Raw genomic sequence first — 56800 nt, forward strand, 5'->3', positions numbered from 1 at the left:
ACATCTTGATTCCTCCTTTTGGATTGGTTCGCCAAATTAATTCTAAAGGATTTCAAGGTGTCTTTTCTATTGTTTTGGAAAATAAAAAAGATATTGGTGGAATTCCACCAACATCAAAAAGTATAGAGCCAAAAAATCTAGTTGGTAGTTATATGTTTTCAGTCGTTCTCTATAATGGATGGGACTGCAACCAAGCTTTGTCTCGATTCAATCATAATTATAGTAATTAATTCAATAATCAATTGCCTCCTTTAAGCCTTCAAAGTTTGCATAAACCACTCCATGATACATTTCTTACTCCAATAAACCCAAAAATCTCCTTCATAATAACTCATACTCCCCCTTAGGTTAGATTTTAAGTCTAACTTAGGAGCGCATTTCATCACATTTTTTTGAGATTCTTAGACTTATTTCTGAGAGATTTATTTTTGGAATACCGTTTATTTGAATTTTTAGGATCCGAAATTGTGACGAGTAACAATCTAATTAATCTCCTCATTTTCAGTATGAAGTATAAAACGAACGAGTATTTAAAATAGCCTGATTTTATTTGCAATTCCTATAACATCTCTTTTATTCATCTTTAAACCCCTTGATACTGGTGAGTTTTTCTCGATTTTCTTGCTTGAGAAACCGAAAACTTATTCTATTCTTCCAAAAAAATAACTAGTGTTTTTTTATTCGGTGCTAATTCAAAAATATGAAAGTGGTCACACTGTTCAATTTCAAAGTGAAATACTTTGCTAATATGATATATGCACACAGAGTTTAGTTTTAAGGGATAAAAGAATAGGCCTATTCATACCTTTTTACTTCGAAACATTAGCTGGTTTCCTCATATTATTTGCCGAAAGATACTGCCGACCATTAAAACAAGAAATCTTAGGCAATTTTACTTGTAATCTTATTGAAATAGTAACATTGGTTATTATTTTTATTTGCTTATTTTAAGCTCGTAAAAACATCGTCTATATAATACTCAAATAAAAAAATGAATTTATTTATATGAAAACAAAAATATTACAAAAAAATTTCTATTCCTTTAAATTATTCTTTTCTGATTCTATATCGTTGTTTCTTTTTTCAAATCATTTTAAACTAATACTACGTTATCAGTTTGAGGAGGAAAAAAGTGAATGGAAAAATGTGAAACACGAAGCAGCAGGCATGTGAAAAGAACGATTCAAAAGAAAAAGAACCGTCACCGCTTTACTTCCGGCATGGGAGTTGCTTTATTATCTGTTCCATTAGTTGGCGGAGTATTTGCTGGTTCTGAAGAAGTTGAAGCAACTGAATATGAACAAATATCTTCCGTTTCTCCAGAAAGCTTCATTGAATCAATCGGTTATTCTGCTTCATCTGTGGCTAGTGCCAATGATTTGTACGCTTCAGTAATGATTGCTCAAGCATTGCTCGAAAGCAGCTATGGCAATTCTCAACTGGCAGCAGCACCAAATTACAATCTTTTTGGTGTGAAGGGAAGCTACATGGGACAAACTGTTTATATGACCACTTCGGAATACCTTAATGATGAATGGTTAATCGCCGCTGAACCTTTTAGAGTTTATTCTTCTTATTATGAATCCTTTCAGGATCATGCCAATGTGATTTTGTCGGCTGTTTCAGGCTATGGGGATTATCACTATGCAGGTGTATGGAAAAGTAATACAAGCAGCTATATGGATGCAACTGCTGCATTGACCGGTACTTATGCAACAGATCCTGATTATGCGCAAAAGTTAAATTGGCTGATTGAAGCATATGCTTTAACAAGGTTTGATACAGGAACGGCGGGTTATAGCTATTATTCAACTGCTGCTGAAAATCAGGCAGTGATTTACGCAGAATCAGGCATTTCCAATTATACAGTAAATTCCGGCGATACCCTGTGGGGAATTGCAGAGAGCTATGGGTTAACGGTGGATCAGTTGATGGCTTTAAATGGCTTATCAAGTGATATGATTACTGTAGGACAGGTTCTTGAAGTTCGTTAACAAAAGAAAAAAAGACAGAAAGCCAAGTAACTGTTCATGAAACTTAGACTAAACGCTAAATTTCATGAAGCGTTCAAAGGACTTTCTGTCTTTTTGCTTAGCGGCTGCCGCTTCGTAATTCTTCTAAGCGCCGCTCTCTGTTTTTAGTAATATCTTTCCTTCGCGGACGAGGGAGGATGGCGGCTTCGGTCACTGTACTCTCTCTTCGATGAGTAGTAACGTCGTCAAAATCAAAATGGGTTAGGTAATCAAGAACTTCACGAACAATCGGTGTGGGTGTAGAAGCGCCAGCTGTCACAGCCACCTTATTGACCTTTTTAAGCCATTCAGGCTGAATCTCTGTAACATCAGATACTCTGTATGCTTTGACATTCGCCTGTTGTTCAGAAACTTGAGCTAGCCGGTTGCTATTGTTGCTTTTGGGGTCTCCAACAACAATCGTTAAATCACAACCTTGTGCTTGTTCAACAACAGCTTCTTGGCGTACTTGAGTAGCTTTACAGATATCCTGATGGATTTCTATCCAAGGAAACTTTTCTTTAACCAGCTCGATTAAATCCAATACATCCCATTGACTCATAGTAGTCTGATTCGTCAAAAATAGTTTTTTATCTTTAGGAAAGTCTAATGCAGTAATGTCTTCCGCAGCTGCAATCAGATGTACCTGATCAGGAGCAACACCAACCGCGCCTTCTGGCTCAGGATGATTTTTTTTCCCTATATAGAGCACATCATAGCCTGCTGAAGTTTTTTGTTCAATCAGTTCATGGGTGATGGTTACATCCGGACAAGTCGCATCAATGACGGTAAGTCCTTTTGCCTGAGCAAGTTCCTTAATCTTTGGTGAGACACCATGTGCAGTTAAAATAATCGTGCCTGAGTCAACCTGAGCTAATATTTCTTCCCGGTTTTGCCCGTCCAAGGTCTGAATGCCGACGCTTTCAAAGGCCTCAGTAACATGCTGGTTGTGGACAATCATTCCTAATATATAGATGGGGCGTGGCAGTGTTTCATCTAATGAAACGTTTCTGGCAATTACCATTGCATCCACAACACCATAACAGTAGCCGCGGGGACTAATATTTACAATCTCCATAGATTTACTCCTTGTTCATTTTTTTCAGCTGTTTTTTCAACTATACACTATAATTATTAAAAATAAATAAAGTTCAAGTATATCTGCTTAACTATAGCAAATTAATGGCGTGATTTCAAAAAATGGGCTATTATTGATTAAAGCTACTATTTTAGATGGGGGAAGTACGTATGACAAAAATTGCTAAATCTGTTACTGAATTGATAGGTAAAACACCAATTGTTCAGCTTCAAAGAATTGTACCTGAAGAGGCTGCTGAGGTTTATGTAAAGCTGGAATTCTTTAATCCCGGCGGCAGTGTAAAAGACCGGATTGCTTTGAGCATGATTGAACAAGCCGAAAAAGATGGGAAGCTATCAGAAGGCGGAACAATCGTTGAGCCTACAAGTGGAAATACCGGCGTTGGATTAGCAATGGTTGGTGCTGCTAAAGGTTATAAGGTAATCATTGTTATGCCAGATACAATGAGTGTGGAACGCCGTCAGCTGATTCAGGCATATGGTGCTGAACTGATTCTAACACCTGGAGCAGAAGGGATGAAGGGTGCTATTGCAAAAGCAACAGAGCTTGCTGAACAAAATGGCTACTTTATGCCTTTGCAGTTTGAGAATCCGGCCAATCCAGCAATTCATGAGAAAACGACTGGTAAAGAAATTAGTGATGCTTTCGCAGATGCAGGTCTGGATGCTTTTGTGGCAGGAATTGGCACAGGCGGTACGATTACTGGTGTTGGTCATGAACTGAAACAGATTTATTCAGATATTAAAGTGATTGCTGTTGAGCCAACAGAATCACCCGTTTTAGAAGGGGGAGCTCCCGGATCTCACAAAATTCAAGGGATTGGCGCTGGCTTTATTCCTAAAGTTCTTGATGTAGCTGTTTATGATGATATCTTGGCAATCAGCAGTGATGATGCAATGGAAACTGCTAGACAAGCAGCTGAAAAAGAAGGGCTGCTTGTAGGGATTTCAGCTGGAGCAGCCATTAAAGCAGCAATTGAAACGGCTAAAAAACTAGGAAAAGGCAAGAAAGTGTTGACAGTTATTCCAGATAACGGCGAGCGCTATCTTTCAACTGCTTTATATACTAAAGATAATTAACAGCAAAAACTATTTTAAATGATTTACAAACAATATATGGCCGACAGCTATTTCGTTGTCGGCTTATTTTAGTTTTTCCTGATTCCTATGTTATTACGTAAAAAGAAGTGAAATGAAAAGAAAGTTTTTCTAAATTACTGATATCGCTTTCTAAATTAAAAGGTTAACCTTTGTTTTTTTTATCTATTTAGTACTTTATTTATTACATGTATTTTTTGATTACTAAGAAATCGATGAATTATTAGCGGTTTTCCGCTATTTTCGGCATAATTTCTTGTCAAGCTAGATTATAAATAGTATTATTTAATAAAAGGAGGGGTTTATCAATGGATAATATTTTAGTTAAAAATGCAATGGCTGAACTCAAAGAAGCCAATATTCGTATCACTCCACAGCGCTATGCTATTTTGGAATATCTTATTGAAAATCACACGCATCCAACTGCTGACGAAATCTACCGATCATTAGAAAGTCGTTTTCCCAACATGAGTGTTGCTACTGTATATAATAATTTGAGACTCTTTACAGAAATTGGTTTTGTACAGGAGATGAGCTACGGAGATGCTTCCAGCCGTTTTGACTTTGGTTCAAAAAAACATTATCATGCAATCTGTCAAAACTGTGGTAAAATCGTAGATTTTCATTATCCCGGACTAGAAGATGTTGAGATGGCCGCAAGCCGTTTAACAGGTTTTGAGATCAACGAGCACCGCTTAGAGCTCTATGGCCTCTGCCCAGACTGTCAAAAACTAAAGGAAGAGGAGTAAGAAAGAAGCGATGATTAGAAAAATACATACCGAAAATGCACCGAAGGCTATCGGACCCTATGTTCAGGGAAATATTGTTAACGGCTTGCTGTTCGCTTCTGGTCAAGTACCGCTGGATCCTGCAACAGGGGAAATCGTAGGGGATACGATTGAAGCGCAGACAAAACAGGTAATAAAAAATATTCAGGCAATTCTTGATGAAGCAGGCAGTTCTTTTGACCAGGTCGTGAAAACGACTTGTTTTCTAAAAGATATGAATGACTTTGCTGCATTCAATGAAGTGTATGCGGCGGCATTCTCAACGAAATTACCTGCGCGTTCAGCTGTTGAAGTAGCTAGATTGCCAAAAGATGTGCTAATTGAGATTGAAGTTATCGCTGCAGTTGCTGATTAGGCGTGACTTTCACAAGCTTAGAGAAATGATTCTCTAAGCTTTTTTTGTTGATTTAATCATCATTATAAAAATCGTGAATCTTTATCACATGAAAATACGAACAATTTTTTGTTAGTTTGTGAAAAAATAATTTTGAATTCACAAGCACATATATCGAATAATAATTATCAGTTTGCTATAGTTTTAATGTAAACCTTTAATAGGTTGCAAGAAAACTAAACTGTTGAGAGAAGGGGAATTTTTAATGAAAGTTGTAGTTGTCGGCTGTACTCACGCAGGTACCGCAGCAGTAAAAAACATTCTGGCAAATCATCCGGAGGCTGAAGTAACTGTTTATGAACGCAATGATAATGTATCGTTTTTATCATGCGGGATTGCTTTGTATGTTGGAGGCGTTGTGAAGGATGCTTCAGGACTATTTTATTCCAATCCAGAGGAACTGGCTTCACTTGGTGCTAAAGTGAACATGGAGCATGAAGTGGAATCAATTGATGTTGATAAAAAAGAAGTCGTTGCTAAGGATTTAAAAACCGGCAGCGTGGAAACAATTTCTTATGATAAATTAGTTATGACAACAGGTTCTTGGCCGATTATACCGCCAATTCCAGGAATTGACTCTGAGAATATTCTATTATGTAAAAACTATAATCAGGCAAATGTGATTATAGAGAAAGCAAAAGATGCGCAGAAAGTCGTAGTTGTCGGCGGCGGCTATATCGGAATCGAATTGGTAGAAGCCTTTGTCGAGTCCGGCAAGCAGGTAACATTGATTGATGGTTTAGACCGTATTTTGAATAAATACTTGGACAAGCGTTTCACTGATGTTTTAGAGAAAGAGTTAGTTGACCGTGGTGTTCAGTTGGCTTTAGGAGAAAATGTTCAGGAATTTAAGGCAGGTGCTGATGGTAAAGTAGAGAAAGTCATCACACCAAGTCAAGAATTTGATGCGGATATGGTGATTATGTGTGTTGGCTTCAAACCTAATACCTCTTTACTAGATGGTAAAGTAGAGATGCTGCCAAACGGTGCACTAGTTGTTGATGAATATATGCACACAAGCAATCCTGATATTTTTGCCGCAGGAGATAGTGCAGTAGTACACTATAATCCTAGTGGTACAAAAAACTACATTCCTTTAGCGACGAATGCTGTTCGCCAAGGGATGCTGGTTGGCTATAATTTGACTGAAAACAGACTAGCTTATCGTGGAACCCAAGGTACTTCTGGTTTGTATTTGTTCGGCTGGAAAATTGGTTCAACAGGTGTAACAATGGAAAGTGCTGCATTGAACGGACTGGAAGTTGAAGCAACTTATATGGAGGATAATTATCGTCCTGAATTCATGCCGACCACAGAAAATGTTATGATGGAACTGGTCTATGAGAAGGATACAAACCGGATCGTCGGAGGACAATTAATGTCCAAATATGACATTACACAGTCTGCAAACACCTTATCTCTAGCTGTTCAAAATAAAATGACTGTTGAAGACTTGGCTCTTTCAGATTTCTTCTTCCAGCCTCATTTTGATAGACCTTGGAACTACCTGAATCTGCTGGCTCAAGCTGCCTTGGCAGATATCAATGGGAAGTAAACATTTTTTGAATTAAATGCCGGAAACTGAATAAAATTGTGGACTTGGAATATCAACCAGAAAATTTCTGGTTTGTTTCAAGTCCTTTTATATGGATCAGAGAACTTGACGTAACGACCTGAACAGCCTAGCGGAAACGATTTGGTAAAAACCGCCAATTCGATTACTCGATGCAATGCAGTTTAAATCATACACCTTCTAAATCACTTCAAAGCGGTTTATCCCTCAGCTATTCCCTTGTTGTGTTTGAGTACTTAAAAAGTGTTGGCAGATTTTTCTTAATGTAATTCTGCCAACAAAAAAATATCATTTTAATAATAAGAAAACAGGTATGGAACTGTTTTTTTTAGTCCCGTATTTGTTTTTATTTAGGGTATATGTTTTGCCTTTTGCAGAAAATTTTGAGATGCTTAGTATAGAAAATTTGAGGTGAAAAGATGAAAATGAATATAAAGGAAACAATTATCCGTTCACTATTTGCTCTGTTGGGCGTAGCTATACTTGCTTTTGGTGCTGCAACACTGAGAATAGGACAAGTAGGTTTAGACCCTTACACAGCTGCCAATATAGGGATTGGCGAGACACTAGGTCTTTCGTTAGGTGTTTATCAGTTAATCATTAATATAGTTATACTAATTTTAGTCTTTATTTTCGGCAGAAAGTACATTGGTATTGGTACAGTGATTAATATGGTATTAACAGGTTTTTTTATTGATTTCTTTACATGGATGTATACAAATCTATTTTCGATTGAGCTAAATTTGATTACTCAGGCAGCCCTTTTAATAATTGGTGTGGTCATTTTTACATTTGGCGCATCCTTCTACATGTCTGCGAAGCTGGGAAATGCTCCTTATGATGCAATCGCTCCGATTATTGTTGACAGGACAAATGTAAGCTATCGATTAATTCGAGTGAGTCAAGATGTTTTCTTTGTGATTCTTGCGTTTATTTTTGGGGGACCCGTTGGTGTAGGAACAGTCATCAATGCATTTTTTACTGGTCCTTTGATTGAATTCTGGAATAAAAAGGTAAGTGAACCCCTCATTGAAGCTCAGGTGAAAAAACAAACAAACTAAGGGCAGCTTAATCGATAGCTTCTAAAAAATAATGGAATACTCATGTGTTTCTCTACAGTCCAAACTAATGTCAGAATGATTATTTTTCATAATAGATTCATCAATGGAATAAACGACGGAAGCCGGAGAAAAACTTAACTGACAGTTAAGTTTTTCTCCGGTATTTGTCTTTACTCTCCATTGTTTCAAAAATAATCCTATGATAAGGTTTAGATGAAGGAGGGATTATGATGAACATAGGTGAAATGATTCGTAAATATAGGAGAAAACAGGAGTTAACACAGGAGAAGCTGGCCGCAGCGTTGGGTGTTTCCGCAGGAGCTGTGAGTAAATGGGAAACGAACAGCAGTCTTCCAGATACTGAATTGTTAGTACCGCTTGCCAGACAACTTCATGTTAGTCTGGATGAGTTATTTGACTACCAGTTAAGCTTGTCAAAAGCTGAAATCAAAAAAATCATAGACGAAGTTACATTACTCTTTCAAAAACAGACATTTCAAGCGGGACTTGAACGAATTCAGTATTATTGTCGTGAGTTTCCACACTCAGAAGCTCTAAACTTTCAATTAGCAAAACTAATCTGGACATACAGCTTTTTAACGCCCTTTGAAAGTGAAGAAGAGGTTGGCAAACGTCTACAGCAAGCATATGAACGCTTTCGTCCACTATTCACTTCTGAAAATGAACAGCTACGCTTAAGTGCGCTTTATGTTGGAGCAACTATCCTTATGGCCTTGGATCGCTATGATGAGCTGGAAGAAAAACTTCAAGAAATTCCTCAAATGTCTTATGACACTTTCTATATGAAACTTCACGTTTTAGAGCATAAGAAAAAGTATCCACAAGCTGAAGCATTGACGGTTCGAAGATTATTTGAACGAGTAAATGAAGTGATTTCTTTAGCAGCTATCCTAATTAGGCTGAACGAACGATTAGGCAACGAAAAATTAGCCAAAACCTATCTTGATTTGTCCAGGCAGCTGGAGCAGCTTTTTCAGCCGATTGCACCATCTTTAGCCAAGTATAGAAGTGTTCAAGAACAGGTAGATAAGGGAAACAGCGCAGAAGCAGGAAAGTTGCTGCTCCAAGCTGTTCAGGCAACTATCCTGCAGCCGACCGACTGGCATAATCATTATCTCTTTTCAGAAATTGAGCTTTCAGCAAATATTCACGAAGTGCAGCAGAGTAGAAAGCTCTTTTTGCAGGAACAACTGAATACTTTTTCAAAGCTTTCTGAGGATCCAAATTATAAAGCTGCTGAAAAGCTGGTAAATGAGTACGTAAATCAAGAATAAAATGAATGTGAATTTTCATTCTAAAAAAACATCGAATGACTGGAATAAAGCTGACTATAGCTTTTTCCATTATCATTTGATGTTTTTTTGTTCTGTCCCTTTGAAAAAGCCATAATTTTGATTAAAAATTTTCTCATTTTCAGCACAAAAATGTTAAATACATGGTAGTATAGCGAAGGACATTTCAGAAAGGGGTTTATAGATGAAAAGTATTATTTTAAAAAATTCAATTAAGGATACGTTATATGTGACCGTGGGGTCTTTTTTATTGGCTGCAGCGATTAATAGCATTATGCTGCCGATGTCGATTGTCTCCGGCGGTGTAACTGGTCTGAGTATTGTGCTGAATCATTTATTCAACTTAGACCCTGCACTGGTTTTATATGCAATCAATATTCCTTTATTAATTTTATGCTTTATTTTTTTAGGAAAAGAAAATGGTTTAAAAACAATATACGGCAGCCTGATTTTTCCATTTTTTGTGGCGATTACTTCTAATATACCTACTCTAACTGACAATTTACTACTTGCTGCTGTCTATGGCGGTATTGCAACAGGAATTGGCCTGGGATTAGTTTTTAGGGGAAATGCTTCTACAGGCGGAACGGCTATTCCAGCTCAAATTATTCATAAATATTTTAAAGTACCTTTAGGACTTTCAGTTTCGATTGTCGACGGTTTTATTATTTTTTCAGGATTGTTGGCTTTTGATGTGGATCGAATTCTATACTCATTAATGAGTTTATTTTTAATTGGACGAGTCATTGATATTATTCAGGTTGGTGTGGTTCGATCAAAGAATGTTTTTGTTGTTTCACCAAAATATGCAGAAATGAAGCAAGAGCTCTTAAAGATTTTAGATAAGGGTGTAACGATGATTCCGATTGAAGGCGGGTATCATGAGAAACAGGGAATGCTTTTAATGACGGTAATAAAAGAAAAAGATTTCCCTAAACTGAAAGAATCTCTCTTGCAGATTGACGAAAATGCCTTTATTATTTCCATGAATGCCAGCGAAGTGTTTGGGAGAGGTTTCAGTCTGCAGCGAATACTGGAATATATGGAGTAAAAGGGAACTTAGTTAAAAAGCATAAGTGCGTGGATGAAGAAAATCCCGCACTTTTTTTAGTGCGCAGCAAAAGATTTATGTGTATAATTGATAAAAAATAATATGGAGTATTTAATTAACGATAATTATATTATGTAAACTAAAAGGGTATTATGAAATATTTCTTTCCTTATAACTAGTTGAATGTTTGTGATAGAGGTGTGCTTGCTACACAACACAGGGAATCGAATGGCAAGGGAATCTTTAGTTGAAATCATGTTTAGAATAGAAAGCAGGTTGTTTTATGACAGAAAAAGCACTAGTTATTATTGATTTGCAGGTTGGCCTAGAAACAAAAACTAAAAAACTTTTTCAGCTGCAGCAGGTTCTTAAAAAAGTGAATCTGCGGATAAAGAGCTACAGAGAGAGGGATCTGCCAATCATTTTTATCCAACATGAGGATGAAGAGCTGCTTCATGGTACGGACAGCTGGCAGCTTTTCCCAGAGCTTGAGGCAAAAAAAGAAGACTATTATGTCTCAAAAAAACATGCTAATTCTTTTTTTCACACAGAGTTGTCTAAACTTTTAGAGGGTTTATCCGTTGATACACTGGAAATCTGTGGTGCTCAGACAGAGTTTTGTGTAGATACAACGATTCGCTTTGCACACGGATTAGGCTATAAAATTTTTATGCAGAAAGGAACAGCTACGACTCTTGATAATGATAACTGGACTGCAGAAGAGATTATTCAGCATCATGAAACTATCTGGAATCAGCGTTTTCTACTATTTTTTGACTAGCAGCTGGACTCTCTCCTTAGGTCAGACTGTATAATAGAGATAATATAGGTGGGAGAGGAGAAAGAGATGAACTCAAAAACAGTTGAAGCTCGACAAATGCTGATTAAAACAAAAACAACAGACTGGTTTGGTACAGAATACACAATGAACATGTACCGTGGCTGTGATCATGGCTGTATTTATTGTGATTCACGAAGTGAATGCTATCAAATCGAAAATTTTGATAGTGTGGTTTATAAGGAAAACGGATTGGTTCTTTTGAATCAAGAGCTTCAGTCCAAGCGTAAAAAAGGAATCGTCGGATTCGGTGCAGCATCTGATGCCTATAATCATTTAGATAAAAAAATAGGCTTGACCAAGAAAGTTTTAACTCTTCTTGACCAGCATGGCTTCGGTATATCTCTGGCAACGAAAAGTGCGTTACTCACACGGGATATTGCAGAGTACAAACAAATACAAGTACATTCTCCAGTAAATCTTGGCTTTTCCTTTAGTACTTCTATTGATCGTGTAGCAGCTAAAATTGAACGACATGTTTCCTTGCCAAGCGAACGTTTCCAAGCAATCGAAGCATGTAAAGACAATGGACTGTACTGTGGTATTCTTTTGATGCCGGTACTTCCATATATAACTGACAGCTGGAAGCTGATGGCTGATTTAATTATGAAAGCACACGAAGTACAAGCTGACTATATTTATCCCATGTTCGGCATGACCTTAAGAGATCGGCAAAAGGAGCATTACTTTAATGCCCTGCAAAAAATATCAAAACCGATTGCCGATCAATACGAAAAGAACTATAAAAATACTTATTTTTTTCCTGCTGAAAACTATGAGCAGTTAAGCTACAATTTTAAAAATTTGTGTACTAAATTGGGCATAGTCTATGAAATGAGCGAGATTATCACGAATTACCAAAAACCATATCAGATAGAACAAGAACGTTTATTTTAGTTAAATCATCAGTTGGTTTTTCTGCGGTAAAAAGGAGGAACATATGAATATTAGACCAATTACTCAAAATGATGCCTTGGAGTTCTTAAATATGCAGCATGGGCTGGATAAGAGCAGTTCATATATGCTGCTTGAGCCAGGTGAAAGAATAGCAACGGTTGAAGATACTGTCAGAAGAATCGATCAGATATTAACAGCTAAGGATTTTCTTTTTGTTGCAATAGATGACACAGGGGCTATTGGTGGATATCTTCAAGCAGAAAGAGCTGCTTTTAATAAAATTCAGCATTCGGCTTATATTGTTATCGGTTTACTACCTTCGATTCAAGGGAAAGGTCTTGGTACTATGCTGTTTGAGGAATTAGACCGCTGGGCCGAAAAAATGGGGATTACTCGTTTGGAATTAACAGTAGTAACAGTGAATGAAGGAGCGGTGGCTTTATATAAAAAAAGCGGGTTTGAAATTGAAGGCACAAAAAGAAAAGCCATCTATCAAGATGGCCGCTTCTTAGATGAATATTATATGTCTAAAATCTTTGATTGAATTAGAAGCGATAGCGTTTGAGTCATAGCTAATGGCCCAAGCGTTTCTTTCGCTAATCGCTGATTCGTGCTTTCTGTCATTTTAAGATATTCCTTATTGTTACTGAGATAAATTATAGAGTAGGAACGAATGCTTAACAGAATAAAGAGAAGCTTGGATAGCAGTAATATCCGTTTCGTCGTTTTCTAAACTAGCCACTACGCCTTTTAAAATTTCTTTAATCTTATCAACTAGAAAATCAGGAAAGTAGCTATCTTGATACATATCTGTAAAATAGTCATAATTGCTCATTTAATCACTCTTCTATACATAATCCGAAAATAGGATATTTATTAAAAAAAGTGATACTTGATGCTTTAACATTCTCATCGTACAAGTAATTCCGTTCCAATAAGGACATTTGTATCTGAAAGATTATTCTTTATCATAAGTTCTTCCAGTGATAGACCATGCTGCTCAGCAATCAATGAAAGAGCGTCACCAGCCTGAACGACATAAGTTGTTGGCTGAGGCTGAACCTCTTCCACAGCTGGCTCTGCTGCCGGCTGTTCGGCTGCTGGTTCAACTGCAGGTGCCTCTGTTGGTTCAGGGGCAGCAACAGAGGATTCAGTTGTTGCTCCACCTGTTTGCGGCAGCGCTTCGGAGGCAGCCGGCGGAGTGCTGGTAGTTGTTTCAGTTCCAGAAGCTGTTTTAATTGAGCCGGTAGATAAACTGGAGTTAAGCTTATTTACCTGGTCTTCAAGCTTCGTAATTTTCTCTCCTACGTTTGATGTACCTGTATCGGATTGATACGTGCGGTAAACAAGATAACCAAGTCCTAAAGAATTAATAAATACTAAAATAAGCAAGAAGATAAGCAGCACAGGTGATTCGCTGTTCCTTCTTGATGATCTGCTTGTATGATTTTCTTCCATAAATAACTCCCCTTTTTCCAAATGATTCTTCTAAATAGTATAGCACATTCACAAAAAAATAACTTGCGTTTTTTTAGAAAAAAATGTGACTTCAATGAAAGCAGAGGAGATAAATAGATTAGTATGTTATCATAATGAATCAAGTGATAAAATTCTTTTGCTTACTTATAAATAACAAAAGACGAGGAGGAAAAGGAATGCTGCTCGCTAGACAAATAGAACAGCTCCAGAGAATCGAAAGGTATACAGCTGCCGTTTTGGCTGAGGATCAAACAGGGCATGGAATGGATCATATCCAACGAGTGGTACATCTTGCAGGTCAAATTGCAGAGAGGGAAGACTGTAACGGTTTTATTGTTATCGCAGGAGCCTATCTTCATGATGTAGTTGATGACAAGCTGGTTCATGATGAGCAAGAAGCCTACGAGAAGCTGGCTTTTTTTCTTAAAGATATCTGTGTTTCTGAAGAAGAACGTCAACACATTTTCCATGTACTCGCAAATGTATCTTACAGCAAAGAAAAATTGAACGGAAAGAATCCGAATCTATCCTTAGAGGCGAAGATTGTTCAGGATGCCGACCGACTGGATGCCTTAGGAGCTATAGGTATTTTGCGAACGGCCTACTATGGTGCTACAGTAGGACACAAGATACATGATCCTGAACTTCCAGTTCAGTCTTTCATTTCTAAAGAAGAATACCGCAAAGGAAGTACAGTCATTAACCATTTTTACGAAAAATTATTGAAAATAAATGAAGGGCTGCATACGGCTCATGGTAAGAAGCTTGGACAAAAACGCCATGATTTTCTACTGTCTTTTTTAGAGGAATTTTATGATGAATGGGTGTAAAAAAGAAAGATACGTACTTTTAAAATGGACTGGAGCATCGTCAACTTGACGCATGCCCAGTCCTATCTAGTAACTATTTATGAAGGATCAGCCAAAGAGGTTTCTGAAAGCAGGGGCTGATCCAGCGCTCTCATAGACTTCAATGAACTAAAATAAAAACAAATCAACATTCCGGCAATTCCTAGCAAAAATAACAAAAAGGCTGAGCCTGCTCCGGCACCTGTTCCAAAGATTGGAAAGCGCTGCGAATTGGTGCGCATGAGCGGTTCAAATACATCATCAATTAGTATTCCAGCCAGCAAGTGGCCTAAAGGAATAGTAAAAAACTGTAGTGAGTTGCGGACAGAAAAAACACGTCCCTGCATTTCAATAGGGATTCTTTCCCTCAGCAGCACGTCCATATTGGCGCTCATAAAAGGGATTGGAAGCCAACCGAGTACAGCTCCTACGTACCAGAAGGGAATTGATTCAGTCAAGGCAAGAATAAAATTTTCTGTACTCATCGAAATAAAAAGAGCGATGCAGATTATTCGAATTCTCTTTTTCGGGGCAGGCTGAAAAGACACAATAATACTGCCAAGAAGACTTGCAATGCCTGTAAAAGCATTAAACATGCCTAGAACCGTTTCCTGCTCCTTGTATTTGGTTAGAACTAATGCAGGCAGAGCTGTGTCCGACATCGAGGCAATCAGGTTGATTCCAGATAAGAATAAGATTAGCTGGAGAATTCCTAAATGCTCTTTTAAAAAGGAAATACCTTCTTTAAGCAGTTGGAAAACAGAGGCCTGTTCTTCATCTTTTTTGAGTGCATCTGGAAGAGGTAAATGGATAAAAAATAATAAGCTGATAAACGCTGCCGAAAAGGTTATTCCATCGAAAATCAGAACAAATTCAATGTTAAAAAATGAAAGCAGCATTGTGGCAAAAACCGGAGTCAAAATAGTGACTAAAGAGTTGGAAAATGATCGCAGACCGCTGGTTTTCTGATAATACTTTTGGGGTGTTAGCAATGTAATCGCCACATCTGAAGCAGGTGACTGAAAGGCACCCATCAGACCATTAATAATATTGATCAAATACAGATGCCAGATTTCCAGCTGATTTGTTTTTAGCAGCCAGGAAGCAGTCAGCGTCCCAACAACGGCTATACTATCACAAAACAGGATAGTCTTTTTTTTATCCCATTTATCACTTAACGCACCAGCAAACATGCTTAATAGAACATAGGGCGCATAAGAACAAACCGTGAGCAGTCCCATTGTCAATGCGGAACCTTGCTGCTGATAAATCCATATAATCAATGCAAAGCTCGTCATTGAACTCCCTAAAGAAGATAACGCTTGTGTGACCCATAAAATGATAAAAGCTTTTAGTTGTTTTAATTCTTGTACTTGTTGATTTAACATGACTTTGCTCCTTAATAATTGTAATTTTCAAAGGAATGCAAAGTCAGTTGGAACAACTAGATAAATTTTGTAAAAGAATGAAGCGACAGTCTTTCAACTTTTTCTGTCTATCCTACAGGATAGGACTGTCTCCCGAATATAGAATCTTCTACAAGATTTATACAGATTTTATTTACTCCATGCAGTGTGTTCCAAAGACTTTGCATGGAGCTTCGCAATACAGATTACCATATCGATTTCCTCCTATTGAGATGATTTCTTTTATTATATCTAAAATAAAGTGAAATAACATCATCTACTCAGCAAAATAAAAACGACCGTTGGATTTAAGCAGGAAAGGACTTGCAGCTTGCTGCTGGAATTCCTTTTTAATAAAAAAAGCTGGCGAATAGTGATGCGATTTTTGGGAGTTAAAATAATGAAGTACAGGTACTGATTTTATGATTTGGTATTGACCAATCTAGATATGTTACACTGTCTATACTTGGTACTAGTTAGATGGAGGATAACATGGAACAATTAAATATAGATGTTTCTTTAGTAAAAAAACTTATTGAAAAACAATTTCCCAAGTGGAAAAATCTTGCAGTCAAACCTGTCCGTTTTAGCGGCCACGATAATCGAACCTTTCACCTAGGCGATGAGTTAACGGTTCGCTTGCCCAGTGGAAAGGCCTACGCACCACAAATAGAGAAAGAAGCAGCTTGGCTGCCGTATCTAGGCAAAGAATTGGCTTTATCAATTACCTCTCAAGTAGCTTTGGGTCAGCCGGATTCACTCTTTCCCTATCCTTGGTCAGTGAATCAATGGTTGGAAGGCGATATATTGACTAAAGAAAACGTAGATTCAGAGGTTTTAGCACTGGAGCTGGGGAACTTTTTAAATGAACTGAAAGAAATTGACGCTTCTTCTGGACCAGCAGCGAGCCAGCATAATTTTTACCGGGGAGGAGAATTGCAGATTTACAACAACGAAGTAATAGAAGGGATTCAGTACTTATCTGAGGTGTATGATCCAGATAAGCTGACAGCTTTATGGGAAGCAGCATTACGTACACAATGGCAGCATTCGCCGGTGTGGGTCCATGGAGACATTGCCCCAGGAAATTTACTTGTGAATACCGGACATTTAACGGCTGTTATTGATTTTGGTATTCTGGGTACAGGAGATCCTGCCTGTGACTATGCAATGTCTTGGAGCTTCTTTGACCAGCCTTCAAGAGAACTTTTCCTGAAAACATTGTCCTGTGATGAGGGGACTCGCTTACGCGCGATGGGCTGGGCCTTGTGGAAAGCTATCATCACCTATCACAATCAGCAGCAGCTGCTTCATCAACAGGCTGTACACACAATTTCGGAAATAATGACAGAATATCAGTCATTTGTATGACGAAAGATACATCGCTGGACTTATGAATTCTCTTCGTTAGTTCGTTATAATAAACTTATGAAAAAGAGTACACGAAGGAGAGCAATCATATGAAAAAGTTAAGTTTAACGATTTTGGGGATTTCGAGCTGCTTTTTATTAAGCGGATGTCAAGCATTAGGGGGCCAAACCTCTTACCATGAAAAAGAGTACACAGGGAATGATTCAATTCGAACAATCGAGTTGACTGATAAAAACATGACAGTAAGTGTTGTCGGTGTTGAAGAAAATCAACCTTTAACCATCAATTACTATGAAAACAATTATTCTACTTACGATATTGAGCAAAAAGGCAACAAATTAGTGATGGAGAAAAAAGAAAAATCAAGAGGACTTAATTTATTCTCCTACATTAATTTTAATTTTCATAAGCTGGACGTTGTTGTCGAGGTTCCGAAAGACCAAATTGATCAAGTAAAAGTCAAAACAACCAATGCCAAAATAGATGCGGAAGATTTAAATCTTAAGAGTGCTGATTTTGAAACAACAAATGGAAAAATTGAGCTGGATAGTATTGCTGTGTCAGGAAAAATTCATGGACAGACAACAAATGGGAAAATTGACTTAAATGATTTAACAGGAAAAGAAGCAGTTTTTACCACTACCAATGGAAAAATTAATTTTGATGATTTTTCTGTTTCTAGAAAGTTGGAGCTGGGAACAACGAATGGAGCAGTGAAGGGCTCAATCATCGGAAATGAAGCTGACTTTAAGATTACTTCAAGCACTACAAATGGAAAAAACAGCCTAAATAATCGAAATTCTGGTGAAAAAGAATTAGCAGTAAAAACAACGAATGGGAAAATAGCTGTTGATTTTACTGGAAATGATTAAAGGATTTCATGTCAGTTTGAATTGGCAGAATAAAACTGAAAAAAATCTTGACGCTTGGAACAAAAAGCAGGAAATACCTGCTTTTTGTTCCAAGTTTTTTTTTGAGAAAATAAACTTCGCAAACCAGCCTAGCGGATAGGCTTGGTTTTGCTTCTATAAATAGTAGAGTCAGTTCTTTTCATAAGTCCTATGATTCCAAAGGAAAATTCGTCTAAAACAATCCATATCTTCTTGCGGAAGAATAGAACTTATGCTACACTTCCGTTAGATACTTTCGAAAGTAAGTTTCATAAGAGAGGGATGAAGCAATGAAGGGTGTAAAGCCACAAAATATGAAATCCTATAATGAGCGTAGGATTATTGAATTTCTTTTAAGGGTCAAGAGTGCGACAAAGCCTGAGATAGCGGAAGCTGCTGGTATCAGCGTAACAACTGTCAGAAATCAGCTGATTGATTTGATTCAGGAAAAATCAGTAGAATCTTTTGGCGATCCTGAATCTATTGGGGGAAGACCAGCAGAAAAATATTGCTTATCCAGTCGCTTTGCCCCGTTTCTTTATATCGAATTTGGATTTCAAAATTGCCGCTGTATACTTTTCTCATTGACAGGCAAGCAGCTGTTGACGAGAACAATTGAGCCAAACCAATTAGAAACAACTCTTATGGAAATATTGAAAAAGGAGCAGCAAATTGACTATATTGTACTGACAGTTCCTGGCATTCCTGTAGCTAACGGATTTATTTATGGCGAAAATCTGGAGCAGCGTCAACAATATACCTTTGACTTTTTAAGTAAATTTCCTTCCAAGATAAACGTGGAGATTCTCAATGATTTGAATCTTTCTGCATTTGGACAAGCTGCTAGCAACAACCTGATTAAGAACCTGGTTTATCTTTCTTTCAACAGCTGTGTGGGAACCGGAATCGTGATTGATGGAAAAGTTTATAAAGGGTATCAGCAGTTTGCTGGTGAAATTGGCATGCTAAGTAATGGAGAAAAGAATATTGATGAGTGTTTGGCGAGTGCAGATATCATTGAAAGAAAAAAAATAATTAATTACTTGTTGGAGCTGGTCGCCTTGTTAATTAGTCCGGAAATGATTGTTATTAATGATGAAGTGATACAGGAAAAAGAACTGATTGCCGGGATTAAAGAAGTCCAGAAAAAATTATGGACAAAGCCCATGATTTTGTTAAATCCTCCAATTGAGGAAAGCAATTATGCTGGGGCCATTCAACTAGCAATCGATAACTTTTTAGCAAAGGGGTGGGCCACATGACAAAAAATAAGCGAATGATTCTATTTTTAGGAGTTATTTATCTGACCTTTATCAGCTTGGGACTGCCGGATTCAGTAATAGGAGTAGCATGGCCGGTTATTCATAAAGATATTCACAGCAATTTAAGTGCAGCAGGTCTGATTGCTATGGCTATATCTATATGTACAGTCATCTCTAGTCTGCAAACTGCCCGCTTAATTAGAAAATTCGGTACAGCAAAGTTAGTAATTTTTAGTGTTTTGCTAACAGCAGCTGGTTTGATTGGTTTTAGTTTTACAAACAGTTATTTGTTCTTTATTATTTTTGCCTTCCCGCTGGGACTTGGAGCAGGTGCAATCGATACAGCGCTTAACGATTATGTAGCCCTAAACTTTAAAGCACACCACATGAATTGGCTTCATGGTTTTTGGGGAATTGGAGCTACTTTAGGTCCTATGATTATGGGAGCTGTTCTACTGAAGGGGGCAAGCTGGCGTACAGGTTATTTGCTTTTAAGCGGTATTCAGTTCTTTTTAGCAGTTGTTTTATGCTTTAGCCTGCCTCTTTGGTCCAAAGAAGACAAGACACCTGCGCCTCTAGCATTGAAAAAAGGTACAGCAGATGAAAAAGCGGAACATCCGCTGAAGCTCAGAGAGGTACTGAATATCCCAGGAGTAAAATTCTCTGTCCTTTCCTTCATTTTTTATGTGGGAATTGAAGCAAGTATGGGTTTGTGGGGCAGCAGTTATTTAATTGCTGTGAAAGGAATTGAAGTGGGTCAAGCAAGTTTTATTGTTTCAGCTTTTTATGCAAGTCTGACTGTAGGACGCATGCTTACAGGCTTTATTACCTTCTGGTTGTCGAACCAGCGAATTTTATTTTTAAGCGAGCTACTCATTTTATTAGGCGTGGGGGTTGTTTTTATAAGCCCCGGTTATTTTACAGCAATGCTGGGATTTATCATAACTGGTTTAGGCTGTGCCGCCATTTTTCCAACCATGCTGCACGAAACACCATCTCGTTTTGGCAGTCAGAATTCTGGGGCCGTCATGGGCGTTCAGATTGGCTTGGCTTACGTAGGAACAGCAGGTCTTCCTTTTCTTTTAGGTATGTTGAGCAATGTATTTAATTTATCCATTTTGACCGCAGCATTATTTCTATTTGGTCTTATTTTGCTGTTTTCAACTATTCAGGTGGAAAAGACTGCTAAAGAGAGGAGAGCAACAAATGATTATAATGAAGAATCGGACATTTAACTGGCTGGATGAAACGGGAAGCGTAATTAAATCAGGTAATTTAACGATGGAAGCTACTCCACAGTCTGATTATTTTATTGATCCTGCCGATGGAAAAGAAGGGCTGAATGCGCCATTTCTCTATACAGAGCTCACAGGTGATTTTATTTTGAGTGCTAAAGTAACAGCAGATTTTGATGAAACTTACGACGGTTGTGGTTTGATGTTTCTAGAAAACACCCATTTATGGGGAAAGCTGTGCTTTGAACTCACCGATTTAGGAACAAAATCAGTTGTTAGTGTTGTGACAAACCGGGTTTCAGATGATGCGAATGGTGTAGAACTATCTAAAAAACAGGTCTGGCTTCAAGTCTCAAGAAAAGGACAGCTTTTTGCTATGCATTACTCCTTGGATGGCAGCGACTACCGCATGGTTCGGTATTTTTCGTTGCCCTGCAGTCAGCTATTGAAGGTAGGATTTGTTGCACAGGCTCCAATTGGTAATGGCAGACAAGCTTCATTTGAAGATATTCGCATCGAAGAATATGCACTTGAAAATATGCGGAAAGGGAAGTAGCCACTGTTTCTGTTTCAAAAAAACAAATCCGAAACATAACCAAAATACAGATTTTTAGTATGCCTAAAACTGAAAAACAGTGAGATATAGAGAAATTCTATAAAAAAAGAGTAAGTGGGACATAGCTCAATAAGCCATGTCCCACTTACGTGGAATCCGGATAAACGGTGGGAGCAGTAGCACATACCAGCATTGAACTGCGACGAGTAATCCCAGGAGCACATGCCTTACTACCATCTGCGACGAGTAACCGCAGGAGCAAGACCTTCGGAAATAAGCCGAAATTCACAAAAATTTGAAGAACACCAGGTAGGAATCAGTCAACATCGACTGACTCACATTCGTGTTTTCTGTCATTTCCGTGAATCTCTTCTTGTTTCTCGGGACTAAACACTTCTGTCCTATCCTCTAATCTAAGTTTGCTTTTATACTAATTCCAATTGAACGTCAATATTTCCCTTAGTCGCTTTAGAGTACGGGCAGAATTCATGTGCCTTTTCAAGGTAATCATGTGCAGTTGCTTTATCCAATCCCTCCATATGAACTTCCATGACAACACCAATTTGATACCCGCCGTCATCTGTTGTATATAAAGATACTCTAGCTTTAACTGTTGTATCTGATTCTACATTTCCTTCTTTTAAAACATGCTGTAAAGCTCCATTAAAACATGATGCATAACCGGCAGCAAATAATTGTTCCGGGTTGGTTCCTTCAGCGTGTACGCCAGGAGGCGTGATTTCCATATGCATGCTTCCGTTTGGTGCTTCCACATACCCTTGTCTGCCGCCATGATTTGTCATCGCTGTTTCATACATTTTTTTCATTACATTTTCCTCCGTTCATATCTATATCTTTATTGTATCGGCTAATAAGGATTCATTCAATTAATACGGCTCAATGCTTACTTTGAAGATAGGTATAAAATACAGCAGAAAAGAGAGTAAGGCAATGAATGTTGTAGCTTTCAAAGTTAGGATAAGACTACCATCAGTACGTATCAGCACATTCCTCCAAAGCTTTACTTTACACATATGACTAAGCTAGTTGGTTTTACTCCGAAATGACAGAAATGCGTTGTTGATAATGACTTCCACTAAGGGCTTCATCAATTACAGCGAGTGCGTAATCAGCATAGCTGATAGAGCTTTTTCCATCTGTGGTTGTCTTGAATTCCTCGCCGCCTAGAGTGTAGCTTCCAGTTCGTCTGCCGTCTGCTTGGAAATCTGCCGCTGGGCTGATGTATGTCCAGTTGAAATCATCTCTTTTTTCAGTTCATCTAAAGCTTCACCCATATTTTCAGCTAAGGGTTTAAATAAATCTGGAAAATCAGACTGGTCCATTAAGCGTTTCTTGTGTTCCTTATCAAGATACAGACTGCCGGCTCCGCCTACTACCAGTAGACGATTTTTATGTCCGCTGAGAATATCACCAAGATGCTTAAGAGAAGAGCTATGAAGATGGAGCTGTTCAGGTGCCCAAACGCCGAAAGCATCAACAATAACATCGAAGTCTTTTAAATCTGAATAAGTCAGATCAAATAAATCCTTCGTTAAGACTTTATCTGCTTCAGACTTATTTACTTGTCTGACAATAGCTGTCACGTCAACCCCTTTTGCTAGAGCCTCCTTCACAATTAGTTGACCTGCTTTTCCGTTTGCGCCAATTACTGCAAGTTTCATTATTAATCCATTCCTTTCAAGAGTTATTTTTTAATTGATTTTCTAATTCTATGTACTTATAATAAGCACATAACAATCTTTTGTGAAGTAAGCACTTAAAAGTGCTATAGCATCCATTTGGATACTAATGGAAAAGGAAGGGATTATAATGAATAAATTGCCGGATTGTCCTGTAGAAACGACGCTTTTATTTTTCAATAATCGCTGGAGAGTTCTAATTATAAGAGAGCTAATGACTGGAACAAAACGCTTTGGCGAGCTAAAACGCGGGATAGGCCAAATATCTCAGAAGGTATTAACCAGTAATCTTAGAGCGATGGAAGAGCTGGGATTGCTTACTAGAAAAATATATGCGGAGGTTCCTCCCAGAGTGGAATACACCCTAACTGATACTGGAGTGAGTCTGGAAAGTGTTCTAAATGTGATGGACGATTGGGGAACGGCATATAAGGCTAAAACAAATTCATAAGAAATGGAGGTGTTGCAATGACACATCGATTGATTGCACATGTACTGCTTAAACAAGGAGAAAAATGGCTAGTTATCAAGCGTAGCACTACTAAACGCGGAGAAGCTAATGTTTACGCAGGCTACTGGGATCTTCCCGGCGGCAGGGTGGAGCCAAAGGAACTGCCCTGTGAAGCGGCTTTAAGAGAAACGATGGAAGAAACTGGGCTGACTGTTAGGCTAAAGAACATTCTTTCAGAAGACAGCACCTTTGATCCGATAAAAGAGCAAGTCTTTACTCGATTGATTTATGCAGGGGAAATGATTGACACTACACAGGAAATAGTGCTGGATAACGAAGAGCATACAGCATTTCGCTGGATTGAGGGCTTAGATGAGCTGGCTGAAGAAAAAACACTATTTTATCTTGACAATCTAATTCCTAAAATCTCTATTTAAAAAATTAGCTTTTCAACTCTAAAATGAACTAAATTTAAAAGAACCAAGGAAGCCTATAATATCGAGGTCTCCTAGGGTTCTTTTTTCTATTAATTGGTAAAACTCTTTGATATCAGCAAAAACTAAGGGTATAATTAATGAACTCTAAGTTCGGAAAGGATTGAAATAATGGACAAAAAAACTGCCCTCGAACAATTCCACAAAAACCAGCTGTTGCTGACCGCAGAAGTACTTTTTTTAAAACAAGGAGTTGAAGCAACCACACTAGATCAAATAGCTAAGGAGGCTGGCTATAGCAAAACTACGCTTTATACATACTTTAAAAGCAAACAAGCTCTTTTTTATGGGACGGCCTACGAAAACATAATAAGACTTAAACAAACACTCGCTGAAATTGTTCAGTTGGAAGCAGATTTTTTTGATAGCTATTTTTCTTTTTGTCAGACACTCGCGGCCTACCAAGAAAATTATCCTATTTATTTTTCTGCTTTGCTGCATCCTGAAGTAGAGGCTACAGAAACTTCTCAGCTTAATAATTTTTTAGTGGTTGTTGAGGAGCTTAGCGACCTACTCGAAGCTTTACTGAAAAAAGGAGTAGCAGAGGGAAGGCTTTCCGACTCTGTGAAGTTTCCAGAAATCGTTTATATCCTTTGGTCTGCCATTACCAGCATTATTTCAACAGCTGATCAAAAAGCGGCTTGCTTATCTGAGCAAACTAGCACTGATAAATCTACATTCAGATATTATGGATTTAAGATGCTTCTGCAAGGGGTTATTTAGCAATAGGAAAGAAATTGAATAAGATAAAACAAAAAGTTTATTTTTAATTCCTTTTGAAAATGATTGGAAAAATCCAAAAATCCTTAAATAGTGATAATAGAAGCATTGCAATCTTATGAAATAAAAGCTATTCTTTACTATAAGAGTATTTATAGAAATTACTTTTGGAGGAAAAGAAAATGGGGTTTTATACAGATGTACAGCTGGTATCTGGTATAGAAGAAACTGGGGAGGGGCGTTGCCATTTTGAGGTAACGTTCACCACTGATACAGATAATGATAAAAAAATAGAACAGATAATTTCCAAAGGATTGAATCTTTTTCAAAAAAGGAATAAAGCAATTAAGATTGAAGACGGCTATATAGAATTTTTTGAAAATCAAACAGTAGTATTAAAAATAGAATGTTCAAGTAAAGCCGGACTAACTTCATTTGACCAGCGCCATCTTCAACAAGAGCTGAAGACTGTTTTTGACTTGTTGAAGTCTGGTACGCAACTATCTCCTCAACAGAAGACAAGTGCTGGAAATCAGATGAACGAAGAGCAGAACCAGCAATGGGACCGCTGGAAAAAGGGGCTGGAGGAAAACATGTCTGCCCTGATGACTGAAACGCTTCAAGATTATCAACAAACGATGAAGCAGGAAATTACTGTGCAGCTGGAAAACATTCAGGCTGAAATGAAGGAAGAAATCATAGGCTCTCTTGCAGAGCTTAAAGAAGACTTTGAACAAAATTATACAATTGCAAACAGGGAGCTACTGGCTTCTCAGGCGATTAAAACAGAAACGCTACAAAACGAATTAAAAGAACTACGACACAGAAATAAAACCGGCATTAGTAAAATGAAAAAACAGTTGGAATCTTTTACTGCTAGTCAAAAAGAACAGAATAACACATTGAAATCTTCACTGATAGAGGCTTATCAAACAATAGCAGCTGACCATGAAGAAAAAGCTGACTTTCAAAAAGATAAATTGTATGGTGAGCTGGAAGAGAATATGATTGTTTTAACTGAAGAGATTCATCAAGTAACAGCTGGTGTGAAAAAGCAGTTGGGAGCTGAAACTCAGAAAATCAATTCAGACATTCGACAGCTTCAGAATACTATGGCTGAACTAAAAAAACAGGCGGAACAGCCAGCAGCTTCTGAAAAACGTTTGGAAGAAATTACACAGGAATTAAGTGCTCAAAAACAGCTGTTAACAGCTGCAGTTGAAGAGATAACTAACAGTCATAAGAATCTTTCCGAGCAGGTTGAAAAAGCCGCAGACGTTTCGACAGAGCGGATGGAAGGTGTTGCAGCTAGTCTTAGCAGTGTTGAAGAACAGCTGAACAGCAGCAAGACAGAAACTGCAGAGCAATTAGAACAGCTGAAGCATTTGGAGAAACTGTTGGAGGCACAAAAGACTAACTCCAGCTTTACCTACTTTACTAAAACATTGAACAATCAAGAAAAGCAGCTCCATACTTTAATTAGCGGTCTTGAAAAGAAAGAACAGCAGACCGCTGAGCGGATGGATGCTCTTGAAGGTACTTTGAGTAAAATCACTGAAAAATTAGCTGCTGTAGATACTCAGCTTTGCAGTCAGAGTGAGGAAAGTACTCAACTGCTGGAAAACGTTAAACAGTTCATTGAAGCTCCTCCACAAGAAGATCAGCAGCTTGTTCAGCTAACTGAATTACTGAAGAGTGAAGAATCAGGATTTCCAGCATTATCTACTACTTTAGCTGAAAATAATAAGCTTTTTTACCAGCGGATGAGTGATGTTGAAGACCGGATTAAACAAACCCATGAGCGGATTGACACAATGGATCAATCTATCCTGTCTCACTTGGAGAACAGTAGTAAACCAGTGCTTGATTTTGATAAACTTTTAAATACGCAAAATGAAGAAGTGAAACAAAAGGTTCTACAGGATTTGATTAATAATCAGCAGGCGCAACTAACACCTATGGTTCAAACGCTTGAGAAAAATAACCTTAAACTGAATCAAAAGCTTTCAGATGTTGAGAAAAACATTGATCGTATTTCTGAAACAATCGCGAACATCGATAAGCGTGTTGCTGAAAAAACACAGGAACAGACAGAGCCGACAACAGTGATTGAAGAGCTGTTTGTGAAAAAGTCAGAGGATATTCAAAAAAATACAGCTGATGCTCAGAAGAAGCAATGGGAGCCTATCCTGCAATCACTAAAAGAAAGCAACATTTTATTTAAACAGAAGCTGCAGGCCTTTGAAAAAGAAATTGAGAGTATAACTGGTAAAGTTGATGGCATTGAATATTCAATTACTGACTTTATTGAAGAAAATGGAAAAACAACCACTGACATGAGCAGAATGCTTATTGAACAGAAGGAAGAGCTCCAACGCTTATCTGGGGGAAAAGTCACTACAGCAGTGCCGCTGTCAACACAAGCATTAGTCAAAAATGAACCTGTAGCTAAAGAAAAGGCCTTAAAGGTTGAACGTCTTTCAAAAGAAATATCTACAGAGAAAACGAAGCCAATCAATGAAGCTAATTTGTCCAAGTCAGAAAAGGACGAGACAAAAAAAGCAGCTGTTTCTGAAGATACGTCCGCTGTTACAGAAAAACCAGCGCCAGCAGAAAAGGATTCTAAAGAGTCGACAGCAATGGAGAAGAAGAAGCCGTCACTTGTGGAACTTGTTGATAAAAAAGCAACGGATAAAACTGACAGCAAGCAGCACAAAGATATGACGGAAGAGGAAGCTACTCCAACAAGAAAACTGTTCACTGGAAATCGTTTCTTAGCAGATTACGAAAAAGTCAAAAAATTATTTGAGGAATCGGATACAGCCGGTGCTTCACGGAAAATGGTTCGACTCAATAGAAGCGAGTATAGAAAAGCGATTGTTTCTGTTAATTATATTGAATATCGCTGGGAAGTTGTTTCTGCTCATAAAGAGCTTTTTGATGGGTACAATTTGAAAGAATTCAAAGAAAAAGCTGAGCATGTAGACGAATTCCTGGATTCAATTGACTCGACTAATCGTAAAGAATCGCTATTCAACCAAAATGCTCTACGGATAAAAAATTCCATCTGGAAAACAGCACAAGCCTATCACTGGCTAAGCATCTATCTAGAGGAAATCATTTCTAAAGAATTGTTAGAATAAGCTATAGCTTTAAAAAGGGTTATACACCCGTTTGTATTGATAGGTTAAAAAAGAAAACAAACATAGAACTTGGAACAAAAAGCAGGGGATTGATGCTTTTGTTTCAAGTTCTTTTTTTGAAAAAGGAAAATAATGCGAATGATTTGGTAGTTGGCCGGAAGCCCCTTGGCAAAAAGCGCCATTCCAGTGCCGTCTACGGTTACTTGATGCAGTTTGAGTCATACAGGAGTCAAAACAACAGACTCCGTTTATTAATTAGCTAGTTATCCAAAAGGCATGCAGTGTTTTCTGATTTGAAATACTGGCTTAATCATCGAAAGTGTGCTATATTTTTCAGTTGCACTACTTTAGCGGATAAGAGGGGGATGCTTTATGAGTAAAGAGGAATTGCAGAAAGAAAAAGCATATTTAGCTGTGGTATATGGTGAGCTGCTCGAAACAAAAAGCAGATTGACAGAATTACTAAAACAAGCGAAAGAGGAAGGAACTGCTGCATTAAGTACTATCACAGAAGATATTCGCTTAAATTTTGACAGCTATTCAGATAATCTGGATACTTTTTCAATGATTGAGCTGAAAAACAGAGAAATCGACCAAATGAATATTCGTCTGCAAAGTGCCGAAAATGAATTGAAGCGAGTCGAGGCGCTATTGAAGTCTCCTTACTTCGGAAAAATTTCTGTTGATTATCTGGATGAAGAGCCTTTAGAAAACTTCTATATTGGCATCAGCGGATTCACTAATGATGCTGAAGAAAGTAGAATCTATGATTGGCGTTCTCCTATATCAGAACTCTTTTATAATAACGAGTTGGGAGATTCCAGTTATTCAGTCAATGAACGGACAATACCTGTAGCAATAAAAGGGCGCAGACAATTTATCATTGATAGAGACCAGCTCATCAAATATTTTGATACCTCCATTGCTATTCAGGATGATGTTTTATTAGAAGCATTAGAAAATAATTCAGAAGGCTATATGGCGGATATCACAGCAACTATTCAAAAAGAACAAAATGCAATCATCCGTGATACGACTAGTCCAGTAATCTTAGTCAACGGCATAGCCGGTAGTGGAAAAACTTCAACCATTATGCAGAGAGTTGCTTATCTGCTTTATCAGCTGCGTCAGAAAATTACTTCTGATAATATTCTGATTTTATCTCCCAACAATCAGTTTATCGACTATGTTTCCAAGGTTCTTCCTGCATTAGGAGAAAAAAATCCACTTAATTTGACGATGCTTCAATTTGTTCAAAACTATGCAGCTGCTGAGCTTGAAAATGAGGAGGAGCTTTTTGACAGGATCAGCAGCCATACTGTTGATGCGCAGACAAAACAGCTGCGTAGTCAAGCATTTACAAACTTTGTTAAAAACGCTGATTCACTACTGCTCGCTCAACCTGATTTCTTTACTGAGCTTAGCTATCGCGGCAAGGCAGTAATTTCAAAAGAAAAGCTCACTGAGTTATATAACGAAACACCAAGCTATAGTAAACTTATTGATAAACTCCAATCAGTAAAAAAAAGCTTAAGCAGCTACTGGGAACGGCGCTTGATAAAGCAGGCACGAAGTCCTAAAATCCAGAATCAAATTCTTTCTTTGAGTGAAGAATTGCAGAAAAAATACTTTGGTGAACTGATTTCAGATGATTCTGAAGATAGTATTTTTCGTTATGGAAAGAAGCTGCTGCAGAAAAAATATGCAGCAATAGGAAGAGCAATTCGGCAGAATCGGTGGATCAATAAGGAACAAATTTTCCAAACAGTCTATACCAGCTACAGCAACGAGAAATTTCTTCCTCAGCATTCTGGACGATTAACTTTAGATGAAGGAACGGCATTCTTATTGGTTGAACACCTGCTGATTGAAAAAATTGACGTGCCCCAAATGCAGTTTCTACTAATCGATGAAGTACAGGACTACACTCAAGTCCAACTAGACTTGCTCATAGAGCTGTTTCCTAAAACAGAATTTACTATGGTAGGTGACGAGAATCAGGCAATTTTTAACTCAACTACACCATTTGAGCAAATTCAAGAATTATTTAACGCAGAAAATAAGGCCGTACAACGTTATGATTTGCTTAGCAGCTATCGTTCCAGTGGTGCAATTACAAAAACATTCGGTCAGTTCGCTTCAGAGGATACAAAAATGACGATTGTCCCTGTGCGTAAAGATGGACAGGCGCCTCAGCTTCATTCTTTCAAAAATCAGGAAGAATTTTTAAAATTATGTAAAAAGCTTCTTGAAGAAACTAATGGTGAGGATTTAACCATTATTACAAAAACAGAACAGGAAACAGAATCGCTTAAGGCGGATTTTGAAAATAATTCCGTGGATAATGATACTGAAAGGATAACAATCGTACCAATCAGCCTCTCAAAGGGATTGGAATTTGATCATGTACTAATTTATGATATCTCTGAAGAAAAATATCACTCTGAAAGAGATAAAAAAATTCTTTATACAGCAATTTCCAGAGCCATGCAAAGCGTCTATTTGACTTATTCAGGTAATCTGAGTAAGCTGCTTGCGTTTATGCAGTAAGCAAAACTAACCGAATGAGCTCACAAGAATTTAAATATCGTTCATAGTAAACAGAGGGTCTGGGACATAAATAAATTCCCAGACCTTTAGCTGTGCCTAAATCCGATAAAACGGTGAGGCAGAAACTACTCCTTCGATAATGAGCTGAAATTTAGCAAAAAATTTATGGAGCATCAGATAGGAATCAGTCAACATCAATGATTTACATTCGTATTTCCTGCCATTTTCACAAATCCCTTTTTATTGCTTAGAATCACTGAGGTCGAGACAAAAGTGTTTAGCTTCGAGAACCAAGTAGGTACTGTTCAACATCAGCTCATCCCTCGCTGTGTTTCACAGCAATAAGACGAATTATCCGAAAATTGTCAAGAAACACTACAAGGGAACCGAGTAGATGTTGATTGATACCTACCTGGAGCTCTTCATATTTTTGAGATAGTTCGGCTTATTTCCGAGAACTTCAACTCTTAGTGCTTTTAGCACTTAGAGGTTGATGCTATCGGAACGAAGTGTAGTGAGCTACTTTTGGAACGCCGTTTATTCGGATTTTAGAGAAAGAAGAGTTTGGGCATTTACTTATGTCACAAACTCAGATGCTGAAAAGTACCTGATTAGTGCTTGAAGCTAACCATTTCTATCTCAACCTCTTTGTTGTTGTTTTTAGAAGTTGAAACGTTTAAAATAAGAGAAGAAGGGGAACGTATTTTCTGTTTTTAATAGAAACAGCAACGATTCCCATACTATTCACTCATACAAGTATGGGATAGTAAAACATTTTAATTGGTCCTTCACAAGAATATATCAGGGAATGAGAAAGGATGTACGAGAAATGAATCGAATTAATTTAATTTGTTTAGGTGTAAGAGATTTACCAAAGTCTTTAAAATTCTACAAAGGCATTGGCTTTAAAACTTATGAAAAAGAGGAGCAGCCGGCAATTGTCTTTTTTGATAATCAGGGAACCAAACTCGAGCTCTATCCTCTTAAAAACCTTGCTGAGGATATTAATCAAGCAGCCCCGCCAGAAACAACTGATAGCTTCGGGGGCATTACTTTGGCGATTAATTTAAAATCCGAACAAGAGGTGGACAATCTGATGGAGGCTGTTCTTGCTAATGGAGGTACCATTGCCAAGCAGCCTCAAAAAGCGCTCTACTGGGAAGGTTACTCTGGTTATTTCCGTGATCCTGATGGGTATTATTGGGAAGTAGCTTACGGTCGAAACTGGCGTTTTGATGAAAACGAGATGTTAATAATCGATTGAAGATTTATCGACTTAATTCAGGTAGAAATCAAAACTGCTTTGGATATTTTAGAAAAAATATTAGGAGAAAGAACATGGTATTTAAAATAGAAAGAATGGAGCAAAAAACTGCGGTACAGATTGCAGATGAATGGAAATACCCTGGCGTGTATGCTTTTTATGATATGACTGCTGATCCAGAGGACTACGAGGAGCTGATTCATCCTGACCAGCGTGGAGATCACTATTTTCAAGTTTTCATGCAATGAAGAGCTGTTTGGTTTTTTCTGTGTATTTCAGGAAAATCATTCCGAAACGATTGAATTTGGTATGGGAATCAAGCCTGAGCATACTGGACAGGGATTAGGACAAAAATATCTGGAAGCTGTTCTCGTTTATTTAATAGAAAATTATTGCTTTACAAGCATTCGTTTAGCTGTTGCCGAATTTAATCAGCGGGCTATTACTCTTTATAAGCGTTTAGGCTTTGAACCCGTTAAGACTTATCAACAACAGACCAATGGCAGCAGTTATCTATTTCTTATCATGGAAAAAAATCAAAAAAGTCAGGAAGCAAAACAAAGATTAGAAAAACCATTTACGATTATAGAGTTTGAAGAAAAAACGCTTGTTGGAATTTCTACCTTGTCAGAAGATGAAACTCCAGACATGTCTTTGTGGGGCAGATTTTATAAAGACTGCTACCCTGTTATTCTTGATAAGTGCAGCGAGCAGGTTTATGAGCTGTATACAGATTTATCTAAAAGCTCAAGGGATTGTCAAATTTCTATTACCTGTGAAGCAGGAGAAGAAGCAGCTCTCCCAGCCCATATTGAGACCCATAAAATTCCTAAAGGAAAATACGCATGTTTTGTTGTTCGAGGTGAGGTCTATAAAGCAGTACCTGAATTCTGGGAGAGTTTTCATTCGAGTATCCTGCCATTTAAACGCACCTATCTATGTGATTTTGAAGAATACCCAAATAGCGAGACAAAGGATGTTGAGCTGAAAATTTATATAGGAATCCACTAAATTGTTGACTGAACTATATCAAAGAAAAGTGTTACAGAAAATAGGATTACACCCGGTTTCCAGAAGATGTGGGTTAGGTATATTGGCTTTGGATCTTACCACTATAATTGAATGATTGGAAACTCCTTGTGCTTAGGGGATAAGTCGAACCCTAATCGTGAGAGATAAAAAATCGTTACAAAAATACTGTTTATGCAAGCCACAATACTGGAGTACTCATCAAATTGACCGTACTCCAGTATTGCGGCTTTAATCTGAAAATAAACCTGTTTGGTATAAATGCTGAACAGTCTGCAGTTTTTCGATGTTGCTTCGATAATGCTTCATGTAGAGAACTGAAAAAATAGTATTTAATAGATAATCGAAAGCCGTTTGGGAAGCAAAAGTGGCTATTTTGGCAAAGTCATACTCAACCTGTGGGATGACAATGCGAATTGAGGTCAAATCAAGTAGGGGAGAGTTCTTATTTCCAGTCATCAGTATACTGGGAATAGCGTTCTTCGAAAAATGAGTGAGTATATTGCTATGCTTGCTATTATTGCCACCGTATGACAGAAAAAGAGCACAATCCTTTGCTGTCAGATTTGCAGCAGTCCATTCCTCATCACCGTACTCTTCAGCCAAAATCGGAAACAGGTTGATTTTCATTAGCTTGTTTTGAAAGCTTCTTGCTGTCAATTGAGAATCGCCTCGAGCAAACAGAAAGATACGCTCTGCCTGTAAAAGCATTTCTACGGTTTCATCAATAACTTTTCCATTAATTTGAGATACTGCCTGTTGAATGGATACGGACATCAGCTCGCCCATTTTTTGAGCAATTTGTTCTGAGCTATCTTGTATATCAAAAGGGAAATTAGGATTTATAGTATCCAGAGAGCGGGAATAGCTTGGAATGATTTCAACAATAGCGGCTTTAAACTCCTTATATCCTGAGAGACCAAGCTTTTGACACAGACGGATTACCGCCGAACGGGAAGCAAAGGCTTGCTCAGCAAGTTCATTAATACTTAGACGAGGAATAGCGGAAAGGTGTTCGAGAATATATCCTGCTATTCTTTTTTCTGTAAAAGTGAAGGTTTGCTGATTTTTTAGATCATCTATTAAAAACATACTGCACCAGTCCTTTCAATGTAATAAACAGTTGTTACTCTCATTTTATTCACATAATTGGACATAAGTTTCAGCTAAAACATAGACTCCATCAATAAACTGAAACTTATTTCCAATATTGTGCGAATTGGTTTTTAATTTTTTAGAATTACTTATAATCATAAGTATAACAGAACTGGAGGTTAGACTATGCTGACGATTGCTTATATTGGCAATGGCAAAAGTACAAATCGCTACCATTTACCATTTGTCGCAAAACTAAATGATAAAATTAGAGTAAAGACCATCTTTTCACCATCAGGAAAGGTTACATGGGATATGCTGCCGGAAACAATGTATACGACAGAAATCAATGATATCCTTAATGATTCTGAAATTCAGCTAGTGGTTGTTACCACCCCGGGGAGTCTTCATTACCACTACGGCAAGTTGCTTTTAGAAAATGGTAAAAATGCTCTAATAGAAAAACCATTCACGGAAACAGCAGCTGAGGCCAAAGAACTTTTTCAGCTAGCTGAGGAAAAAAATCTGTTTATTCAATGCTACCAGAACCGCAGATTTGATTCAGATTTTTTGACTGTTCAAAAGGTTATCGAAAGCGGCAAACTAGGAGATATTTTAGAGGTGGAGATGCATTATGACTATTTCCGTCCAGAAATCCCCGAAGAAGCAAACTATTCACAAATAAACAGTTATCTATATGGGCATGGCTGCCATACCATTGATCAGGTTCTGTCTTATTTTGGCGAACCAGATGCCATTCATTATGATGTTCGACAGCTTTTAGGTGAAGGGCGGATGAATGACTACTTTGATTTGGATTTTTACTATAATCGAACAAAAGTATCTGTGAAATCCAGTTATTTCCGTTTGAAGGAACGTCCTAGTTTTGTTGTTTATGGGAAGAAGGGCTCCTTTGTGAAACAGACTAAGGATCGCCAGGAAGAGCATTTGAAGCTGTTCTATCTGCCTAATCATCCGGATTTTGGTATTGATTTGCCTGAACATTACGGCGTCTTAACTTATATGGATCATGATGGCGTTTATCATGAGGAGAAAGTAATTTCAGAGGTTGGTGACTACAGCCGAGTCTATGAAGGGGTGTATCAATCAATCATCCATGGAAAAGAGAAGATAATTAAGGATAAAGAAACCCTTTTACAAATGGAAATTTTAGAAGAAGGAAGCAGCGGACTTAAATAGTATCTGCTGCAATAATTTATCAGAATAGTTAGTGGCGTGCTTTTGCACTCTGTTAACTATTCTTTTATTTTCCAGTACTATTTTTTTCAAACAAATGAAAAAAATCACAAATTATAGTTTATAATAAAGTGGGCATGATGGAGTTGCATTACGAATGGAGTTAAAGGGAGTTTCTGAATAATTGACAGAAAATTCTATCAAGTTCAAAAAATGGATTCTAACAATCTCACGTGTTCATGTTATTAGATTTACAAAGTATATGTGTAAGCAGGGGGAGTTTATGAGTAAAAAAATGTTTCTTAAGATACCCGAGTGGTGGAGAAAAGTCATTCAAATTTTGATTTTTGTCACACTAATGCGGATTGGTCACCGAGTTATTATACAGCCGATTCTTGATTTTATTTTTCAAATAGGACTACAGACAACAGGCTTTGGTGTACTGTTCAATAATAATATGCTGAGCTTTTTTATGACGCCAATCGGCTTTTTGTCTGGTCTCGTGATGATTCTTCTTTTAGCCGCTATCAGCTATTTTGAATTTTCTATAATTTTAACTTTTATTGCTGATAGAAAAGAGAATCCTAAACCATCATTAATCAATATAATCAGCAATTTTTCAGTGTTTAAAAATAGTGTAAAGCCAATTAGCATGATTAGTTTTTTTATTTACACCTTTTTATTCCTGCCGATAACCGGCTTAGGTTATTCCAGTCTTGTTTTTCCTTATTTTCGCATACCTAATTTCATAACTGGCGAGCTTGGAAAAAGCAGTATGGGAGCGATTTTAATTGGTTTATTTTTCGCGTCCTTATTTTGTCTTTTCTTCCTCACAATTTTTACCTTACCAATAATGATTATTGAAGGGGGATCTTTTTTAAGTGCTGCGAAAAGGAGTATTCTTCTTGTAAAAAAAGAGCCGCTGGCCGTAGTCAAGCTGATTGGTTTTTATCTGATTGTTTTTGGTCTTTTTAAACTATTGCCTGAGTATTTAGTTACAGTAGGCTATATTCCAGCTACACTTAGCGAGCTGTTTAATAACTCGAGTTTACTTCCATCATTGAACAGTTTTTTAGCTTGGACAGGTTTCTTAGTGTATTCGGCAAGTCAGCTGTTTGTAAGTCCTGTATTGATTATCCTTGTCTCTGAATGGTACCTCAATTTGTATAATCAGAAAAATCAGGGAGCAGGCGAAAGCTATTCATTTAAACGAATAAAAAATATATTCTCAAAAGCCGCTGGCAATCGTCGGTTTCGAAATGTGTTCATCTTATTCACTGTCTGTTCCACTTTTTTATTTCTTTGGCGTTCTTCCGAGGAGGGAGAAGGACTTCACCAGCCGATTGTTATCGGGCACCGAGGGAGCAGCTCCGGTGTAGAAAACAGTCTTGAAGCTATTCAAGGAGCTATCGATGCTGGGGCAGAATACGCGGAAATCGACATTCTACTTTCTAAGGATAGTGTACCGATGGTCATTCATGATGATTCCCTGCAGCGGTTAGCTGGTCAAAATCTGTATGTGTATGATTTAACAGCAGCAGAGCTGCAAGACATCAAGCTACAGCAAAATGGATTTCAGGCAACAATCCCCACACTTGAAGAAGTGTTGAACTATACCAAAGGAAAAATCAATCTTGCAGTCGAGCTTAAAAGGCATAATAAAGAAAAAGAAAATCTTGTAGATGTAGTAGCCAAAACCATGAAAAAACATGGAGCATTGGAGTCTGCGATTTTCTTGTCTCTGGAATATAAATTAATAAGCGAAATGAACCGTAAGTTTCCTGAAACAATCAGTGGTTATTGTATTTTCGGCGGGTTAGGCTACTTAAGTCCGGATATCATTCGTACAATGAATATTGATTTTGTTTTTATTGAAGAATGGATGGCAAGTAGAGAAAACTTGATGGAGTTTCGCAGAGCTTGGCTGCCAGTCTATATTTGGACTGTTAATGACCCAAATAATATGACTACCTATTTAGAGGCAGGTGCTTCTGGTCTGGTAACGGATTATCCCATGCAGGGAAAAGAAAAGGTGGCAGACTTTAATGAGACTGATGAGCGTGTTTATTTAGATGAATACTAAAAATTGCAGCCACTAGATATTGAAAAGATTTCAGCTATCTATTTTTCTGGTAGTAAAAAGACGAATGATGATTAGGGGAAGAACGATGGACATAATTAAGCTAAATCAAGCATTAGCTGCTCAGGTTTTGACACTCACTATGGAAACAATCAAGGAATGTTATCCAAAGTATTATCCAGTTGGAGCGGTGGATTTTTTTCTAAAGCATCATGAATTATCTACTATAATTAAAGACATTGACGAAGAAAGAGTCTATGGAGTAATGAATGAAGGGCAGCTACTCGGAACAATTAGTATTCATCAAAATGAAATTTATCGTCTATTTGTTCTACCTAGCTATCAAGGTCAGGGAATAGGTCATTTGCTGATGAACTTTGGAGAAGGGGTAATCGCCAAATCTTTTTCTGTTGGAACAGTTGATTCTTCACTTCCAGGAAAAACCTTCTACCTAAAAAGAGGGTACCGAGAAATGAGCTATCACACAATTTTAACTGAGAATGGGGATTTTTTATGCTACGATGTAATGGAAAAGAGGTTCTAACAGTCCCCATTTTGAAACCGTCTTTAATACCTGTGCTCTTTACTTAAAGCAAAGAAGCACTAATCAAAATAAAGTCATCTAATGTTTATGTTTTTGTAGCTTCATATTTGATGGTTCATTCATTGAAGGAGGAATAATATGGTTCGAAAACGAGGTATCTCCTTGATACAGTTGATTTGACAGGCATTGTATCAAGGGAAAAAGTATCTATCCTGTCAAGCAGGCTGTATCATCCTTAAAATATGACCATTTAATACTAAGGAGATGCAGAAAATGACTGATATAAATTTAATAGAATCTTGGCTACAAAGTGAGCAAAACCAAAAAAACTTTTCAGGGTGGGATTTTTCTTATTTAAAGCAAAAATATACCCAGCAGGAACTCCCCTGGTGTTATAGGAAATTAGTTTCAGATTATTTAAGACCTGATTTAAAGCTGTTGGATATAGGAACTGGCGGGGGAGAACTACTGAGCTCATTTAACCACCCTTTTGAAAACACCTCTGTTACTGAAAGCTGGCTGCCTAATTACCAATTGCTGCTTGAAAGGCTAAAACCTAAAGGAGCTGTTGTTAAATTCGTTGAGTCAGATGAATCTTTGGATTTCCCTGATAATTCATTTGATTTAGTACTAAATTCTCAAGCATCTTTTTCATTTTCAGAGGTAAGAAGAGTATTAAAAAATCAGGGACTTTTTATTTCTCAACAGGTAGGGGATTTAAATGGGCTGGTTTTATCTTCTCAACTGATTCCAGGATTTAATAAACCATCCTTTGATTGGCATCTATTTCCTGTGCTGGAAAAATTAAAGCAAAACAACTTTGAAATCCTATATAAAAATGAAGCTTATCCTTTTCAAAAGTTTTATGATATGGATGGTTTGATTTATTATGTAAAAACAATTCCATGGGAATATTCCGGTTTTTCAGTAGAAAAAAATCTAAATGAGTTACTTTATCTTAATGATCAATTACAGCAAAATGGGTTTATCCAGAATCAGCAACATCGCTTTGTGTGGGTTGCCCGGCTGCAAAAAGAAACGGGCAGGGAGACTTCAGAAAAATAGCAGATAATTAATAAAAAAATTATTTATGAGGTGAGAATATGGAAAAATGGTTGTATGTTATGTTTATAGAAAAAAGCAAGACCTATAACAGAATAACAAAGGCAATTGTGGAGGAGCATGTCGAAAATTTAAGAAGGCTGGATGATGCTGGCTATTTGGAATCCTGCGGTGTATTTAAAGGATACAAAGGAGTGGCAGGAATGGTCATCTTAAAAACTGAAAGCTATGAAGCAGCGGATGAGCTGTGTAAGCAAGAGCCGCTTGTTGTTGGAGGCTATGCGACATATTCACTTAAGACAATGCAGGTAGCAGACAGAGAAAATAACTATTTGCTGTAATACTCTATTGATGATAAGTACAGCATAAATTAAAAAGAAAGTGTGATAGAACGGGACTGGCTAAATGAATAAGACGGAACAGGCGAAAATAACTCCTATTTTCATTCTGTTCCGTCTTTATTTGATTTTAGGGGAAGGGGAGATATCACTATTATGCCATACATCCTTATACCCTCTAACTGTCCATTCTTGGAAGGAGGGATTTCATAATACGAAATTGACTGGCTATTTGTTCTTCTGTAATTCCGCCAGTTAACGCCAGAATTCCCAAACCTTCAATAACAAACATATAATTTTCAGCAATTTTATCAAGAGCCTTATCCTTTAGAATATTTTGTCGAACTCCTAAATAAAGAATTTCCTGAATCGTTTGTGTTGTCGTTTCCAGTTGAGACTGCTGAAACTGATAGGCCTGTTCGGACTTGTGTGTAAAATAATACTCATACATCGGACGCAGAAGACTGCTGTCAATGTGGTTTAATAAACGATCCTTGTGGCTGGCTAAATAAGTATCCAGTAATTCCTCAAAAGGAACATTTTCCTGAACGGCTGAGCGGATACCGTCAAATTTTCGCGTAGTACGCTGCTTTAGGGTTTCAATGAAGATTTCATCCACTGAGTCAAAGTAAAGATAAATCCCGCCGCGGCTAATTCCGCATTCCTCAATAATATCCTTCATTGTAACATCAATCAGACCTTTTTCACTAAATACTTTTCGGGCACTTTCCAGAATGGCTTCCCGTTTCATCTTTCGACGTTCTTTATTTGATTGTTTTACCATAAAATCACCTCTAATTAATGACACGCGTGTCATTATATTGTATAATCCTATTATGACACACGTGTCATTGAAATTGCAAAGTTATGTTCCAAAGGAGGAAAAGAAATGAATACAAAAACTAAAGCTTACCGTATAACAATCAGAGCTGTACTGACTGCCCTTATTATTTTACAGACAATGGTTCCATTTTTAGGCTATATACCTTTAGGAATCACTAGTCTAACGATTATTCATATTACAGTGATTGTTGCTGCAATAGTTTTGGGAACAAAAGACGGCATGTTTATTGGTTTAATGTGGGGGATTTTTACAATTATCAGAGCCTTTACCTCTCCCACAACACCTCTCGATACACTAATTTTTACCAATCCGATTATCTCTGTACTACCTAGAGTGCTGGTTGGATTAGTCGCTGGATTTTTGTTTCATTGGCTTTATAGCAAAAATAAAAAAATTCTACCTGCTACAATTACTGCTGCCGTATTTGGAACATTAACAAATACTATACTTGTTCTGCTCTTTATGGGTTTATTATACACTACTCCTTTAGCAGCTGCCTATAGCGTTGACCCTTCTGGTCTAATAGCAGTACTTGGGGGAATTGTTGTAACTAATGGGGTTTCCGAGGTAATCGGAGCTGTGATTATTACACCAATTATTGTACAAGCACTTTTTAAAGCGACTAGCTTACGTCCAGAAAGTTAATTTATTTGTTTAAAACAGACCAATCAAACCTAAAATGATTCGTCTGTTTTTTTGCATCTCATCAGAAATAAAAAGCGGTTAAGTTAATTCGATTATTTTCTTAAACCTATCGACTTTTACTCTATTTAATGAAATAATTTAGCTATATAAAATAAAGAATTACTAATTTATCCAGCGAAATGAGTAGTAGAATGCACGAGAGGAAGCAGACGTGGAAAAATCCGGAGTAAGAAGCCGCATATCTGTGGAAACTAACGTTTTTTAAGTGCTCCAGGATTGAATCTTCTACAAGAAGGTTGCTAAAATCGTCGGGCAGAACATTTGAACAATTATCGCCTAGCGATGAAAAGAAGAAGCCCGTAGTATTCAGACTAGTAGAGCTGAGAACTACATTTTTTGAATAAACAGTATGGGAGGAAACATATGAAAAATAGTCAAACATTTTTTGAACAATTAATAGCTGAATTTGCTACAGTGGGGAAACAAAGGGAAGATATTAAAGCTGCTTATATTATAGGATCTAGAGCTAGAAAGAAGTGCCCGGCTGATCAATGGTCGGATCTAGATATCTTAATATATACAGATGAACCCCATTACTATCTAGAATCTTCAGAATTTATTGCTCAGTTCGGAAATATCTGGAGCTCCTTTCCCACAAAAACCTTAGGAAATGATCCTGAGCGGTTAACCTTGTTCGAAGGAGGGCACCAAGTAGATCTTGTAGTGAAAACAGGGGAAGAATATCAGAAACAACTGGCTTCAGGGGAAACTCCCTGGTTATTTAAACGCGGTGTTCAGCTGATTCTTGATAATCAAGGACAAGCTGCAGAACTTTTACCGAAGAAAACAGTTATACCTGAAAAAATGCCCTTAAATGAACCAGCTTTTACGCAAGTCAATCAGATGTTTTGGTTTGTGACCATGTATATCAGCAAACAACTTCTTCGAGAAGATTTGTGGTCAGCCAAGGCTAGAGAAATGGACTACAAGAATATCCTGCTCCAGATGATTGAATGGTATGAGCAGTCTCTTCATGGCATTGAATATGATACATGGCACGGCGGCCGCTTTATTAGCGAGTGGGCCGAGCCAGAAGTATATGAAGCATTGTTTGATATTTTTGGCGGCTTTGATTTAGAAAGCAGCTGGCAAGCACTGATTCATTCAGTAGACCTTTTTGCCCAGCTAGCTGAAAAAACAGCTGAACTCAATCATTTTACCTATGATAAAGCCTTACAGGAAAATATTAAACTATGGCTTAGCGAGCATCAGCCTGTATAGAGTTAGTTTAAAGATACTAGAAGATGGGACAGTTAGTTATGTTTCAAACCTATCTATTGCTAAAAAAGCATTTGCCAATTACGGCAAATGCTTTTTGTTTCTTCTAAGAAAATAGCTATTTACAAATTCAAAACATAACTATATAATTAAGTTACTTAATTAATAATATTTATTTAAGGAAAGCAGAATAGAAAAATGAGCAGTAGGCAAAATCATCCAATCAAGCTAGTGAATAAGACAGAGCTGAAAGCTTTTCTATTCTCGAAGGAATTTGCCACACAGGCCGAATTGGCTGAAGGAGTTCACATCAGCGTTGTCACTGTAAATAATTTAGTAAAGGAACTGGTTGCAGAGGGGTGGTTTGTTTCTGGAAATCAGTTACAAAAGGATATTGGTCGTCCGTCTATCAGATATTTTTTTAATTACAACCGCCATTTCTTTTTGTTATTGTCCATCCAAGCTTTTAAAAAACGCTTAAAAGTATTGGCTAAAGTTGTAAACTTAAAAGGATTGACTATTTTTGAGAATGAGTATGATTTTTCTATAGTCGATTTAACACATTTAAGTATAATCTGCAGCAAACTGTATCAGAAATATCCAAAGATTCATTCGATTTCCATCGCGCTGCCGGGAAGAGTGCATCAAGATACTGTTACTTCAAGCTGGTATGATCAGATGAACGGCTGGAATTTCAAAAAGGAAATCAATAACTATTTGTCTTTGCCAATATTTGTTCAAAATGACGCCAACCTGGCAACTATTGGTTTTTTCATTAGAAAAAAAATTGATAGGAGCAACATCATTGTTGGCATTTATTTTCCTGAAGGAGAGGTACCAGGAATTAGTATTTTTTACAACAATCATTTATTTCTTGGGAATCAAGGGCTGGCAGGGGAAGTGAAGTATCTACCAGCACTAATTGATGAATCAGCTGCACTCTATTGGGATAAGCTGATAGAGTTAGTAGCAGTTTATAACGGTATTATTGCCCCGCATCACATAGTTGTTTTTAACGCTGAATCGTTTGTTACAGAAGAGGAGGTACTAACGGCTTTATCAAAAAATTCAGTTATTTTGAAACAGCCAAATAAGCCGAAAATTCAGCTCAGTAATCATCTTACAGAAGACATCTTCAGCGGCTTACACTGGCTTTCGTTACAGAATTCGATTTATTTTAGTAGTCTTATGAAAGAGTAAGATAGATATTATTTTAAGGAGGATGACACATGATTAAATTAGTTATTACAGATATGGATGGCACATTTTTGAATCGTCAAGGTGATTTTAATCGGCCGCTTTTTAAAGAGGTCAAGGAACTGATGAATCAGACAAATGTTGTATTTGCACCATGTACAGGTAAGCAATGTGAACGGATTGAAGAGCTTTTTGGTGTAGAAGAAGCCAAGGATTTTTGGATTTTAGGTGACAGTGCGACTCGTATTAAGCATGAAGGTGAGTATGTGTACCAATCTCTTATAAAAAATGAACTGGGTCAAAAAATTATCCAGCGTCTGGAAGAAATTAGCAGAGAACATATTATCATTGCCTGCACACCAAAAGCTGCTTATGTTCGAACAGATTTAGATGAAGCAGGGTTAAAAATGGTTAAAGGTTCTTATGCAAAGGTTATTCAAATAGATGATCTAACAGCAATCACAGATGATTTTGTGAAAATAACGATTTATGATGAAAAGCTGCGTTGTTTTAAAACTAGAGAAGAGCTAAGTCAATTCTTTGATCAAGCGTATATCGTAGCTTCCGAAGCTGCTTGGATAGATATTTCAAATATCGGCGTTCATAAAGGAACCACCGTTGCCAAGCTGCAGGAGCTGTTGAATGTTACACCAGAAGAAACTATGGTTTTCGGCGATGGCTTGAACGATGTGGAACTAATGGAGCGGGGCGCATTCAGCTTTGCCATGCGTGATGGATTTGAAGAGACAAAAGAAGCAGCAAATTATATCATCAGAACCAATGAAGAAGACAGTGTCATGCAGACAATTTTGCAAATTTTGAACTTACAAAAATAATTTAACTATACAATTTTTGCTTTACGAGGAGAGTCATTTTTCCTAAAAGACCTTTAAAATTATGCTGCTTTATCCACTGCATTGATACAATTAAAAACGGAGGAAAAACATAACAATTGGAACAGGAGCGGGAAATTTCTGCTTTTGTTTCATTTTTTTATTTGAGGCAGGAGAGTTTTCCAAAATACCTTATGAAATTGTTATGTGATTAACAGCCTCAGCCAAAAAGAGTATACGCTCTAAATTATCTAGTGTAACAAGTAGCATTTAATATATTTTCTTCATTTAGGTAAAATACGTATTTATTGTTACTAGATAAAATGGTAAGCTGTTTTTAAAGAAAAATATCAGATAAGCACGATTAATGGCTATACATCTGAACAATGAACCGAGGGAAATAGACAATGGAAATCATAAAGATGTCTCAAAATTTATCAGAACTGCCGGAACTTCATTCATATGATGCACTTGAAGTTACTGCTTTTAATATCTATAATAATCATTTTTCCAGTATTCCTGAAGCAGTCTTTGCTATGAAGAATTTAACGAATCTAAATATTTCGGTCAATACAATCACTAAGCTGCCAAAAGAAATCGGAGAATTATCTCAATTAAAAATAATTGACTTTGGGCATAATAAAATGAAAGAGCTGCCACGAGAATTTTTTAAGCTTTCAAATCTGGAAGACTATGTATATTTACATGATAATCTGTTCGAAGCAGTACCCGATTGCTTTGACCAGCTGCCTAAAATTAAATATCTAAATTTAAGCGGCAATCAACTGAAACATCTGCCTAAAAGTGTCGGCGAATTGTCTGCCTTACAGGAACTGCGGCTGATGGATAATCATTTAGACCAGCTGCCGGAGACATTGAAAGCTCTCACGAATTTACGAGAGCTTTATTTGAAAAATAATCAGCTGACTAGCTTTGTATTCCCTGAAACGCTCTGGAGTAAGCTTCGGGTATTGGATTTAGAAAAGAATAATCTAGTCCAACTGGGGCTGGATTTCAGCCAGTTATCCGGACTTCAACGTCTTAATCTCCGCAGCAATCAACTAGCCAAACTTCCTGCTGAACTTGGAAAAGCACAACAGCTAATCGAACTTGACTTACGTAGTAATCATCTAACCGAGCTACCTGAGGAAATCTTACAGCTCAAGCAGCTGCGTCGATTAGATTTGAGATGGAATCATGAACTAAAACGCCCGAGTTGGCTAAAAGAGCTGGCAGCGCAGGATTGTGTTATTTACTATTAGTGTGATGAATGAACGGTATACTTTTACATCAGATTTCGGGGAAGATGAGTCCATAAGTATATAACTCAATCTTCTAACCTCCTGGTTCCAGTACTTGGGAGGAAATTTAAAAGCAGGCGAAGGAGCAAAAATGAAAGATAATTTTGAAATCAACTATCAGTTATCCATTGATGATTACTTAGCTCATCAGGAAAACATCTTTTTAAGTAACAAAAATCCCAGTGTGAAGGATTCCGTCCAACGTTGGATTCGTCTTTCCTTTATTTTGATTGTCTTAGTGTATCCAGCAATTGTTTGGCTGCTTACACATTCAGTCGTTTTAACACTGGTTATGTTAATAGCTGCAGCTGTATTGTTTTTCTTTCTACAAAAGAATGCTGCAAAGTCCTATTGGTATTGTTACAAGGGGAAAGCACGGAAAGATTTGCTGCAAACCTATTTCAATAATAATGAAGCTCAGAAAATTCCGATGACTGCTTATTTTCAAGAAGATACATTAACAATCATCAGTGAAACAGCTAGTAAAAAGATTAATAGAAAGGATATCGATAATCTGAAAATATCTCCAGTAAGTATTTTTTTCTATACAACAAAACACGAAGCTTCCTATATTCTTTTAGAAGGAATTGAAAATAAAGAACAAGTGCTTAACTGGTTTAGAGAAAAAGAAGTCTAAGCAAATTTTGTCAGTTGTTTACAAGTCTTCTTTATGAGTACAGGAACTGCAAGTCTTTATGCGTCATTCACCAAACATCTGGAATAATCTGATAAATCGGAGGAAGTCGTAAAATGAAGCATTTTAGAAGAAATAAAAGAGAAAAACTTCTTGAAAATCCTTGGTATGCAGTTTATCGAGATGATATTCATACAGAGACTGGACATCATTTTCCAGAATATTATGTTATCGATGTGCACCAGCCAGTGGCTGCTGCTGTAATTGTCAATAAGAAAAATGAGCTTCTATTCGTAGAGCCTTTCCGCTATCCTATTGATCGAATTAATTTAGAAATTCCCGCAGGCTCCGCTGATTCAGGTGAAAGCCTACAGGAAGCAGCTGTTCGTGAATGTTTGGAAGAAACAGGGTACGAAGTACAGATTGAAGGAACAGGGTATGATTATTTCCCCTCTAATGGTATTTCCAACCAACGTTTTGTTATTTTTTTCGGAAGGGTTATAGATGAAGCTTCGCAAAAAGCCTATGATCAGGCAGAAATAGCTGCAGTACGCTGGCTATCAATAGAGACAGTTAAAGAAAAAATTGCTAACAACGAAATCAAGGATGGGTTAACATTAACTGCCTTGCTCCTTTTTTTATCTATGTAATTCTCTAAAAGACTTTGTGTATAAAGCGGCAGCCATGTTTATCTGATCCAATCAGAGCGGGGACAATGATTTCAAATTCGTCTATAAATTATTTATCTAATGATTCTATTTATTAGGAGATGTTCATGTGAAACTAATTCCGTATCAGCAAAACCGTTCAATCGATAAACAGTTAAATGACTATCATTTATCTAAAGACCAGATTTTGTTCTCAGGCTTGCCAAGAACAGCAATAGACGCTGCCAAGGGAGATGTCAACCGTTTTCCTGTAATTCTAATCAACAAGGAAAAAGCTACAACTTTTTTTATTCTTCAAAAAGGGGAGGAAGCAGCAGCATATTCTGATAATCCTCAGGCCATGCTGTTGCGCAGTTTTTCAACAGACTGGCAATATCAGGGACAAGGCTATGCCAAAAAGGCGCTTCTGTTATTGGATAAGTATATCAAAGTCCATTTTCCCAAGATTGACGAGATTGTCTTAGCTGTGAATAGTGTGAACTTAGCAGCAATTTGCTTGTATTCTGCATGCGGCTATAAAGAGACTAAAAAGAGAATCCAGACAGAGTATGGTCAACTCTGGATTCTATCCAAATCAGTCGCTTAATACATCTGGTTTACTTAAAAATAACAACAATCATCTAAAAAAGGAGTTGGAGAGGATGAACAAACCGAAACGGTTAAAAAAAGGAGACAAAATAGCCATTGTTAGTCTGTCTAGCGGGCTTTTGGGTGAAGAAGGCACCAGCCATAACGTAAGTATAGGAAAAGAACGGTTGGAAAGCTTAGGGCTTATACCTGTTTTTATGCCCAATGCTTTGAAAGGAATTGATTATCTTAAAAATCATCCGGAAGCTAGAGCTGAAGACTTAAAAGCAGCTTTTTTAGATCCGGCAATTAAAGGAATTATTTGTGCGATTGGCGGTGACGACACGTACCGGTTGCTTCCATTTTTAATGGAGGATGAAGCGTTTATCCAAACTGTCAAAGATCAGCCTAAAATCTTTACAGGTTTCTCTGATACAACCATTAATCATTTAATGTTTTATCAATTGGGATTGACTACTTATTATGGTCCAGCCTTTATAACTGATTTAGCAGATATTGCCGTTGATATGCTGCCCTATACCAAAAAATATTTTCTAAATTTTTTGGATTCCCAGTCTGAGATACAGGAGATTAGTTCCAGCGATATCTGGTATGAGGAACGAACGGATTTCTCCCGGGAAGCAATCGGTCAGGATCGTGTTGCCCACACTGAAACAAAAGGCTTTGAACTGCTTCAAGGCAGCTCAGTTTTTGAAGGCCCGCTGCTAGGGGGCTGTATAGAGAGCCTTTCCGATATTTTAACAGCAAACCGCTATCCTGACGAACAGAAAATCTGTGAGCACTATCGACTATTTCCAGCTTTAGAAAAATGGCGGGGAAGTATTTTGTTTATTGAAACAAGTGAGGAACAGCCAACTCCTAAGGTTTTCAGAGAAATTCTTCAGCTATTAAAAGAAAAAAGAATCTTCGAAGTGGTTAACGGTATAATCGTGGGTAAACCTCAGGATGAAAAATATTATGAGGAATATAAAGAGGAATTACTTCAAGTGATTGATAATAAAAACCTCCCGATACTCTATAATATTAACTTTGGTCACGCTACCCCACGATGCGTTCTGCCCTACGGCGTTGTTTGTGAAGTGAATGCCGATGAAAGCATTTTACGTTTTAAGGAATCAATGTTCTCTGGCTAACAGTTATAGCTACTATGTGTTTTACATAGTTAAACCAGTTTTCAGAATTTGACTGAAGGCTGGTTTCTTTTTTGCTTGACTCTCTTCCTACGTCAGAGTATAGACTTAACTCATCAAATTAAAGGAAGGGATGAAGTAGGATGAAAGTTGTTTTGGAGGAGTTTGTGCCCCAAGGAGGGCATCATTGTATTACTAATGCAGTTAAGCAGGTTTTTGCTTATTACGGACATCCAATGACAGAAGCGATGATTTTTGGGTTAGGAGAAGGACTGGATTTTACCTATGTAAATTTAGCTAACGCACCATTAGTTTCTGGACGTTCAAAAACGATTGATTTTGAGAAAATTTTAGCAAAGAACCTGGGAATCGACGTACAAATCAAGAAAAGCAGGATTGCTGAGAAAGCTGAAGCCGCTGCAAAAAAAGAGTTATCCTCAGGGCACCCATTACTGATTTATGTGGATATGGCTTATCTTAACTATCTACAAATGGAGGATGCAGGTCATTTCGGCGGGCATAGCATTGTACTTTTCGGATACGATGATGAAAATGAACTTTTTTATGTCAGCGACCGAGATCAAACCAGCCAGCCGATTCATACCCCGAAAGGATTAATGGGTAGTGATTATCACTTAGTTGGTTTTGAGGAAATAAAGTGTGCCAGAAGCAGCAGGCATCGGCCATTTCCGGCCAATAATCAGGCAGTAAGCTTTGACTTAAGTAATTTCAAAGGAGTAACTGAACACATGCTGATTCAGGCAATTAGCAACACTTGCGAGAGGATGCTCTTTCCAGAAGCAAAATTAAAAGGAATATCCGGGATTGAAAAATTTTCTAGAGAAATCAAACGTTGGAGCAAATTTGATTCGCAAAAACTTCAATTAGCTGCGGTCACTAATTATTTCCAAATTAATCACCGGGGAGGGACAGGCGGGGGGATTTTCAGAAAGCTTTTCGGCACGTTTCTAATTGAAAGCAGCAACTTGCTGAGGCAGCCGATTTTAGCAGAAATAGGAAATGCTTTTGTTGAACTGGCGCAGCAATGGGACAGGTTGGCTGATAGTTTATGGGCACTCTCTGAAAACGGCAATGTTTCAGCGCTTCTCGAACTTAGTGAAGTGATTTACAGTCTGTATCAAAAAGAGCTTATGTTGTTAAACAGACTAAAAAAAGAAATTGAGCTGTTCAACAAAAATATGTAAAATAACAAAAACCTTTAATTATTAGTCTAGACTGAGTAATTTGAAGGTTTTTGTTGTATATGCAACAAAAATATTGTATTATCAAGATAACGAAATAAAAGAAAGCAGGCTGACTATGATTGATGTATTGAGAGATATCGGTTTGATTTATCGATCACTGGATGCAATAGCCAATGTAGAATTTAGAGAGTTTAACTTAACCAGAGGGCAGTATCTTTATCTAGTTAGAATTGTTGAAAATCCTGGTATTATTCAGGACAGGCTGGCTGATTTGATTAAAGTAGACCGGACGACTGTTGCCAGAGCGGTATCAAAGTTAGAGGCTAATGCGCTGATTGAAAAGCAGCTTGATGAAAAAAACAAGAAGATAAAGAAGCTGTTTCCGACTGTAAAGGGAGAGAAAATTGCTGCAATCATTATCAAAGAAAATCAATACTCGAACCAAATTGCACTAGAAGGACTAAGTGCTGCAGAGAGAATACAGTTATCCCAGCTTTTAGAAAAAGTGAAGAAAAATGTGGCAAACGATTGGGAACAATTAAAACAAGGACAAAAACGAAACTATTTATAAAGGAGCTAAAAAATGAACCAGCTAAGAAAATGTACTTCAGAGGATTTAGAATTACTGCAGAAAATCAGTATCGAAACCTATTCGGATACCTTTGGAGCCTACAATACAGGAGAAAATATGGCGATTTACTTAAAGGAAGCTTATAACCGTGAAAAGCTTGCAAAAGAACTGGTGAATCCTTTGTCTCAGTTCTATTTTATTTATGAGGATACGCAGTTAGCAGGCTATATGAAGCTGAACAGCGGTGATGCTCAAACGGAACCAATTGACAAAAATGCTCTAGAAGTGGAACGGATCTATATTCGAGCTGCTTTTAAACGAAAAGGGCTCGGCAAGAAACTGATTGAAACGGCTGTTAAAACAGCAAACGCTCAAAAGAAAACCAGCATTTGGCTAGGTGTTTGGGAGAAAAACGATGCTGCTAAAGTCTTCTATGAAAAAATGGGGTTTCTGGAATACGGCTCCCACGACTTTTATATGGGAGATGACAAGCAGACAGATTTGATTCTGCTTAAACAGTTAGCATCGTAAAAATTTAACGGAAGGGAGCCGTTATGGGTACATGGGTAATCAGAAATATTTCAGCAGCTCCTGAATTAATCAATGACGCAGCTGATTGGTTCCATGAGAAATGGGGGATTCCTGCTGCTATCTATAGGGAAAGTATGCAAGCCAGTCTAATAGAGGAAAGGGCTGTCCCTCAATGGTATGTTGTGGTGGCTAACAAGAAAATCATTGCCGGCTTAGGTGTGATAGAGAATGATTTTCATGAGCGAAAAGATTTAACTCCTAATATTTGTGCAGTCTTCGTAGAGAAAGACTATCGGGGATTGAGTATTGCTGGAGAATTACTTGACTTTACTTGTAAGGATATGAAGAAAAAAGGGATTGATATTCTTTATCTTATTACAGACCATACTACTTTTTATGAAAAATATCATTGGGAATTTCTATGTCTAGTGAAAGAGCAGGGCGGGGCTGGACTAACAAGGATGTATTATCATAAAGAATAAGCTGGTTCTGGTTTTCCGCCTAATAAAAACAGCTTAGAGAGGACAACGAGAACAGTGCCTTTCTAAGTCGTTTTTTTCTACTACATGTGTTTTCTGAATGATGGATACCTTTTGTTTACTCTATTTTCTAAACTACTAGCCGTTTAAATTTAAATATCTAATTTTCTACTTGCCATCCATTTAATCATGGCAGGATCTGCATGAGAGAAGAATTGGCTTTCACCCGCATCCAGTGCAGCAATTGCTTGCTTATCTTCATCTGTTAATGAAAAGTCAAAGACATCAAGATTCTCTGCCATCCGTTCTGGTTTTACAGATTTTGCCAATACCACAATATCCTGTTCTATCAGCCAGCGGATAATTACCTGAGCAACAGATTTATGATACTTTTGACCGATTCCAACAAGCACTTCATTCTTGAAGATATCATTTTTTCCTTCTGCAAAGGGAGCCCACGCTTCTGGAAGAATATTTTCTTCTCTCAATGCTTGAATATTTCTAGTCTGTTGATGAAAAGGATTGATTTCAATCTGATTAATCTGAGGAGTAACCTCATTAAATTCGGCCAAGTCAACTGCCCGGTCTACTGCAAAATTAGAGATGCCGATTGAGCGCACCTTGTTTTCTGCCAGAAGCTCTTCCATAGCACGCCACGCACCATAAACATCGTTATACGGCTGGTGAAGCAGTAATAAATCAATGTATTCAAGTTTTAAGCGGTCAAGGGACTGTTGGAAAGAGGTTTTAACTCCTTCATACGATACATTTTCTACCCAAATTTTTGTTGTGACAAACAATTCTTCTCTAGGAATACCAGATTTAGCTAGTCCGCGACCAACTGCTTCTTCATTCATATATGATTGAGCAGTATCAATATGACGATAACCTGCCTGTAGCGCTGCTAAGACAGCTGCTTCTGCCTCCTGAAAATCAGTAATTTGATAGGTTCCAAAACCAAGAACAGGGATTTCTACACCGTTATTCATCTTTATTGCTTTCATTATTCTTCCTCCATGTCTGTTTTCTTTTTGAAATGCTTCATCTTCCATAATTCCTCGATTTCATCATCTGATAAATTTCCAGTTCGAAACTTGGCAATATGGTCGTCGTAGGTTTCAATTTTATATTGAAGCAGTTCTCTGACTTTCGTCATTTCTGTAATTTTCTCATCCAGCTCATTGAGCTGTTCTTTGAGAATATCTTTTTGTGCCAGCCGTTCATCTCCCTCTAGTTGAGAAAGAGACGCAAATTCTATCAAAGATTCTATTGACAATCCCGCATTGCGCAGACTTTTTGCTAGAAATATCCAGTTTAAATCACGTTTGGTAAAGACTCGATAGCCATTTTTATCTCTTTTTACGGGTGGTATGACTCCTACACGTTCATAATAGCGAATAGCCTCAACTGTTAATCAAACATCTCTGCCGCTTGTTTAATGTTCATTTCCTTTGTCCCTCCTAAAATTTCAGCTGCCTTGTACAGAATAGAACTGACCATTATTTCTATTTAATTAGAAGCTGTTATAAAAAGCCGGTCGTTTTATAATCCGGAAAAATCATGATTGATTATTTCCAACAGCTCGAAGGTATCATTTTCAAAAGCAAACTTCAAAATACAACAGTTGCCAATCCGTCCTTGTTGGTCAACTTGGCTGGTATGCTGCCAGTTTCTCATAAACTGACGACAGGATGCACCATGAGAAACAGCTAAAATAGTCTTACCGGTTTCTTCCTGCATAACTTTTAATAAGGTATCAGATACTCTTTTTTTAAATTGTTGCTCTTCTTCTCCGCCATATGCAGTAAAGAAATTGCCATAGGGGAGAGGCGGGTTTAAATATTCATGCTCCGCTTCCATTGCGCCAAAATTCCATTCCTTCAATCCTTTCAACCGCGTATATTGTTGATGAGTGATAAGCTCTAATGTATCACAAGCCCGTTCAGAAGTTGATGCATAAGCTCCGTCGAACGTGACATTTCTCTCAGAAAAATAACTGCCAGCAATTACTGCCTGCTGTTTGCCTTTTTCCGTCAAAGGAGAGTCGCACCAGCCCTGTATCTTTTTCTGTTGATTAAACAAGGTCTCTCCGTGGCGCATCAAATATAGATGTTTGGTCATTAGTTTCACCCTTTCACTATTTTTCCTTATCCACTACTAAATTTTTATAACTCTATCATAAACCCTGAAGTCCACTTCAAGGCAAGAAAAACATTAATTTTTTTGATTATTATAGTTTTTAATGAAAGTGTCAAAGAAGAGAAACTTCTTTATAATAAAATTCATTAGACGCTTTCTAACATAAAATCTTGATGGTAGACTAAAAAAACAGAGAGAGAAGATGTAGAGATAGTTAGATAGCAAATTACAGTAAAAAGCATGGGGAGGAAATAGCTAATGAGTAAAAATATTTTAGTATTGGGCGGAACCCGTTTTTTTGGAAAACATTTGGTACAACAGCTGCTATCCAGTGGAGAAAATGTCACCTTAGCCACCAGGGGCGTTACTAAGGATTCTTTTGGCAATCAGGTTAAACGAATTGTGTTTGACCGGACAAGCAAGGAAAGTATTCAAAAAACATTGAGCGACTCAGCATTTGATGTTGTTTATGATAATATTGCGTATACTTCTGTTGATGTAGATAATCTATTGTCATCCATTCATTGTCATAGATATATTGTTACTTCATCGACAGCTGTTTATCCAGTACTCCATCTGAAAACAGTGGAAGAAGACTTTGATAGTTCAGATCAGCCTTATAGATTAGTTAACAGAGACGAAACTGATTATGCAGAAGGTAAACGTTCCCTAGAGCTTATTCTCACGCAGAAATATGCTTCCGTTGATGCAGTGATTGTCCGTTTTCCTTACGTCGTCGGATTAGATGACTATACAAAACGACTGCGGTTTTATATTCAACATACCCTTAATCAGCAACCTGTACACTGTGATAACTTTGAGAACCAAATGAGCTTCGTCAGCTCAGAAGAAGCTGGAGCATTTTTAGCTTTTTTAAGTACTTGTTCATTTACAGGTGCAATAAATGGTGCCTCTAAAGGAACAGTTTCGGTAAAAAATGTTTCTGACTATATTAGCACTCAGACAGGCAAAGGCATTTTATTAAATCCCTTTGCAACTGCCGCTCCTTACAATGGCACACCTGAATATAGTATAAATACAGAAAAAGCTCATACTCTTGGTTTTGACTTTTCTGATATTCATCATTGGCTGTTTCAGCTAATTGATGCTGAAATAAAGCCGCATTAAAAAGAAGAGATTGTGAATAAATACATCTTGTTTATTGCAGCACGAAAAGTCCATACCGTTCAAATTCTTTTTTTGATTAAGGTATAGACTTTTTTAATTGTTGCTGAGATAATAAACTTATGTGAATCCTTAGAAGGTACAAGATAGAAGTCTATTTTCTGTTCAACCTTTTACTGGGTTTACCTATTAAATTGTTAGGAGTGTTGAATGTGGAGAAAAATTCATTGAGGGTTGAGATTTTCGTTTAGCCATACGAAAATTCAGGATCCTATAAAAAGTACAGTATTTGGCTAAAACCAAGAAGAAAGAAGCAGGTGAAGTTATGATGACAATCAAACGATTGAACAAATCCATAATAGAAAAGCCAAAACAACTTACTAGGAGGAATTTTTTTGACGCAAACCATTTATGTAAAGGAAAAATTAGACACAAATGAACAAACAGCTATTGAGGCACTAAGAGTATCCTTGGAGAAAAAAGGAATCGCACATAAGCTGGACTTAGATTATCTAGCAGAAAACAAGCATACAAAACATTTACTGTTTTGGACTGATAAGCAGTTGACAGCCTATGGTGTTTTGACTTCATATGACCCTGAAGAGCTGGAAGTCACGATTATGCTGGAAAAATCACAACCAGTATTTGAACAAATTATTGACTCTCTTTATTCATATATAGAGGATAAACCGATGAATCAATTTGTGGTTATTCTTGACCACAAGCATCAAATTATGCAGGACTACCTTGCGGCAGCAGACTGCACCTATGATTTCTCCGAATTCTATATGACCCTATCCTTTGAAAAATTCAATCAGGTTGATGTTACAAGAGTCCCTCTTGTAAGCGGAGAAACAGCTGACGCAAAAGAACTAGGACGTTTTTTAAACGATGGAGAAGACTTTGAACTAGCTCGTGAAGATTTAGAGCGATTTCTACTCTATAAAAAAGACGATACAATTCTTTCAAGCTTACGGATTGATGAATCAGATAACGTTTTTGGGATTTACGGCTTCGTCGTAAAAGAACAGTTACGGGGGCAAGGGATTGGCCGAAAAGTTTTAACGACTGCACTTCAAGATATTATGAATAATGAACCAAAAAAGGTTTATCTGGAAGTTGAAACAGAGAATGCTAATGCTGTCCATTTGTATCAGGTATTGGGCTTTGAAGAGCAGATACAGTTTGATTACTACACATTTTCAAAAAGTAAATAGTCGCAGCGTTCTTAAGTAACAATCAAATCAGCTGCAGACTTAACAAGTATAAAAACTAAAGCAACTAGAAGAGGCTGAATCAAAAAAGTTCAGCTTCAAGAAATAAGCCGGAAGTCACGAAAATTGTTTCACGATTTTTGATGACTTCCGGCTTATTGTCGAAAAAAATATTTTTATCTTGCCTGCTATTTAGAATTAGAGTAAAAAAGTTCCGACCGGATTTTTTTATACGCTATTTCTATTAGCAGCTTTGAAAAAACATAGTGGGGGATTGTATGAAAATTGTAATATCTGGTAGTGTTTCTCAGCAGAAAGACTATGCTTTCTGGATAAAAAAATTTAAACAACATAACTATACAGTGCTGGACTATCCAAAACCATGTGAAGATTTGCAGCAAGAATATCCGGAATTATTTAAACATTTTTTTCAAAGCATTGAAGCAACTGATGTTTTATTTTTGCTGAATAAGAAAAAGAATGGAGTAGAGGGCTATATTGGCGCTGCTGGTTTTTCTGAGTTAGCTTATGCTGTAGCTCAAAAATTGCTCCATAATAAAACAATCCGTATTATTTTATTTCAAAAACCGGCAAAAGATGTCCACTGTTTCAGCGAGATTGAGTTATGGCTGAGTAACCAATGGATTGAACTTTACTCAGAGACTCAGATACTAGTAGATGAGTAGCTGCATACTATAAAATAAAAAAACTATGTGACTATTAGAAAGAAGTGGTGATTGTGAATAGAATCAAACTTATCTTTCCAGAAATGGCGTTTCAGCAGCAATTAGAAGACTTCAGAGCAGCTTTTATCAAGTCCAATGATACAATGAATGGTTCAAATGGTCTTAGGAATGCTGAAACGATTGAAGAATGGATTGAGACATTAGTACAGCTGAAAGAGGGAGCCCACGATACATTAGTGCCCTCAGATACTTTTTTGGCTGTTCGAAAGCAAGATAACCAGCTGATTGGCATGATTGATGTTCGTCATTACCTTAACGACTATTTAAAAAAATATGGTGGTCATATTGGCTACTGCATTTTTCCGGAAGAACGAAAAAAGGGCTATGGAAAAGAAATGCTGGCGTTAATCCTGGACTACTGTAGAACTAAAAGCTATGAAGAGCTGCTGATTATTTGTGAAGAAAGCAATCTCGGATCAATTGCAGTCATTAAAGCAAATGGAGGGAAGCTGAAGGAGAAATATACTGATCCGGATGATGGCTCTGAGAATCTACGTTTTTTTATCTCGCTGAAATGAAAAGTCCAGCAGAAACTAATTCATTATTATCCACGTAACGGTAGATAGACTAAAAAGCTTAAGCTGTGAACTAACTAATAATCATAGCTTAAGCTTTTTTTATTGACAAACAGTCTATTTTTAGTTAGCATACTAACTAAAAATAGAGAGAGGAGCAGTAAAGATGAATACTGGCTATTTATTAATGAACGTCTCTAAGCAGCTTCGCTATGAATTGAATTTGTCGCTTGCTTCTATTGGTATCACTGTCCAACAGTGGGCAGTCATTCAGCAAGTTGGTCAGCTTTCCTCCAACAATAATTCAGCTACTGCGGTTA

General features: G+C 37.4%; 58 protein-coding genes and 2 pseudogenes (1 of these 60 cut by a window edge). 49 read left to right on the forward strand and 11 right to left on the reverse strand.

The window, feature by feature from the left end; translation table 11 throughout:
- On the forward strand, positions 1-230 hold a 230-nt coding region (locus AC1Z3K_RS13345; protein WP_461732977.1), incomplete at its 5' end, for a hypothetical protein.
- Between the two features lie 906 nt (positions 231-1136).
- Complete coding sequence (locus tag AC1Z3K_RS13350; RefSeq protein WP_461732978.1) at positions 1137-1994, forward strand: glucosaminidase domain-containing protein; 858 nt, start codon at positions 1137-1139, stop codon at positions 1992-1994.
- A 97-nt stretch (positions 1995-2091) separates the two neighbouring features.
- On the opposite strand, the gene AC1Z3K_RS13355 is transcribed toward AC1Z3K_RS13350, so the two are convergent.
- The gene (locus AC1Z3K_RS13355) at positions 2092-3090 is read right to left on the reverse strand and encodes a 4-hydroxy-3-methylbut-2-enyl diphosphate reductase (protein ID WP_426084144.1); all 999 of its coding nucleotides are present in this window, start codon (positions 3088-3090) and stop codon (positions 2092-2094) included.
- Between the two features lie 170 nt (positions 3091-3260).
- Here AC1Z3K_RS13355 and cysK point away from each other — a divergent pair, with 170 nt between their 5' ends.
- The 10 genes from cysK to AC1Z3K_RS13405 all read left to right on the forward strand — a co-directional run bounded on the left by cysK (position 3261) and on the right by AC1Z3K_RS13405 (position 12667).
- A complete protein-coding gene (gene cysK, locus AC1Z3K_RS13360; RefSeq protein WP_461732979.1) occupies positions 3261-4190 on the forward strand; it encodes a cysteine synthase A in 930 nt (309 codons plus the stop codon).
- A gap of 326 nt (positions 4191-4516) precedes the next feature.
- Positions 4517-4957 carry a peroxide-responsive transcriptional repressor PerR gene (perR, locus tag AC1Z3K_RS13365; RefSeq protein WP_426084142.1) on the forward strand — a complete coding sequence of 147 codons (441 nt, stop codon included), beginning with the start codon at positions 4517-4519 and terminating at the stop codon, positions 4955-4957.
- A gap of 10 nt (positions 4958-4967) precedes the next feature.
- The gene (locus AC1Z3K_RS13370) at positions 4968-5351 is read left to right on the forward strand and encodes a RidA family protein (RefSeq protein ID WP_461732980.1); all 384 of its coding nucleotides are present in this window, start codon (positions 4968-4970) and stop codon (positions 5349-5351) included.
- 244 nt (positions 5352-5595) lie between these two features.
- Positions 5596-6945 carry an NADH oxidase gene (locus tag AC1Z3K_RS13375; RefSeq protein WP_461732981.1) on the forward strand — a complete coding sequence of 450 codons (1350 nt, stop codon included), beginning with the start codon at positions 5596-5598 and terminating at the stop codon, positions 6943-6945.
- A 443-nt stretch (positions 6946-7388) separates the two neighbouring features.
- A complete protein-coding gene (locus AC1Z3K_RS13380; protein WP_461733020.1) occupies positions 7389-8024 on the forward strand; it encodes a YczE/YyaS/YitT family protein in 636 nt (211 codons plus the stop codon).
- A 230-nt stretch (positions 8025-8254) separates the two neighbouring features.
- Positions 8255-9319: a helix-turn-helix domain-containing protein gene (locus AC1Z3K_RS13385; protein ID WP_461732982.1), complete on the forward strand. Its 1065-nt coding sequence runs from the start codon at positions 8255-8257 to the stop codon at positions 9317-9319.
- A 202-nt stretch (positions 9320-9521) separates the two neighbouring features.
- Positions 9522-10388, forward strand: coding sequence for a YitT family protein (locus tag AC1Z3K_RS13390; protein ID WP_426084138.1), 867 nt, complete (start codon positions 9522-9524; stop codon positions 10386-10388).
- 283 nt (positions 10389-10671) lie between these two features.
- Positions 10672-11169 (forward strand): cysteine hydrolase family protein, encoded by a 498-nt coding sequence (locus tag AC1Z3K_RS13395; RefSeq protein WP_461732983.1) that lies wholly within the window; start codon positions 10672-10674, stop codon positions 11167-11169.
- 66 nt (positions 11170-11235) lie between these two features.
- Positions 11236-12123 carry an SPL family radical SAM protein gene (locus tag AC1Z3K_RS13400; protein ID WP_461732984.1) on the forward strand — a complete coding sequence of 296 codons (888 nt, stop codon included), beginning with the start codon at positions 11236-11238 and terminating at the stop codon, positions 12121-12123.
- Positions 12124-12166: 43 nt separating this feature from the next.
- Entirely contained in the window at positions 12167-12667 is a 501-nt protein-coding gene (locus tag AC1Z3K_RS13405) for a GNAT family N-acetyltransferase (RefSeq protein WP_461732986.1), read from the forward strand.
- A gap of 99 nt (positions 12668-12766) precedes the next feature.
- Here the strand turns inward: AC1Z3K_RS13405 and AC1Z3K_RS13410 are convergent, their stop codons facing one another.
- Together AC1Z3K_RS13410 and AC1Z3K_RS13415 are read right to left on the reverse strand one after the other, a co-directional pair.
- The gene (locus AC1Z3K_RS13410; RefSeq protein WP_461732987.1) at positions 12767-12958 is read right to left on the reverse strand and encodes a DUF5713 family protein; all 192 of its coding nucleotides are present in this window, start codon (positions 12956-12958) and stop codon (positions 12767-12769) included.
- A 74-nt stretch (positions 12959-13032) separates the two neighbouring features.
- Positions 13033-13581, reverse strand: a complete 549-nt coding sequence (locus tag AC1Z3K_RS13415) for a LysM peptidoglycan-binding domain-containing protein (protein WP_426084133.1) — start codon at positions 13579-13581, stop codon at positions 13033-13035.
- A gap of 215 nt (positions 13582-13796) precedes the next feature.
- On the opposite strand from AC1Z3K_RS13415, the gene AC1Z3K_RS13420 reads away from it, so the two are divergent.
- Complete coding sequence (locus AC1Z3K_RS13420; protein ID WP_461733021.1) at positions 13797-14432, forward strand: HD domain-containing protein; 636 nt, start codon at positions 13797-13799, stop codon at positions 14430-14432.
- A gap of 77 nt (positions 14433-14509) precedes the next feature.
- Here AC1Z3K_RS13420 and AC1Z3K_RS13425 read toward each other — a convergent pair whose 3' ends face one another.
- Complete coding sequence (locus AC1Z3K_RS13425; protein WP_461732988.1) at positions 14510-15838, reverse strand: MFS transporter; 1329 nt, start codon at positions 15836-15838, stop codon at positions 14510-14512.
- Positions 15839-16348: 510 nt separating this feature from the next.
- Between AC1Z3K_RS13425 and AC1Z3K_RS13430 the strand changes: the two genes are divergently transcribed.
- From AC1Z3K_RS13430 to AC1Z3K_RS13450, 5 genes are all read left to right on the forward strand, one after another.
- Positions 16349-17227, forward strand: a complete 879-nt coding sequence (locus AC1Z3K_RS13430) for an aminoglycoside phosphotransferase family protein (RefSeq protein WP_461732989.1) — start codon at positions 16349-16351, stop codon at positions 17225-17227.
- A gap of 89 nt (positions 17228-17316) precedes the next feature.
- On the forward strand, positions 17317-18099 hold the full coding sequence (locus AC1Z3K_RS13435) for a DUF4097 family beta strand repeat-containing protein (RefSeq protein ID WP_461732990.1): 783 nt from the start codon (positions 17317-17319) through the stop codon (positions 18097-18099).
- Positions 18100-18407: 308 nt separating this feature from the next.
- On the forward strand, positions 18408-19379 hold the full coding sequence (locus tag AC1Z3K_RS13440; RefSeq protein WP_426084849.1) for an ROK family protein: 972 nt from the start codon (positions 18408-18410) through the stop codon (positions 19377-19379).
- On the forward strand, positions 19376-20614 hold the full coding sequence (locus tag AC1Z3K_RS13445) for an MFS transporter (RefSeq protein ID WP_461732991.1): 1239 nt from the start codon (positions 19376-19378) through the stop codon (positions 20612-20614). The genes AC1Z3K_RS13440 and AC1Z3K_RS13445 overlap by 4 nt, the downstream gene beginning before the upstream one ends.
- On the forward strand, positions 20586-21170 hold the full coding sequence (locus AC1Z3K_RS13450; protein ID WP_461732992.1) for a DUF1349 domain-containing protein: 585 nt from the start codon (positions 20586-20588) through the stop codon (positions 21168-21170). The genes AC1Z3K_RS13445 and AC1Z3K_RS13450 overlap by 29 nt, the downstream gene beginning before the upstream one ends.
- 425 nt (positions 21171-21595) lie before the next feature.
- On the opposite strand, the gene AC1Z3K_RS13455 is transcribed toward AC1Z3K_RS13450, so the two are convergent.
- Together AC1Z3K_RS13455 and AC1Z3K_RS13460 are read right to left on the reverse strand one after the other, a co-directional pair.
- A complete protein-coding gene (locus AC1Z3K_RS13455) occupies positions 21596-21997 on the reverse strand; it encodes an organic hydroperoxide resistance protein (protein WP_461732993.1) in 402 nt (133 codons plus the stop codon).
- A gap of 226 nt (positions 21998-22223) precedes the next feature.
- Positions 22224-22852 (reverse strand): annotated as a pseudogene (locus AC1Z3K_RS13460) (NAD(P)-dependent oxidoreductase).
- Between the two features lie 148 nt (positions 22853-23000).
- Here AC1Z3K_RS13460 and AC1Z3K_RS13465 point away from each other — a divergent pair.
- From AC1Z3K_RS13465 to AC1Z3K_RS13500, 8 genes are all read left to right on the forward strand, one after another.
- Entirely contained in the window at positions 23001-23321 is a 321-nt protein-coding gene (locus AC1Z3K_RS13465; RefSeq protein WP_461732994.1) for a winged helix-turn-helix transcriptional regulator, read from the forward strand.
- Between the two features lie 17 nt (positions 23322-23338).
- Positions 23339-23758 (forward strand): NUDIX hydrolase, encoded by a 420-nt coding sequence (locus AC1Z3K_RS13470; RefSeq protein WP_461732995.1) that lies wholly within the window; start codon positions 23339-23341, stop codon positions 23756-23758.
- A gap of 168 nt (positions 23759-23926) precedes the next feature.
- On the forward strand, positions 23927-24538 hold the full coding sequence (locus tag AC1Z3K_RS13475) for a TetR/AcrR family transcriptional regulator (protein ID WP_426084856.1): 612 nt from the start codon (positions 23927-23929) through the stop codon (positions 24536-24538).
- 179 nt (positions 24539-24717) lie between these two features.
- Positions 24718-27678, forward strand: coding sequence for a synaptonemal complex protein 1 (locus tag AC1Z3K_RS13480; protein ID WP_461732996.1), 2961 nt, complete (start codon positions 24718-24720; stop codon positions 27676-27678).
- 372 nt (positions 27679-28050) lie between these two features.
- Positions 28051-30228, forward strand: a complete 2178-nt coding sequence (locus AC1Z3K_RS13485; RefSeq protein WP_461732997.1) for a HelD family protein — start codon at positions 28051-28053, stop codon at positions 30226-30228.
- A gap of 829 nt (positions 30229-31057) precedes the next feature.
- Complete coding sequence (locus tag AC1Z3K_RS13490) at positions 31058-31492, forward strand: VOC family protein (protein WP_426084859.1); 435 nt, start codon at positions 31058-31060, stop codon at positions 31490-31492.
- A gap of 74 nt (positions 31493-31566) precedes the next feature.
- The gene (locus AC1Z3K_RS13495) at positions 31567-31740 is read left to right on the forward strand and encodes a hypothetical protein (protein WP_426084860.1); all 174 of its coding nucleotides are present in this window, start codon (positions 31567-31569) and stop codon (positions 31738-31740) included.
- Entirely contained in the window at positions 31706-32503 is a 798-nt protein-coding gene (locus AC1Z3K_RS13500) for a GNAT family N-acetyltransferase (RefSeq protein ID WP_461732998.1), read from the forward strand. The genes AC1Z3K_RS13495 and AC1Z3K_RS13500 overlap by 35 nt, the downstream gene beginning before the upstream one ends.
- Before the next feature lie 249 nt (positions 32504-32752).
- Here AC1Z3K_RS13500 and AC1Z3K_RS13505 read toward each other — a convergent pair whose 3' ends face one another.
- Positions 32753-33613: a MurR/RpiR family transcriptional regulator gene (locus AC1Z3K_RS13505; RefSeq protein ID WP_426084862.1), complete on the reverse strand. Its 861-nt coding sequence runs from the start codon at positions 33611-33613 to the stop codon at positions 32753-32755.
- A 189-nt stretch (positions 33614-33802) separates the two neighbouring features.
- On the opposite strand from AC1Z3K_RS13505, the gene AC1Z3K_RS13510 reads away from it, so the two are divergent.
- The 5 genes from AC1Z3K_RS13510 to AC1Z3K_RS13530 all read left to right on the forward strand — a co-directional run bounded on the left by AC1Z3K_RS13510 (position 33803) and on the right by AC1Z3K_RS13530 (position 38840).
- Positions 33803-34816, forward strand: coding sequence for a Gfo/Idh/MocA family oxidoreductase (locus AC1Z3K_RS13510; RefSeq protein ID WP_461732999.1), 1014 nt, complete (start codon positions 33803-33805; stop codon positions 34814-34816).
- 280 nt (positions 34817-35096) lie between these two features.
- Positions 35097-36896: a glycerophosphoryl diester phosphodiesterase membrane domain-containing protein gene (locus AC1Z3K_RS13515; protein WP_426084864.1), complete on the forward strand. Its 1800-nt coding sequence runs from the start codon at positions 35097-35099 to the stop codon at positions 36894-36896.
- An 85-nt stretch (positions 36897-36981) separates the two neighbouring features.
- Positions 36982-37437, forward strand: coding sequence for a GNAT family N-acetyltransferase (locus AC1Z3K_RS13520; protein ID WP_426084865.1), 456 nt, complete (start codon positions 36982-36984; stop codon positions 37435-37437).
- Positions 37438-37710: 273 nt separating this feature from the next.
- Positions 37711-38502: a class I SAM-dependent methyltransferase gene (locus tag AC1Z3K_RS13525; RefSeq protein WP_426084866.1), complete on the forward strand. Its 792-nt coding sequence runs from the start codon at positions 37711-37713 to the stop codon at positions 38500-38502.
- A 38-nt stretch (positions 38503-38540) separates the two neighbouring features.
- A complete protein-coding gene (locus AC1Z3K_RS13530; RefSeq protein WP_426084867.1) occupies positions 38541-38840 on the forward strand; it encodes a YciI family protein in 300 nt (99 codons plus the stop codon).
- Positions 38841-39015: 175 nt separating this feature from the next.
- On the opposite strand, the gene AC1Z3K_RS13535 is transcribed toward AC1Z3K_RS13530, so the two are convergent.
- The gene (locus AC1Z3K_RS13535; RefSeq protein ID WP_426084868.1) at positions 39016-39621 is read right to left on the reverse strand and encodes a TetR/AcrR family transcriptional regulator; all 606 of its coding nucleotides are present in this window, start codon (positions 39619-39621) and stop codon (positions 39016-39018) included.
- 105 nt (positions 39622-39726) lie between these two features.
- Between AC1Z3K_RS13535 and AC1Z3K_RS13540 the strand changes: the two genes are divergently transcribed.
- The 13 genes from AC1Z3K_RS13540 (at position 39727) to AC1Z3K_RS13600 (ending at position 50744) form a co-directional block, all read left to right on the forward strand.
- On the forward strand, positions 39727-40326 hold the full coding sequence (locus AC1Z3K_RS13540) for an ECF transporter S component (RefSeq protein ID WP_426084869.1): 600 nt from the start codon (positions 39727-39729) through the stop codon (positions 40324-40326).
- A 423-nt stretch (positions 40327-40749) separates the two neighbouring features.
- Complete coding sequence (locus AC1Z3K_RS13545) at positions 40750-41607, forward strand: aminoglycoside 6-adenylyltransferase (RefSeq protein ID WP_461733000.1); 858 nt, start codon at positions 40750-40752, stop codon at positions 41605-41607.
- A 195-nt stretch (positions 41608-41802) separates the two neighbouring features.
- Positions 41803-42804, forward strand: coding sequence for an ROK family transcriptional regulator (locus AC1Z3K_RS13550; RefSeq protein ID WP_461733001.1), 1002 nt, complete (start codon positions 41803-41805; stop codon positions 42802-42804).
- A gap of 29 nt (positions 42805-42833) precedes the next feature.
- Positions 42834-43637: an HAD family hydrolase gene (locus AC1Z3K_RS13555; RefSeq protein WP_426084720.1), complete on the forward strand. Its 804-nt coding sequence runs from the start codon at positions 42834-42836 to the stop codon at positions 43635-43637.
- A 404-nt stretch (positions 43638-44041) separates the two neighbouring features.
- A complete protein-coding gene (locus tag AC1Z3K_RS13560) occupies positions 44042-44896 on the forward strand; it encodes a leucine-rich repeat domain-containing protein (protein WP_461733002.1) in 855 nt (284 codons plus the stop codon).
- A gap of 130 nt (positions 44897-45026) precedes the next feature.
- Entirely contained in the window at positions 45027-45572 is a 546-nt protein-coding gene (locus AC1Z3K_RS13565) for a hypothetical protein (protein ID WP_461733003.1), read from the forward strand.
- Between the two features lie 113 nt (positions 45573-45685).
- Positions 45686-46219 carry an NUDIX hydrolase gene (locus AC1Z3K_RS13570; RefSeq protein WP_461733004.1) on the forward strand — a complete coding sequence of 178 codons (534 nt, stop codon included), beginning with the start codon at positions 45686-45688 and terminating at the stop codon, positions 46217-46219.
- A 127-nt stretch (positions 46220-46346) separates the two neighbouring features.
- Positions 46347-46823 carry a GNAT family N-acetyltransferase gene (locus tag AC1Z3K_RS13575; RefSeq protein WP_461733005.1) on the forward strand — a complete coding sequence of 159 codons (477 nt, stop codon included), beginning with the start codon at positions 46347-46349 and terminating at the stop codon, positions 46821-46823.
- Positions 46824-46878: 55 nt separating this feature from the next.
- A complete protein-coding gene (locus AC1Z3K_RS13580) occupies positions 46879-47958 on the forward strand; it encodes a S66 family peptidase (protein WP_461733006.1) in 1080 nt (359 codons plus the stop codon).
- Between the two features lie 140 nt (positions 47959-48098).
- A complete protein-coding gene (locus AC1Z3K_RS13585) occupies positions 48099-49160 on the forward strand; it encodes a BtrH N-terminal domain-containing protein (protein WP_461733007.1) in 1062 nt (353 codons plus the stop codon).
- Positions 49161-49275: 115 nt separating this feature from the next.
- Entirely contained in the window at positions 49276-49731 is a 456-nt protein-coding gene (locus AC1Z3K_RS13590) for a MarR family winged helix-turn-helix transcriptional regulator (protein ID WP_461733008.1), read from the forward strand.
- A 12-nt stretch (positions 49732-49743) separates the two neighbouring features.
- Positions 49744-50262 carry a GNAT family N-acetyltransferase gene (locus AC1Z3K_RS13595; RefSeq protein WP_461733009.1) on the forward strand — a complete coding sequence of 173 codons (519 nt, stop codon included), beginning with the start codon at positions 49744-49746 and terminating at the stop codon, positions 50260-50262.
- A gap of 23 nt (positions 50263-50285) precedes the next feature.
- On the forward strand, positions 50286-50744 hold the full coding sequence (locus tag AC1Z3K_RS13600) for a GNAT family N-acetyltransferase (RefSeq protein ID WP_461733010.1): 459 nt from the start codon (positions 50286-50288) through the stop codon (positions 50742-50744).
- Positions 50745-50893: 149 nt separating this feature from the next.
- Here the strand turns inward: AC1Z3K_RS13600 and AC1Z3K_RS13605 are convergent, their stop codons facing one another.
- The 3 genes and pseudogenes from AC1Z3K_RS13605 to AC1Z3K_RS13615 all read right to left on the reverse strand — a co-directional run bounded on the left by AC1Z3K_RS13605 (position 50894) and on the right by AC1Z3K_RS13615 (position 52862).
- Positions 50894-51745 carry an aldo/keto reductase gene (locus AC1Z3K_RS13605; RefSeq protein WP_461733011.1) on the reverse strand — a complete coding sequence of 284 codons (852 nt, stop codon included), beginning with the start codon at positions 51743-51745 and terminating at the stop codon, positions 50894-50896.
- Positions 51745-52187 (reverse strand): annotated as a pseudogene (locus AC1Z3K_RS13610) (MerR family transcriptional regulator). Before AC1Z3K_RS13610 ends, AC1Z3K_RS13605 begins: the two are co-directional and overlap by 1 nt.
- 96 nt (positions 52188-52283) lie before the next feature.
- On the reverse strand, positions 52284-52862 hold the full coding sequence (locus AC1Z3K_RS13615; RefSeq protein WP_461733012.1) for a histidine phosphatase family protein: 579 nt from the start codon (positions 52860-52862) through the stop codon (positions 52284-52286).
- A 276-nt stretch (positions 52863-53138) separates the two neighbouring features.
- Between AC1Z3K_RS13615 and AC1Z3K_RS13620 the strand changes: the two genes are divergently transcribed.
- From AC1Z3K_RS13620 to AC1Z3K_RS13640, 5 genes are all read left to right on the forward strand, one after another.
- A complete protein-coding gene (locus tag AC1Z3K_RS13620) occupies positions 53139-54008 on the forward strand; it encodes an NAD-dependent epimerase/dehydratase family protein (protein ID WP_461733013.1) in 870 nt (289 codons plus the stop codon).
- A 392-nt stretch (positions 54009-54400) separates the two neighbouring features.
- Complete coding sequence (locus AC1Z3K_RS13625; protein WP_461733014.1) at positions 54401-55222, forward strand: GNAT family N-acetyltransferase; 822 nt, start codon at positions 54401-54403, stop codon at positions 55220-55222.
- Between the two features lie 275 nt (positions 55223-55497).
- Entirely contained in the window at positions 55498-55905 is a 408-nt protein-coding gene (locus tag AC1Z3K_RS13630; RefSeq protein ID WP_426084735.1) for a hypothetical protein, read from the forward strand.
- Between the two features lie 53 nt (positions 55906-55958).
- The gene (locus tag AC1Z3K_RS13635) at positions 55959-56483 is read left to right on the forward strand and encodes a GNAT family N-acetyltransferase (RefSeq protein ID WP_426084736.1); all 525 of its coding nucleotides are present in this window, start codon (positions 55959-55961) and stop codon (positions 56481-56483) included.
- A 163-nt stretch (positions 56484-56646) separates the two neighbouring features.
- On the forward strand, positions 56647-56800 hold the start of the coding sequence (locus tag AC1Z3K_RS13640; RefSeq protein ID WP_426084737.1) for a MarR family winged helix-turn-helix transcriptional regulator. 290 nt of this gene lie beyond the right edge of the window; the window shows 154 of its 444 coding nt (coding positions 1-154); the start codon lies at positions 56647-56649; its stop codon lies beyond the right edge, outside the window.

It is taken from the genome of Enterococcus sp. LJL128 (genome assembly GCF_056924295.1).

What these genes read in the sequence shown, in the direction of transcription:
- AC1Z3K_RS13350 (WP_461732978.1), top strand. Translation starts at nt 1,137, where the DNA reads ATGGAAAAATGTGAAACACGAAGCAGCAGGCATGTGAAAAGAACGATT.
- AC1Z3K_RS13355 (WP_426084144.1), bottom strand. Translation starts at nt 3,090, where the DNA reads ATGGAGATTGTAAATATTAGTCCCCGCGGCTACTGTTATGGTGTTGTG.
- cysK (WP_461732979.1), top strand. Translation starts at nt 3,261, where the DNA reads ATGACAAAAATTGCTAAATCTGTTACTGAATTGATAGGTAAAACACCA.
- perR (WP_426084142.1), top strand. Translation starts at nt 4,517, where the DNA reads ATGGATAATATTTTAGTTAAAAATGCAATGGCTGAACTCAAAGAAGCC.
- AC1Z3K_RS13370 (WP_461732980.1), top strand. Translation starts at nt 4,968, where the DNA reads ATGATTAGAAAAATACATACCGAAAATGCACCGAAGGCTATCGGACCC.
- AC1Z3K_RS13375 (WP_461732981.1), top strand. Translation starts at nt 5,596, where the DNA reads ATGAAAGTTGTAGTTGTCGGCTGTACTCACGCAGGTACCGCAGCAGTA.
- AC1Z3K_RS13380 (WP_461733020.1), top strand. Translation starts at nt 7,389, where the DNA reads ATGAATATAAAGGAAACAATTATCCGTTCACTATTTGCTCTGTTGGGC.
- AC1Z3K_RS13385 (WP_461732982.1), top strand. Translation starts at nt 8,255, where the DNA reads ATGAACATAGGTGAAATGATTCGTAAATATAGGAGAAAACAGGAGTTA.
- AC1Z3K_RS13390 (WP_426084138.1), top strand. Translation starts at nt 9,522, where the DNA reads ATGAAAAGTATTATTTTAAAAAATTCAATTAAGGATACGTTATATGTG.
- AC1Z3K_RS13395 (WP_461732983.1), top strand. Translation starts at nt 10,672, where the DNA reads ATGACAGAAAAAGCACTAGTTATTATTGATTTGCAGGTTGGCCTAGAA.
- AC1Z3K_RS13400 (WP_461732984.1), top strand. Translation starts at nt 11,236, where the DNA reads ATGAACTCAAAAACAGTTGAAGCTCGACAAATGCTGATTAAAACAAAA.
- AC1Z3K_RS13405 (WP_461732986.1), top strand. Translation starts at nt 12,167, where the DNA reads ATGAATATTAGACCAATTACTCAAAATGATGCCTTGGAGTTCTTAAAT.
- AC1Z3K_RS13410 (WP_461732987.1), bottom strand. Translation starts at nt 12,958, where the DNA reads ATGAGCAATTATGACTATTTTACAGATATGTATCAAGATAGCTACTTT.
- AC1Z3K_RS13415 (WP_426084133.1), bottom strand. Translation starts at nt 13,581, where the DNA reads ATGGAAGAAAATCATACAAGCAGATCATCAAGAAGGAACAGCGAATCA.
- AC1Z3K_RS13425 (WP_461732988.1), bottom strand. Translation starts at nt 15,838, where the DNA reads ATGTTAAATCAACAAGTACAAGAATTAAAACAACTAAAAGCTTTTATC.
- AC1Z3K_RS13430 (WP_461732989.1), top strand. Translation starts at nt 16,349, where the DNA reads ATGGAACAATTAAATATAGATGTTTCTTTAGTAAAAAAACTTATTGAA.
- AC1Z3K_RS13435 (WP_461732990.1), top strand. Translation starts at nt 17,317, where the DNA reads ATGAAAAAGTTAAGTTTAACGATTTTGGGGATTTCGAGCTGCTTTTTA.
- AC1Z3K_RS13440 (WP_426084849.1), top strand. Translation starts at nt 18,408, where the DNA reads ATGAAGGGTGTAAAGCCACAAAATATGAAATCCTATAATGAGCGTAGG.
- AC1Z3K_RS13445 (WP_461732991.1), top strand. Translation starts at nt 19,376, where the DNA reads ATGACAAAAAATAAGCGAATGATTCTATTTTTAGGAGTTATTTATCTG.
- AC1Z3K_RS13450 (WP_461732992.1), top strand. Translation starts at nt 20,586, where the DNA reads ATGATTATAATGAAGAATCGGACATTTAACTGGCTGGATGAAACGGGA.
- AC1Z3K_RS13455 (WP_461732993.1), bottom strand. Translation starts at nt 21,997, where the DNA reads ATGAAAAAAATGTATGAAACAGCGATGACAAATCATGGCGGCAGACAA.
- AC1Z3K_RS13465 (WP_461732994.1), top strand. Translation starts at nt 23,001, where the DNA reads ATGAATAAATTGCCGGATTGTCCTGTAGAAACGACGCTTTTATTTTTC.
- AC1Z3K_RS13470 (WP_461732995.1), top strand. Translation starts at nt 23,339, where the DNA reads ATGACACATCGATTGATTGCACATGTACTGCTTAAACAAGGAGAAAAA.
- AC1Z3K_RS13475 (WP_426084856.1), top strand. Translation starts at nt 23,927, where the DNA reads ATGGACAAAAAAACTGCCCTCGAACAATTCCACAAAAACCAGCTGTTG.
- AC1Z3K_RS13480 (WP_461732996.1), top strand. Translation starts at nt 24,718, where the DNA reads ATGGGGTTTTATACAGATGTACAGCTGGTATCTGGTATAGAAGAAACT.
- AC1Z3K_RS13485 (WP_461732997.1), top strand. Translation starts at nt 28,051, where the DNA reads ATGAGTAAAGAGGAATTGCAGAAAGAAAAAGCATATTTAGCTGTGGTA.
- AC1Z3K_RS13490 (WP_426084859.1), top strand. Translation starts at nt 31,058, where the DNA reads ATGAATCGAATTAATTTAATTTGTTTAGGTGTAAGAGATTTACCAAAG.
- AC1Z3K_RS13495 (WP_426084860.1), top strand. Translation starts at nt 31,567, where the DNA reads ATGGTATTTAAAATAGAAAGAATGGAGCAAAAAACTGCGGTACAGATT.
- AC1Z3K_RS13505 (WP_426084862.1), bottom strand. Translation starts at nt 33,613, where the DNA reads ATGTTTTTAATAGATGATCTAAAAAATCAGCAAACCTTCACTTTTACA.
- AC1Z3K_RS13510 (WP_461732999.1), top strand. Translation starts at nt 33,803, where the DNA reads ATGCTGACGATTGCTTATATTGGCAATGGCAAAAGTACAAATCGCTAC.
- AC1Z3K_RS13515 (WP_426084864.1), top strand. Translation starts at nt 35,097, where the DNA reads ATGAGTAAAAAAATGTTTCTTAAGATACCCGAGTGGTGGAGAAAAGTC.
- AC1Z3K_RS13520 (WP_426084865.1), top strand. Translation starts at nt 36,982, where the DNA reads ATGGACATAATTAAGCTAAATCAAGCATTAGCTGCTCAGGTTTTGACA.
- AC1Z3K_RS13525 (WP_426084866.1), top strand. Translation starts at nt 37,711, where the DNA reads ATGACTGATATAAATTTAATAGAATCTTGGCTACAAAGTGAGCAAAAC.
- AC1Z3K_RS13530 (WP_426084867.1), top strand. Translation starts at nt 38,541, where the DNA reads ATGGAAAAATGGTTGTATGTTATGTTTATAGAAAAAAGCAAGACCTAT.
- AC1Z3K_RS13535 (WP_426084868.1), bottom strand. Translation starts at nt 39,621, where the DNA reads ATGGTAAAACAATCAAATAAAGAACGTCGAAAGATGAAACGGGAAGCC.
- AC1Z3K_RS13540 (WP_426084869.1), top strand. Translation starts at nt 39,727, where the DNA reads ATGAATACAAAAACTAAAGCTTACCGTATAACAATCAGAGCTGTACTG.
- AC1Z3K_RS13545 (WP_461733000.1), top strand. Translation starts at nt 40,750, where the DNA reads ATGAAAAATAGTCAAACATTTTTTGAACAATTAATAGCTGAATTTGCT.
- AC1Z3K_RS13550 (WP_461733001.1), top strand. Translation starts at nt 41,803, where the DNA reads ATGAGCAGTAGGCAAAATCATCCAATCAAGCTAGTGAATAAGACAGAG.
- AC1Z3K_RS13555 (WP_426084720.1), top strand. Translation starts at nt 42,834, where the DNA reads ATGATTAAATTAGTTATTACAGATATGGATGGCACATTTTTGAATCGT.
- AC1Z3K_RS13560 (WP_461733002.1), top strand. Translation starts at nt 44,042, where the DNA reads ATGGAAATCATAAAGATGTCTCAAAATTTATCAGAACTGCCGGAACTT.
- AC1Z3K_RS13565 (WP_461733003.1), top strand. Translation starts at nt 45,027, where the DNA reads ATGAAAGATAATTTTGAAATCAACTATCAGTTATCCATTGATGATTAC.
- AC1Z3K_RS13570 (WP_461733004.1), top strand. Translation starts at nt 45,686, where the DNA reads ATGAAGCATTTTAGAAGAAATAAAAGAGAAAAACTTCTTGAAAATCCT.
- AC1Z3K_RS13580 (WP_461733006.1), top strand. Translation starts at nt 46,879, where the DNA reads ATGAACAAACCGAAACGGTTAAAAAAAGGAGACAAAATAGCCATTGTT.
- AC1Z3K_RS13585 (WP_461733007.1), top strand. Translation starts at nt 48,099, where the DNA reads ATGAAAGTTGTTTTGGAGGAGTTTGTGCCCCAAGGAGGGCATCATTGT.
- AC1Z3K_RS13590 (WP_461733008.1), top strand. Translation starts at nt 49,276, where the DNA reads ATGATTGATGTATTGAGAGATATCGGTTTGATTTATCGATCACTGGAT.
- AC1Z3K_RS13595 (WP_461733009.1), top strand. Translation starts at nt 49,744, where the DNA reads ATGAACCAGCTAAGAAAATGTACTTCAGAGGATTTAGAATTACTGCAG.
- AC1Z3K_RS13600 (WP_461733010.1), top strand. Translation starts at nt 50,286, where the DNA reads ATGGGTACATGGGTAATCAGAAATATTTCAGCAGCTCCTGAATTAATC.
- AC1Z3K_RS13605 (WP_461733011.1), bottom strand. Translation starts at nt 51,745, where the DNA reads ATGAAAGCAATAAAGATGAATAACGGTGTAGAAATCCCTGTTCTTGGT.
- AC1Z3K_RS13615 (WP_461733012.1), bottom strand. Translation starts at nt 52,862, where the DNA reads ATGACCAAACATCTATATTTGATGCGCCACGGAGAGACCTTGTTTAAT.
- AC1Z3K_RS13620 (WP_461733013.1), top strand. Translation starts at nt 53,139, where the DNA reads ATGAGTAAAAATATTTTAGTATTGGGCGGAACCCGTTTTTTTGGAAAA.
- AC1Z3K_RS13630 (WP_426084735.1), top strand. Translation starts at nt 55,498, where the DNA reads ATGAAAATTGTAATATCTGGTAGTGTTTCTCAGCAGAAAGACTATGCT.